Below are 57,671 nucleotides of genomic sequence, written 5' to 3' on the forward strand. Positions count from 1 at the left end.
ACTTCGTCCTATCCTAATATTTTCTAAAATTGATGTATTAAACAATACTACATCTTGGAATACTATAGATACATATTTATACAAAGAATTTGTTGCTATGTCTTTTATATCATGATTATCAATAACTATCTTCCCATCATCATAATCATACAATCTTGATATTAATTTTAATATACTAGTTTTACCACAACCAGATACTCCTACTAGAGCTGTTACTTCATTTTGTTTAGCTATAAAACTAACATCTTTTAAAACTGGATAGTTTCTATCATAACCAAACTTCACATTTTTTAGTTCAATATCAAATTTATTTAATTCTACTTCTTTTCCTTCTTGAATTTTTGTTTCTTTTATTTCTTTAATGCGCTTAATACGAGCATCTAAATAAAATAGCTCAGATGTATTCGCTCCTAAACCATCTACAATATCCTTCATCTTCATAGCAACAAATATATAACCTATTAAGTATAGTAGATTAATACTGCCATTAGCATATAAATTCGCACCAACAATAACTACTACAACTAAAGTTCCTTGCGTAACAACCCATGATAAGAATAAAGGGATAAACAGCGTGATTTCCATCTTAAACATCATCTTTTCACTTTCATCCATATCTTTATTTAATTTTTCTCGTATTTTATTTCCTAAGCCAAAACTCTTAATATCTTGCTGTAGTTCAATTGCTTCTTGAAAACTATCCGAGTTTTGGCGTAATTTGTCATAATGTTTTTTATGATTTTTTAATTGCAATTTTTTTGATACAAGTATCAAAGAATAACTTAATACAACCGGAATAATTATAGATAGACCTAAGTATATATTACCTACTAGCATTAGCACTGACATAATAGGAAAGAATAATACAAAACCTATTATTTTTGCCATTGCATGACTCATCGCATGTTCTATAGCTTCTACATCTTTCATAACTGTCTGACTAATATCTGATAAGTCATGTTTAGAAAAATATGCAAGTGGCAAATTACTCAGTGTTGTTGCTATATCTGTTCTTAGATTTGCACTTTCTCTATAAGTTGAACTATATAAAGCATCATATTCTTTCGCTAAAAGAATATACATAATTACCAATATAAATATTGAAATACCAATATACAAAGTATCACTCTTCACATTCCCTAATAATAGCTCATCAACAAGAATCATCAGCAAAATTGCAGGAAACATATTACAAAAAAATACTAAGAACGAAAGCATACTTGCCTTCAAAAGATCACTTGCACCTTGATTGGTTAATGCAAACCATTCTTTAATTTTATTTTTCATAATTAACCCTCCATTCATTTGCTACACTGTATAAGTTTTGGAATTTTCTATATTTACTATCTACACTCATAAGCTGACTATCTGTTCCACGCTCGATAATCTTTCCATCTTCCATCACTAATATTTCATCAACATTTCTTATACTTGGTAACCTATGTGCAATCATAATAACAGTCTTATCTTTTATTAAATTTGAAAAGGCTTGTTGCAACTCATATTCATTATCTGGATCTACCGCCGCACTAGCTTCGTCCATAATAATTATTTTTGCATCTTTTAATATCGCTCTCGCTATTGCAATTCTTTGTTTTTCTCCTCCTGACAGATAGACCCCTTCTGTACCTATAAGAGTCTGTTCTCTCAAGTCAAACTTTTCAAGAATACTATCACATCCTGCTAACTGTAAAGCATTCATAACTTCTTCATAAGTTGCATCTTCCTTACCAATTTTTACATTCTCATAAATAGTAGCTTTAAATAACTTAACGTTCTGAAAAACAAAAGCAATATTATTTATTAAGGCATCTTCTGTATATGACTCAATATTTTTATCCCCTATTTTTATAACTCCATCATTTATTTTATAAAACCCTGAGATTAATTTTGCTACAGTAGATTTTCCACTTCCTGAAGCCCCAACAAGTGCATAGCATTTATTCTCTTCTAAGCTAAAACTTAAATTTTCGATAACATCCTTATCTGTATATCCAAAGCTTACGTTATCAAATTCTATATTGAAATTATCAAATTTGTTATCATTCCCAAATTTTAAGTTATTATTGTTCATTTCTTCAAATAATTTTTCTAACTTTTCAACTACAGACTGTCCCATAAAAGCATACATTGAAACATACATAATAGCCATTAATGATACAAACAGAGTTCCACTTAAAAATAACAACATAATCAATTCAACAGTTAGCATCTTCGGATCATTTTTCCCAACAAATAAAACTATTACTGGGATAAGTATTGCAATAAAACTGAAAAAGAACCATTGAAATCCTACAAATCCTCTTTTACATGTCATCGCATACTCCAATGAATATTTTGAATAATTATTAATAGCATTATTCAAAGCCTTAAATGATTCTACATTTATACCAAATATCTTAATTACTTGTATACCTCTAACATATTCAACAGTTTCACTACTTAATGCCTCAAGAGATTCTTGATAAATCTTCATAAATTCTTTTTCACCAGTCATCATCGAAAGTGAAATACCACCTACCACACAAAGACATATAAGAACTATCCCTACTTTTAAACTAACAAAAAATCCTAGTATTAATAGTAAAATAGGCATTAATATCGCTCCTGCATTATCAGGAATCAAATGTGCTACTATCATATGTGTTTGTGAGGCATTATCATCTATAATCTTCCTTGTTTTCCCTGAAGGATGAGTATCAAAAAAACTAAAACTCGCTTTTGATAAACCTCTTATACCATATTTTCTAAGATTAGTTTCCAATCTAAATCCTAATACGTGTGTTACTAAGCCTGCAATTCCATATAAAGTAATTCCACCTACTAATAACCCAACGATTATTAAAGCATATGATTTAGCATCACTAATATTATTAAATATTATTAGCTCAACTAAAAATCGACTTAAATAATAGTAGGCAAAAACTTTTAGTACTACTGAAGCCATTGACAAAATAATCCCTATATATGCTAAATATTTTTCCTTTGGTACGTAAGACAATATTTTTTTATAAACACCTAACATAATTTCCTCCTTATTTTTATAGATTCTTATTAATATATAACTATAAATAAACCTAATCTATCTCTTACATTAATTTTATCACTTCAGTTATCAATTGTAAATAATAATAATTATTATCAATTAAATTCTCTATCACAACTTTTTACAAAGAAATAATTTATAGAAATATTAATTATTCTGTAAGTAAAATAGCTGAAAAACTAGATGTACATATTTCTACAATAAAAAAATACCCCGACTTTTTATATCTGATACAAAACAATTCTTTCAAATAAAAGAGATGGGAATAATATTTTGCCTCTCTAATTTCTATTCATCTTGTCAATGATTATAATAAAAATAATAATGGTCTTCCTAGGTATTATTATCCTAAAAAGACCGATTTAAGTAATATTTATTTAGTTAAGTTAGTTGAAAATCTAATTCAATAAACAAATAGAAATAGAAAATGCCTGAATTTTAAAACATCATTTGAAGCATATATACATAAACTTAATTTGTTATGATATGTATTTCTTTTTTATTTGTAATTTATCAATTTCCTATTCTCTTAACTTGATTTATAATTAATTTAATCTTCATTTTTAGACACTAACATCTTCCCTGAAGCAACTTCTTTTCCTTCTTCATCTAGAATCACAGCATCAATTCCTAAAAGTCTACCTAAATTAGACTGTAATTCGCAAATTATCCTTAATTGATCGCCTGGCATTACTAATTTTTTAAACTTAAAATTTTTAACACTAGCCAGATAGCCAACTTTATTAGTAATATCTTCATAATCTACTATTTTATCTATTTCTTCTAATCCAATATAGTCCAAAATACATAACAATCCTGCTGATTGAGCTGCCATTTCAATCATTAAAACACCAGGTACAACCGGCTGTTTTGGGAAATGGCCTTGAAAGTACGGCTCATTTATTGTTATATTTTTACGGCACTCAATTACTCCCTTTTTGTAACTAACTACTTTATCCACTAACAAAAATGGATAACTATGTGGTAACAACTTCATTATAGTTTCTATATTAATCATTATTAATTACCTCTCTATTTATATTAATAAAGCTTCATCTAAAAGTATATCAAAAATTTAATAAATAGTATTACTCAAATATCACTTTGATAACAATTCAGATATAAAAAGTTATGCTTCTGCAAGGATTTTAGCTTATCCTCTCCTCCTTCCCTTTTCTAACAACTATTTTAATACCTATTGAGTAAATCTTAAAACTTTAAATATCTTTACTATATATAATAAAATTTTATTCCTCAATTGTCAAATCAAGAGAAGAAATTGTCTATTAAATTAAGCTGGAGCTTTTTAGACTATTTACCCCATATAAAATATTTTTTATCAAATTAAAAATAATCGATTACAGCTATAAAACTAAAGATTCCCTCAAACAAGTGTATTTTATCTCTAAATATATCATTTCCTTCTTTTAAATATTCTCTTTTCTTGATTCACTATATCAAAACATTTATCCATAAAGCCCTTAAAACACCTTCTTGCAGGTAATACTTCCATTCAGACCTAACTTTCTCTTTTGCTTTATTATCCTTTATATAACTTACTAACACTACTTTATCATAAGATAAAAAATGAAGTTGGTTTTCACCAACTTCATACTTTACTCCTTATCCCTAGAAAAATCTGGAGTGAGATACGTCACTATAGCTATATATATGATAGTAGCTATTATTGAATAAATTGCTTCCATAGTAATAACCTCCCCATTAATACTATTTCTTCACTTTCATTATACATCCATTACTATTTCTATGCAAGCGTTTATATATTTAATATATTATTTATAAAATCAATATTCCTTTCTAAATAACATCCGTATTTTTTTACATCTTTTCTAAACTTATAATTTGTTGAAAAATAAATTAAAAAATGCTAACATTATAAGTAAGAAGGGATTATATAACATAATAAAAGGGGGAATTTACATGAAAACAAAAATATTATTAAGTTCTTTATTGGTTAGTGTTGTTATCTTAAATGGTTGTTCTAGTAAAAAAGAAGAAACTAAAACCAATTCTTCTACTACTGAACAAACTAAACAAGAAACACCTAAAGAAAAAATTTATGTTTTAAATGATGAATGGGTTGTGGAAGGTCAATGGAAACTGAAAATAACTAGTGTTACTCCTACTGCAGAACGAAATCAATTTTCAGAAGATAAACCTGCACAAGTAGTCGTTATTAACTACACATATGAAAACCTAGGGTATACTAGTGACGCACAAGATTTATTCTTAACTCCTTCTAACGTAATAGATGAAGGGAAAAAAGTTTCTAAAACTTATCCAGCAGGGGTTAAAACTTATCCGAAACCAACACCGGTTGGTGCAATTATGGATGGTGCTCAAGCTGCCTATGGATTACAAACTGAAAGCAAGACTATAAAAATCATATTTGAACACTATGACGGAAATAAGAAAAAACAAAAAGCTACATTTGAGATACCTGTAAAATAATACATTTTTACTAACAGTAACTAAATAATAAAACAACCATCTTTGAAAATTAGAGATGGTTATTTTATTCCTTAACTAACAAAAAAGCAAGGTGAATATTCACCTTGCTTTTTTTACTAAATCAATTAAATTATTTAACGATTGTAGTTACAACACCTGAACCTACAGTACGTCCACCTTCACGAATTGAGAAACGAGTTCCTTCTTCGATAGCGATTGGAGAAATAAGTTCTACGTTGATTGATACGTTGTCCCCAGGCATTACCATTTCTGTACCTTCTGGTAAAGTAACTACACCAGTTACGTCAGTAGTACGGAAGTAGAATTGTGGACGATAGTTTGTGAAGAATGGAGTGTGACGTCCACCTTCTTCTTTAGATAATACGTACACGTCAGCTACGAATTGAGTGTGTGGAGTGATTGTTTTAGGAGCTGCTAAAACTTGTCCACGTTCGATATCTTCACGAGCAACACCACGTAATAATGCACCGATGTTATCTCCTGCTTCAGCGTAATCTAATAATTTACGGAACATTTCAACACCTGTTACAGTAGTTGAAGCTGGTTCTTCAGTTAATCCAACGATTTCTACTACGTCACCAACTTTAACTTGTCCACGTTCAACACGTCCAGTAGCAACTGTACCACGACCTGTGATTGAGAACACGTCCTCAACTGGCATCATGAATGGTTTAGCGTTATCACGTTCTGGAGTTGGGATGTACTCGTCAACTGTTTCCATTAATTCGATGATAGCTTTTTCAGCATCTGCATCTCCTTCAAGAGCTTTAAGAGCTGAACCTTTGATTACTGGTAGTTCATCTCCATCAAATCCATATTCAGATAATAGTTCACGAACTTCCATTTCTACTAATTCTAATAACTCTTCGTCATCAACCATATCACATTTGTTTAAGAATACAACAATTTTAGGTACTCCAACGTTACGAGATAATAGGATGTGTTCACGAGTTTGAGCCATAGGACCATCTGTAGCAGCGATTACTAAGATAGCTCCGTCCATTTGAGCAGCACCAGTGATCATGTTTTTAACATAGTCAGCGTGTCCTGGGCAGTCTACGTGTGCGTAGTGACGGTTTGGAGTTTCATACTCGATGTGAGAAGTGTTGATTGTGATACCACGTTCTCTTTCTTCTGGTGCGTTATCGATTGAAGCGTAGTCTTTAGCTTCTCCACCATATGTTTTTGCTAAAACAGTAGCGATAGCTGCTGTTAAAGTAGTTTTACCGTGGTCAACGTGACCAATTGTTCCAATGTTAGCATGTGTTTTACTACGGTCAAATTTTTCTTTTGCCATTTTATAAAATCTCTCCTTAAATTTAATTTAATATACATTAGTCACATAGCAATCTATGATAACTATATTTTATAATGTTACAACGAAAATTGCAACTATAAAGGGTAATTTTTACTACCCTTTATTTTTTTTGATAATTTCTTCAGAAATTGATTTTGGTACTTCTTCATAGTGATCGAATACCATTGAGTAAGTACCACGTCCTTGAGTTGAAGAACGTAGAGAAGTTGCATATCCGAACATTTCAGATAATGGTACTTGTGCACTTACTACTTGTGCATTACCACGAGCTTCCATACCTTCAACACGTCCACGACGTGCAGTGATATCTCCCATGATATCTCCTAAATATTCTTCAGGCATTACAACTTCAACTTTCATAATTGGCTCTAAGATAACTGGATTACATTTTTTAGCAGCTTCTTTAAGTGCTAATGATGCAGCCACTTTGAAGGCCATTTCAGATGAGTCGACATCGTGGTAAGATCCATCGAATAATTTAGCTTTAACGTCGATTAGTTCGTATCCAGCTAATACCCCATTCGCCATAGAATCTTTAAGTCCTGCTTCTACTGCTGGGATGTATTCACGAGGAACAACTCCCCCAACGATAGCATTTTCGAACTCAAATCCTGCACCTGGTTCATTTGGAGTGAACTCAATCCATACGTCCCCGTATTGTCCACGTCCACCAGATTGACGAGTGAATTTACCTTGTACTTGTGCAGCTTGTTTGAATGTTTCACGGTAAGATACCATTGGAGCACCCACTGTACATTCAACTTTGAATTCACGACGCATACGGTCAACAATAATATCTAAGTGAAGCTCACCCATACCTGCGATGATAACTTGTCCAGTTTCTTCGTCAGTTCCTGCACGGAATGTTGGATCTTCTTCTTGTAATTTTTGTAAAGCTGTAGACATTTTATCTTGGTCAGCTTTTGATTTTGGTTCAACTGAAAGTTGGATAACTGGTTCTGGGAATTCCATTGATTCAAGAATAACTTCGTTTTTCTCGTCACAAAGTGTATCACCTGTAGTAGTATCTTTAAGACCAACAGCTGCAGCGATATCACCAGCGTAAACTTCAGCTATTTCGTTACGAGTGTTAGCGTGCATTTGCAGGATACGTCCCACACGTTCACGTTTACCTTTAGTTGAGTTTTTAACGTATGAACCAGATGATAGGATACCTGAGTACACACGGAAGAAAGTAAGTTTCCCTACAAATGGGTCAGTCATAACTTTGAAAGCTAAGGCTGCAAATGGCTCTTCATCAGAAGAGTGTCTTTCTACTTCTTCATCAGTGTTTGGATCAATACCTTTAATAGCTGGTACATCTAATGGAGATGGTAAGTATTCTACTACCGCATCTAGCATTGGTTGTACACCTTTATATTTAAACGCAGATCCGCATACTACTGGGAAGAATTCTACAGATAATGTAGCCTTACGAATAGCAGCTTTAAGCTCATCTATTGTAATTTCTTCTCCACCTAAGTATTTTTCCATGAAGTCTTCATCAAACTCTGCAACAGCTTCGATTAGTTTTTCACGGTATTCTTCGGCTTGCTCTTGATATTCAGCTGGAATTTCTTTTTCTACAAGATTTTCCCCAACGCTTCCTTCGTTATAGATAGCTTTCATTTCAACAAGGTCAATAACACCTTCGAATAAATCTTCAGCTCCGATTGGAAGTTGAATTGGATGTGCATTAGCTTGTAATCTGTCGTGAATTGTTCCTACAGAATATAGGAAATCAGCTCCTGTTTTATCCATTTTGTTTACGAATACAATACGAGGAACTCCATAAGTTGTAGCTTGACGCCAAACTGTTTCTGTTTGTGGTTCAACACCTGATTGCGCGTCTAGTACTGCTACTGATCCATCTAGTACACGAAGAGAACGTTCAACCTCAACTGTAAAGTCTACGTGTCCCGGTGTATCGATGATGTTAATACGGTGATTTTTCCATTGAGCAGTTGTTGCAGCAGATGTGATAGTAATACCACGTTCTTGCTCTTGTTCCATCCAGTCCATTTGAGAGTTACCATCGTGAGTATCTCCAATTTTATGGATTTTCCCAGTGTAGAACAAAATACGCTCTGTTGCAGTTGTTTTACCTGCGTCGATGTGAGCCATGATACCGATATTACGAGTATCTTTTAAAGAAAATGCTCTAGCCATGAGTCAATTTTCTCCTTTCATATTTTTTAAAGTTTTTGAGTAATTTGTCTTTTATAGTGAAAAACTCAAGCTATAAAATAGCTTGATATTCACCTTATAATTACCAACGATAGTGAGCAAATGCTTTGTTAGCTTCAGCCATTTTGTGAGTATCTTCACGTTTCTTAACAGCTGAACCAGTATTATTTGCTGCGTCTAAAATTTCATTAGCTAAACGTTGCTCCATAGTTTTTTCTCCTCTTAAACGAGAATAGTTAACTAACCAACGTAAACCTAATGTTGTTCTTCTTTCAGCACGTACTTCTACTGGTACTTGGTAGTTAGAACCACCAACACGACGAGCACGAACTTCAAGAACAGGCATAATGTTGTTTAATGCTTCTTCGAAAACTTCCATAGCATCACGTCCTGATTTTTCTTTAATTAAATCAAACGCAGAATATAAAATTCTTTGTGCTGTACCGCGTTTCCCATCTAGCATTAATTTGTTAATCAATTTTGTAACTAATTTTGAGTTATAAATTGGATCTGGCAAAACATCACGTTTTGCAACTGGACCTTTACGTGGCATAGAATTTGCCTCCTTTCACAATATTCTTTATCAAATTTTATCTAATTATTTTTTCTCTTTTGGTTTTTTAGCACCGTATAGTGAACGTCCTTGTTTACGGTCGTTAACTCCTGCAGTATCTAAAGCTCCACGGATAATGTGGTAACGTACCCCTGGTAAGTCTTTTACACGTCCTCCACGAATAAGTACAACACTGTGTTCTTGTAGGTTGTGTCCGATACCTGGGATATATGCTGTTACTTCGATTTGGTTTGATAAACGAACACGTGCATATTTACGTAAAGCTGAGTTAGGTTTTTTAGGTGTCATAGTCCCAACACGAGTACACACCCCACGTTTTTGTGGTGAAGAAATGTTAGTTTCTTTCTTTCTTTGAGAGTTATACCCTTTGTTAAGAGCTGGTGAATCTGATTTCGATACTTTTGATTTACGAGGTTTACGAACTAATTGGTTAATAGTTGGCATTTTTCTGGTTTCCTCCTTTCCTCAATATTTACATTTTATGAATCACACTTCCAGGTGGTTCATAATTTCAAATTTTTTATAAGCCATAAAATGACTTTACACAGAGTGCTTTTGCACTCACGTATAAAATAATAACACTTTTATTTTTCATTGTCAAGCATTTTTTTAAACTTTTTTTACTATCTTTTAAAGCTTTTATCTCAACTTTTTAGTTTTACACACTTCCAGGTGTATCAAACTTTAAGTTTAAAACTCACATTTCCAGGCGTATCATAATTGTAATTATCTTTTTATTTCCCCTTCTTCAATAAAGCTATTTAAAGAAATACAGTTTTGTTTTACTTATAAATACTATCTTTTAGTCTCTATAATTGTTATAATTAAAATACTTAATTTTATAGGAGGAAATACATTATGATAGAATTCAAAAATGTCTCAAAACAATACGACTCTAAATTGGCATTAGACAATCTTAATCTGACTATTAACGATGGCGAAATATTTGGCCTAATCGGTCACAACGGAGCTGGAAAATCTACAGCTATAAAGGCTTTAACTAGCATAATTGAAGTTAGTAACGGGGATATTCTCTTTGATAATATGAACTTACGTGAGAATCGACTAGAATGTAAAAAACAAATAGGCTATGTCCCTGACAGTCCTGACATATTTTTAACTTTATCACCTTATGAATATTGGTCTCTAATTGCCAACCTTTATGAACTTGATGAAAAAACAACAGAAGAGCGTATATACGAATACTCTAAATTATTCAATATGGTAGGTGTTGAACATCAAGAGATAAATTCATTTTCCCATGGTATGCGCCAAAAAGTTTTTCTTATAGCTGCCCTTCTATCTAACCCTCGCTTTTGGATAATGGATGAGCCGATGACTGGACTTGATCCACAAGCAGCCTTTGATTTAAAGAATCTTATGAAAGAACATACAAAGCAAGGTCATAGCGTATTATTTTCTACACATGTCTTAGAAGTTGCAGAACATCTATGTGATAGAATTGGTATTCTTAGCCATGGTAAACTTATTTTTGTCGGAACACTTGATGAGTTAAGAGCACAACACGAAGGAAACTCGCTCGAAGAAATTTATCTTAACCTAATCAAAAGTTCTAATCGATATAGTCTAGGTGGTGTTTAATATGCGTTGGAATATCATAAAAAATTTATTTTTTACTAACTTGATGTATGTTAATCCTATGCAGACAGCAAAATATAGAAAAAAATATAAGGGAACTGCTGATATCAGAAAGAAAATATTTAATAATCTATTACTTTTAAATATACTTAATATAGTCGTCTTCTATATATTATTTGGTAATTCAATGTTTAGCAGTGTTCTAGCAGGTCCTTCTTATAAATACATATTATTATTTTTAATTATAATGACTGCTTTAACACTATCAACAACATTTTTAAATATGTTTTATGAAAGCAAAGATACCCATTCTTTACTACCGCTACCCGTTAGTGAAAAAGAATTATTTATTGGAAAATTTTTAGTATTACTTTTCCAACTATCTGGATTATTTATCCCTGTGATTGTAATTAACTTTATTATAGCAATCAATACAGAATTTTCATTAATACAGATTATAATTTCTCTTATTTACTCATTATGCATAATTATTATTATTTCTGGAGGACTAACATTACTTTTATCTACAATTACATACATACCTAATTTTGAAAAAAATAAAAATAAAATTAATGGTATTATTATAATATTCGGATTACTATTAGGAGCAGGGTATGTTATCTTATCTAAAGAACTTGTTTCTAATGATTTAATGTTACTGCAAACAAAATATAGAGGAGACTTTTTCTTTGATATACTAACAAAAGAGGCTTATATGAATTTACTTATCTTGATTATCATTACTATTGTTATAGCTGTTTTAGTGAATACTTTAGTGGCTAAAAAATATTTAAATGATATTCATAGAATAGCTGGTGTTCATAAAACAACTTTAAGCTCAAAACAAAAAGAACACAAAGAAAGAAGTTCTAAAAACACCTCTCTAAATGCAAAACTAATCAAGCGTAATTTTAATCTATTTAGTCATGGTACACTTCTTGCTAATATTTTCTCTAGTTATTTATTATCTATTATAATTTTTGCCGGAGCTGTAATACAAATAAGACGTGGAGGTGGAATTCAACTTGGAATAGAATTCTATCCTTTTGCAATTTGTTTTGGATTTTCAATGGCATTACTTATGATGTCTAGTCCTATCAGTTTTACAGGTGTTGCAATCTCGCTTGAAAAACAAGATTACTATCACTTGAAATCTTTGCCGATGGATTTTAAAAAATATATGAAAACAAAATTTATTGTAAGTACGTTCCTTCAAATTTCTTTAGGTATTATTATATTCATGATAATGCTTATATTGGCTGGAATATCAATTGAATTATTTATTATTACTATTTTTTCATACATCATTACCGGTATAGCTATAGCGTTTTATAGTTTTACTAGAGATTTCAATAAACTTTATTTAAACTGGAATAATATACTCGAACTTAGTACTCGAGGAATGAGTCAGATATTACTTGGGATAATTGGATTCTTATCTTTTATCGGATTAATAATATTAAATACCGCTACTATTTTCTTGTTATTAGAGTATCCAAGCGTATCTCATATTTTGGGAGTAATTTATGCGATATTAATTATAGTTGCTATTACTCTAACTAGTATTAAAGCAAAAAAACAAGTTTTCGATAAAATATTTTAAATTAAAAAGCAACGTTAAGAATCTTTAACGTTGCTCTTTTCTTATAATTCTCTATTCAAATCTGTATCTATATCTCGATATGGTTTTATATCTTGAACATATTCTAATACACCTTCAAATTCACCTTTTTCATTACGAACTGCTGCATAAGTTATATGAACGAATTTTCCTCTTGATTCTGATTTAAACCACATTTCATACTTATCTTTTTTCCCCTCTCGAAGATTTTGCATTATTATTTTTACTTTCTCAAAATACTTCGGAGGATGACAAAGCTCTACATTACGTCCAATTTGACTTGGCACACGAGGAAATATCATTTCTTCTTCACCTATTTGCTTATTATAATATTGAAAAATATCATCTTTATTTACGAAAGTAATCTCTAATGGCAAATGATTCAAAATTAAATTTGCTTGTTCAACAGATAAATAACCTTCTCCAAATTTTTGTTGACTATCTCTATTTATTATTTCCTCTTTTTTATTTGGTTTAAAGGAAATAGTAAACTCTCCTTCTGATGTTTTTATAACTTTTGTAAGTTCATCTTGAACAGTTTCTCCTGCATCTACATTATCTGCATTTTGTTCAAAATCTTCACGATGCGGAATCCATTCTTCTGTTGGTGTTATTATTGCATAACCATAAATTGCACTATCGTGAGCTATAGTTAGCCAATCATCTTGATTAAATGTTTCAAGAAGAATCATAAGTAAAATAGATTCCTCTTTAAAAATCATTTCTTCAAACTCTTTTACAAATATTTCAAATTTCTCTTTAATTTCTAATATATCTGCGTTTGGAAGCTTCTGAACTTCGTTAAGAACTTCCTTAAATAAATCACGAATTTCATCATCAACTCCCCACATAACTTTTGGTGGAGCTGTGTGACCGTAGCGTTCCATTAAAGGAAACATCAATTCTTCTTTTCGTTTATAATGTATATCAAAAGTTCCTAATAAGTTTAATTGGTGATTTAAACCTTTTAATACCGCTCCTTGCGTTTCCTCATCTTCAACATTTTTATAATTATCTAAAATACGGCGAATACGAATAATAGCAGCTCTAAAAGCTAAGTTCTCTTGTTTAAAGACTTGAACTGGATGCCCTGGATGTTCGCTATCGGCTACTTCAACATCTTTTATCGCCCCTTTAAATAAATTAGCATGAACATTACATAGTTTCATAACGTCTTCAAAGGTAACTCCAGAATTTGAATTCATAAGTTCATGCTCCATTAAACTAATCTCTATTGCTGAAACACCTGTAAAGTGCTTGTCAAATTCCTCTTGAACATCTTCTGAACTCGCACCATTATGAAGCCTAAGTAATATATCTTTTAATACTTCTATTCTTTTTTCAGCCATTAGTCTAACCCCACTACCTCATAACCATTCATTTCTAATGCTGAAATAATAGTTTCTAATTTGATTCCTGCTAATTTAGAACCCATCCTTAATGAAGTTTTTCTACCAACTGTATTCCTCATAATTGGATTTGCTAATGGTTTAAAACCTAAATCAACCAAGATATCTAATACCTCTGGGTGTTTATCTACTACCTGTGCAACAGGTATACTTACATCAATTATATTATCCATTTTCATTACCTCACTAGCTCATATTATTATCATAATTATAACATAAAGCATGGATAATCTCTATCATGAATTGTTAATAGAATAAAGGTAAGTCTGTTTGGTTCAACAGACTTACCTATTATATCACGTCTTGCAATAAATTATTACTAAACTAGACTACTGACAACGTAATTTGCTTTCAGTTTCTATCTTTTCAACATTTCTATTACAACATCCTTGGGTCATACCACCAGTCGGATCTACTGCAGATGTACACTTATTTAATGCTGACAATACAATTATTGTTATAATTGTCCTTGCACTTGCTTCTATTTCATTTTTATTGACTGATATTTTCTTTAAATCTAAGCCAAAATCATCATATCTCATTATTTATTAGTGCAAGACTATTAACATAATCAAGATATAATTTTTATGTATCTCTAAATTCTTTCGTTGAAAATATAATTATAAAAATAAATGATAGAATTATTATTAAGTATCCCAATTTAGATGTAATAAACAATGTTTCTTTATTTACTTCAACGCTTCCAATCGCCCCTGAAATTGAATTGTTCATGAGATGAATCAAAGCACATATCCACAAATTTCTTGTTTTCATATATACATACCCTAGAACAATAGTAAGACCTAGTACAGCTAAATACCGTACTATATTACCAATAAAATCAACTTTATAATATGTGTACCACAGTGGAATATGCCATGTTTCCCAAATGAAGCTAAGTAATAAAATACCTTTTCTTTTCCCGAATTTTTGTTGTAGCATTCCCTGTAAATACCCTCTCCAACAATATTCCTCACCTAAGAAAAATATATTTGCACTTGCTATAGAGAAAAATGAAATAACCACTGTTTTTAGTGTACTAGAATAATCAAATCTAAATAAAATTATTAAAATTATGTTCAAGAATAATATCGCAAACAAGTAATGAAAACCTTTAGCCAAATTTCTAAAAACATCTAGTTTATAATTTTAATCATTGCTATGAATAAATGAATCTACTAATACCGCTATACTAGCAATGCTACCCAAATTCAATAAAAATTCATTTAAAAATTTTTGAGCGTCTAATCCATTATATATCATTATAAAATGTGCAATAATACACATGTTAAAAATAGTAAAATAAGTAAATATGATATAATCAAAAGTTATTAATTTTTCGCATTTATTTAAAAATTTTATTATCACTATACTAGAACTTGGTAAAATCATAATATACAATCCTATCAATTCTCCGTTTAAATGACTACAATATGCCAAAAAGCAAGCAATAATTTCTGCTATAATTAAGTACATTAATATATATTTACTATCTCTGTAATTCATACTTAAACCCCTTCTTGCAACATAAATTGACATAATTAAATTAACATCATATCTTTAAATATAACCTTCCCACTAAAAATACTCAATAAAGTTAGTATTACGCCTGCCCTCCTCTCTCCAGAAAAACTGTAATTTATCATAAATTATTTCTCCATTCAAGAAGTTTTTCTACATCTTCTTGTTTAATATAATTACTAGCCACCGCTTCTTCTATTAAGAAATTGTAGTTTGTTAATGTATGATATTCTACATTATCTGTTGCAAAGGCATCTTGTGCTTTTTTAAGTTCATAACTAAAAATTGCAACTACTCCTAGAACCTCGGCTCCCGCTTCTTCTAATGCTTTTGCAACTTTTAATGAAGAAAGCCCTGTTGATATCAAGTCCTCTATAATAACAACTTTTTGTCCTTCCAATAATTTACCTTCTATTTGGTTTGTTTTCCCATGTTTTTTAGCAGAATCTCTTACATAAATCATTGGAAGATCAAGAACTTCACTTACCCATGCTGCATGAGGAATACCCGCTGTTGCAGTCCCTGCTACTACTTCTACTTCTGGAAATTTTTCTTTAATAACTTTGCTCATTCCTGCAGCAATCTCACGGCGAATTTTTGGATATGACATTGTGATTCTATTATCACAGTAAATTGGTGATTTAATTCCTGATGTCCAAGTAAAATAATCATTTGGTCTTAATGCTACCGCTTCTATATCTAACAGGTATTTCGCTATTGTTCTTTCTAAAGTCATGTTCATTCTCCTTTTAATATTTCTTTGTAAATTGTTCTTTTATTAAATTATAAACTTCAAGTGGATTTTTTGCTTTTGTTATTGAACGTCCCACAACAATATGCGTGCTTCCTTCATAAGATGCACGTTCCGGTGTTGCCACTCGTTTTTGGTCACCTACTTCATCAGTTTCAAGTCTTATACCTGGTGTTACTTTTAAAAATTCTTCTCCACAATTTTCCTTAATTAATCTTGCTTCCCATACAGAAGATACTACCCCATCTAGACCAGCTTTTTTAGCAAGTTTTGCATAATTTATTACACTCTCTTCTAAACTTACACCTACTAACTGCTCTTCTTTTACTTGTTTTTCAGAAGTAGATGTTAATTGTGTTATTGCTATAACATTAGTTTCCGCGCTTCCACCTTCAATCATTCCACGTTTTGCAGCAGCAAGCATCTCATATCCTCCTGCTCCGTGAACAGTAAGTATATCTACTTTGAATTGTGCTAAACCTTTTGCAGCTCCATAAACTGTATTTGGAATATCATGTAGTTTTAAATCTAAAAAGACTTTATGTCCTAAAGATTTTATTTTCTCCAATACTACTGGACCATTTTGAAGATACAGTTCCATTCCTACTTTTACAAAAAGTTTTTCATCTCCAAATTTTTCTAAGAAATTCATAGTATCTTCTAGCGTAGGAAAGTCTAATGCTATTATTACATCTTTGTTCATAATAATTCTCCTTTTCTTCTATTTATAAGCACGTCCGCATAAATCTAATATATGCTCAACTCCAAGTTCATCAAGTGCTGATTCGAGTTTATCGATAATTTTTGGACAAGCATATGGATCAGCAAAGTTTGCTGTCCCAACTGCTACGGCACTAGCTCCTGCTGAAATAAAATCAATTACATCCCATTCGTCCATAATACCACCCATTCCTATTATCGGAATGTTGACAGCTTGACTTACTTGATAAACCATTCTTATTGCTACCGGTTTAACCGCTGGTCCTGATAAGCCACCAGTCACATTAGCAATTATAGGTTTACCAGTTTTTCTATCCAATCTAACTCCAACCAAAGTATTAATCATCGTAATTCCATCGGCACCACCTTCTTCTACAGCTTTTGCCATCGCTACGATATCTGTAACATTTGGAGAAAGCTTAACGTAGACTGGTACTCTCGAAACCGCTTTTACTTTTTGTGTAAGATTTTTTGCTGTTTCTGGGTCTGTTCCAAATTGGATACCACCATGTTTAACATTTGGGCATGAAATATTTAATTCTAAAGCATAAACATTTGGCGCCTTACTAATATGTTTAGCAACATAAACGTAGTCATCTATTTCACTACCTGCAACATTAGCTATTATAGGGACATCATACTTTTCTAACTCTTTTAATTTAGTTTCCATTATTTCATGAACGCCTGGATTTTGTAATCCAATCGCATTTAACATTCCACTTGATGTTTCTGCAACGCGTGGCGTTGGATTACCAAAACGCGGTTCTTTTGTCGCTGCTTTTATCATAATTGCTCCCAATTTGGATAAATCATAAAAATTTGCATATTCTAATCCAAAAGCAAAACACCCCGATGCAGGCATTACTGGATTTTTAAGATCTAAGCCTGGTAATTTTACTCTTAATCTTTCGCTCATATTTCCTCCTATAATGCTATTTCTTTCGAGTCATAGACTGGTCCATCATAACAAACTCTTGAGATACTTCCATCTTGTTTTTCACAAACACAGGCATAGCAGGCCCCAACACCACAAGCCATTCTCTCTTCTAATGAAATATAGCCAATTTTTTCTTTATCCATTTCAATTAGTGCTTTTAACATTGCCAGTGGCCCACAGCTATAGTATTTATCATACTTAATTTTCTTATCTTCAATAACATTAGTAACAAAGCCTGCTTCACCATAACTTCCATCAGCAGTTGCTACATAAGTTGTTCCTAATTCTGCGAATTTTTCTTCATAAAAAACATCTTTTTTATTATTAAAACCTAGTATATGAATAGTATTTATCCCTGCATTTCTGAACTGCTTTGCAAGTTCATACAGAGGCGGTACACCAATACCTCCACCTACTAAAAGTGCTGTTTGCCCTTTTTCTAATGAACTTATATCGTATCCTTTCCCTAAAGGTCCCAGTACATCTACTAAGTCTCCAGCTTTTAACTCAGAAATCTTTATTGTTCCTGCACCATCTGCACGATAAATCATCACAAAGGTATTTTTATCTTTATTAATTTCACAAATTGAAATAGGTCTTCTTAGTAAAAACTCGTAACTATTATTTACTTTTATATTAACAAATTGACCTGGAGTATTCATTTCACAAACTATGTCACCACGTAATTCTATTCTAAATATTTTATCGGCAATCTTTTCGTTACTTACTACTGTTGTTAAATAAGTATCCATCTACACACTCCTTCTCATGAAAAAGGAGAAGATAACTTTAAATATTGATTTTGTAAAATCAAATCTATCTAGTTAACTTTCTCCCCTTTTCACTAAATTTTTATAGCTATTAATCCCACTCTATATTGGTGGCTTCTACTTTTATAACTTCATATAGTTTCTCTTCATTTTCTACTAGGTCCCTTATTATTGCTTTGAACTTTTCTGCTTTAACTTCATTTTCTGGCGAATAATCGTAGTACGCTGTAAACATCCCTGCTTCCGGGTCAAAATCTATTCCCTCTAATATTTCTGGATAATTTTCCCCAAGATAATAATTGAAAAACGCCTCCCAGTTATATCCATTCATATAAGCATCTTCACAAAGCTCATTCATTTTTTCACCAATATTAAATGGTTTATCGTGTTCAATATTAAAAGTGACATTAATTATATTGCCATATTTCAAGATTTTTACATAATCCATACTGTTCTCCTATAGTGGTAAGATATTAAATGAGATTGACTCTAATACTTTTAGCAACGCATCAGCTGTATCAAGTGATGTTAGACATACAATTTCTTGTTCACTTGCAACACGTCGAATCTTGAATCCATCTTTTGTTACATCTTTATCTTTTGATGTTGTATTAACTACTACATCAACATCTCCATTGTAAATTGCATCTAAAACACTATACTCACTTTGATTAATTTTTCCAACAGCAGTTACGCGTAAATCATTTTCTTCTAAAAACTTCGCTGTTCCCTCAGTCGCAAGTAGGTTATATCCTATGTCAGAGAAGCGTTTAGCAATCTTCAGTGCTTCTTGTTTATCATCATCACTTATCGTAAATAAGATATTTCCTTGATCACTTATCTTAATACCTGCTGCAAGCAACCCTTTATAAAGAGATTTTTCTAAAGTAGAATCACTTCCCATTACTTCTCCTGTTGATTTCATCTCAGGGCCAAGCGTTGTATCAACATCTTTAAGTTTTTGGAAACTAAATACTGGAACTTTCGTATAAACGTTTTTTCTTTCTGGTAATAGTCCTGTTTCATATCCTTTAGATTTTAGTGTTTCTCCTATAATTGCACCAGCTGCAAGTTTCGCCATCGGCACCCCTGTAATTTTACTTAAGAATGGCACAGTACGTGAACTACGTGGGTTTACTTCAAGAACGAATACTTCTCCTTTGCTAATTACATATTGAATATTTAATAGCCCAACAATATTCAAGCCTTTTGCTAACTTAATAGTATATTCAATAAGTTTATCTTTTTCATTTTGAGTTAGTGTTTGTGGTGGATAAACCGCTATTGAGTCCCCAGAGTGAACACCTGCTCGTTCAATATGTTCCATAATACCTGGAATTATAACTGTTTCTCCATCACTAATTGCATCAACTTCAATTTCACGTCCTACTAAATAACGATCAGTCAATACTGGATGTTCAGGACTTAATTTAACCGCTGTTTTCATATAACGACGTAATTCAGATTCTTCATAAACAATTTCCATAGCACGTCCACCAAGTACATAAGACGGTCTTACCAATACTGGATAACCTATTTCCTCAGCATTTTTCACCGCTGTTTCTACATCAAAGGCCGTTTTCCCTAATGGTTGTGGTATTTCAAGCTTACGTAATAATTCTTCAAATTTATCACGATCTTCCGCATTATCAATTTCTTCTAACGCTGTTCCTAAAATTTTCACACCATGTTTTTCTAATTTTGCAGCAAGATTAATTGCTGTTTGCCCACCGAATTGAACCACAACTCCAATTGGGTTTTCATGGTTAATTATCGCCATCACATCTTCTTCTGTTAGTGGTTCAAAATACAGTTTATCAGAAATTGTAAAGTCTGTTGATACAGTTTCTGGGTTATTATTAACTATAATCGCTTCATATCCTGCATCTTTAATTGCCATTACAGCATGTACTGTTGCATAGTCGAATTCTACCCCTTGACCTATGCGAATTGGTCCAGACCCAAGAACAACAATTTTCTTTTTATCACTAACAATAGATTCTTCTTCTTGCTCATAACTTGAATAGAAGTATGGTGTTTCTGATACAAACTCTGCCGCACAAGTATCTACCATTTTAAACACTGGAGTAATATTTTTTTCTTGACGTAATTTGTATATTTCATCTTCTGTAGTATTCCAACGATGAGCTATTACTTTATCAGAAAAACCATATTTTTTAGCGTACTCTAACAAATCTGTATTTCCTACATTATCTTTCAAATCATGTTCGATATCAATAATATTTTGCATTTTTTCTAAGAAAAACATATCTATTTTAGTTATATCATGAATATCTTTTGTACTTTGGCCACGACGTAGCGCTTCTCCAATGAAGAATAATCTTTCATCACCTGCTTGTTTCACTTTATCTAAGATTTCTTCTAAAGTAAACTCATCACCATTTGGTAATCCTAAATGATGAACCCCATACTCAAGAGAACGGATAGCTTTTAATAAACTTTCTTCATAAGTTCTACCCATCGCCATAACTTCCCCAGTAGCTTTCATCTGAGTTCCAAGTTTTCTATCAGCATTTTCAAACTTATCGAATGGGAAACGTGGAATTTTACTTACAACATAGTCAAGCGTTGGTTCAAAACATGCATAAGAATTTTTTGTAACTGGGTTTATAATTTCATCTAATGTTAAACCAACTGCGATTTTTGCAGCAATTTTGGCAATTGGATATCCTGTAGCTTTTGAAGCTAGCGCCGATGAACGTGATACCCTTGGATTTACCTCGATAATATAATATTTGAACGATTCTGGATCAAGTGCAAGTTGAACGTTACATCCACCCTCAATTTTTAATGCACGAATAATTTTTAATGATACATCACGCAGCATGTGATACTCTCTATCTGTCAATGTTTGAGATGGTGCTACAACAACTGAATCTCCTGTATGAATACCAACAGGATCAATGTTTTCCATATTACATACTACAATCGCAGTATCATTTGAGTCTCGCATTACTTCATATTCTATTTCTTTAAATCCAGCGATAGATTTTTCTAATAGGCATTGTGTAACTGGTGAGTAATGTAATCCGCTACTAACAATTTCTTCTAAATCTTTTTCGTTATAGCAGATTCCTCCTCCAGTTCCCCCCATCGTAAACGCTGGACGTACAATTACTGGATAACCAATCTCAGCGACAAAATCATATGCTTCTTCTACGGTAGTTATAATTGCAGATTCTGGAACTGGTTCATTAAGTTCATTCATAAGATTTCTGAATAATTCACGGTCCTCCGCTTGTTCTATCGAACTAAGTTTAGTTCCTAATAATTCCACTCCATATCTATCTAATACATCACTTTTGTGAAGTTCTACTGCAAGGTTAAGTCCTACTTGTCCTCCCAATGTCGGTAGCAGCGCATCAGGACGCTCTTTTCTAATAATTTTGCTAACAAACTCCAAAGTTAATGGTTCCATATAAACTTTGTCTGCTATTTCTTTATCTGTCATTATCGTCGCTGGATTAGAGTTCACTAAAATAACTTCGTATCCTTCTTCTCTTAAAGAAAGACATGCTTGTGTCCCAGCATAGTCAAACTCTGCTGCTTGACCGATTGTAATCGGTCCAGATCCTATTACTAAAATAGTTTTTATATCATTACGTTTTGGCATTTTTATTCTCCTTAATTTAGCATTGATACTTTTTAAATTCTTACTATAATTCTGTATTATTTTTTACTTTCTTTAAATTCTCTCATATTATCGATAAATTGATCGAATAAGTAGTTAGGATCGTGTGGTCCTGGTGATGCTTCAGGATGGTATTGCACTGAAAACACTGGATATTTTTTATGACGAACCCCTTCACATGTTTTATCGTTTACTGAAAGATGTGTAAGTTCTAACTCTGTATCATCTAATGAGGCGATATCAACACTATATCCATGGTTTTGAGATGTTATATCAACTTTACCTGTAAGTAAATTTTTAACCGGATGATTAGCTCCACGGTGCCCAAATTTTAATTTATAAGTTTTTGCACCCGATGCAAGAGATATAAGTTGATGTCCCATGCAAATTCCAAAAATTGGAATCTTTGGCATAACTTCTTTAAGCATTTCAATAGTTTCTGGAACATCTATTGGATCTCCAGGTCCATTACTTAACATTATTCCATCTGGATTTAATCTGAAAATTTCTGCAGCAGTTACGTTATGAGGTACTACTACAATATCACAGTTGCGTTCATTTAATTCTCTTAAAATACCTGATTTCATTCCAAGGTCAACTAATACAACTCTATACCCATTACCTGATGATAAAAATGCTTTAGGTGTCGAAACTTGTTCAATTTGATTTGTTGGTAAATTAGTATTTCTTAATTTTTCCAATTCTTCTGTTGGATCCATACAAAGATCTGTAATTATCCCTTTAATCGTACCGTGTTCTCTTATCTTTCTAGTTAAACTACGTGTGTCAATTCCTGAAATTCCCGGTATATCTAATTCCTTTAAAACCTCATCTAAACTATATTCTGTTCTAAAGTTTGATGGCTTTTTACAAACTTCACGAACAACTAAACCTTTAATGCTTGGATTAATTGTTTCAAAGTCATCTCTATTTATTCCATAATTTCCGATTAAAGGATACGTAAACGTAACTATTTGACCGTTGTATGATGGGTCTGATAATGTTTCTTGGTATCCTGTCATTCCTGTATTAAATACTACCTCTCCTGCCATAGCTTTATTCGCACCAAAACCATAGCCTTTATAAACCGTTCCATCTTCTAATATTAGCTGTCTATCGTAACTGTACATAGCTTTTCTCACTTTCTTAGTTTTTCATATTATTAAATTTTATATCTTATATATCGAATACTTCTGAATCTTTATAAGCTACTTTTCCTTCGCTTAGTGTTAAAACTGGTATTCCGTAAATTTCTTCACCTACATATGGTGTATTACGCCCTTTTGATAAGAATTTTTCTGGATCAATTTTTAATGATTTTTCTAAATCAATTACAACTAAATCTGCATATCCATTTTCTTCTAGGCGACCATACGGTAATCCAAATGTATCTGCTACTTTTTCAGTCATTAATTTCACTAATAAATCTAGTGAGAATACACCAGTTTTTACAAATTTTGTATAAAGTTGACTAAACGCTGTTTCACTACCAACAATACCAAAAGCTGCTTTACGCATTGTTAAATCTTTTTCATGTGTTGCGTGTGGTGCATGGTCTGTAGCAATAACATCAATTGTACCATCTAATAATCCTGCTATTAAAGCATTTCTATCTTCTCGCGCGCGTAAAGGTGGATTCATTTTCCACATTCCATTATCTTCTGGAATATCCATTTCATCACTTATAAGATGGTGAGGACAAACTTCACATGTGACTTTTACTCCTGCTGCTTTTGCTTCTCTTACAACACGTACTGATTCTTTTGTTGATACGTGGCACACATGATAATGACAACCTGCTGCTTCTGCTAGTAACACATCACGTGCAATTTGAACACTTTCACAAACTGATGGAATGCCTGGAAGATCAAGCTCACGACTACGGCGACCACAATGCATACATCCACCACGAATTAGTGAATTATCTTCACAGTGTGCAACAATTGCTTTGTTTAATTTTGCAGCAACCATCATTGACTCATACATCATATTAGCATCTTGAACGCCACGACCATCATCACTAAATGCAAAAACATAGTCTACTAATTCCTCAAACTCAGCATAATCTTTTCCAAGCTCACCTTTTGTTATTGCGCCATATGGAATGGCACGTATAACACTATCTCGTTCAATAATATCAAGTTGAATTTTTAGGTTTTCATAGTTATCTGGCACTGGATCTAAGTTTGGCATTGGCATAGCTGTAGTAAATCCACCACGAGCTGCTGCACGAGATGCATGGTAAATATTTTCTTTATATTCAAATCCTGGTTCTCTCCAGTGAACATGAACATCTATAAAACCAGGAGAAACAAACTTTCCTTCTAAATCTAAAACTTTCTCAATATTTTCTTGGATATTTTTATCAATTTTCACGATTTTTTTATCATCAATCAAAATATCCTTACTAACTAGAACCCCATTTTCTAAAATTTTACCATTTTTTAAAAGTAGCATATCTTTTCTCCTTCTTATAAATTATTATCTTTTATTATTTTTTCAATCATTGCTTGGCGCATATACATACCATTTTTCATCTGTTCAAAGATTACAGATTTAGGTGCTTCTACTAACTCAGTATCAATTTCCATTCCTCGGTTAACTGGTGCAGGATGCATTACTATAGCTTTTTCTTTTAACTTATCATATCTTTCTTGTGTTAAACCAAAGTTCTTGTGATACTCTTCTTTAGATAAGCCCATTTTTGAATCATGTCTTTCATGTTGGACACGTAGCAACATACAAACATCTACTTCTCCGATAACTTCATCAAAATCAACCACTTCTCCTAAAGTTTCATCTTTGAAGATATCTGGACATACAAATTTGACTTTAGCCCCTAATCTTGTCAACATATTATAATTACTTCTTGCAACTCGAGAATTTTTAATATCACCAGCAATTATAATATTTAGATTTTCAAAAGTTCCAAACTTTTCGTACATTGTCATTAGGTCAAGTAGACACTGGCTTGGATGTTCTCCACTTCCATCACCACCGCTTAAAATTGGTATATTTAGGTTTGATAATTCATTGTAATATGCATCTTGGCTATGACGAATAACCAGCATATTGCAGCCTAACATCTCCAATGTTTTACAAGTATCATAAAGTGTTTCTCCTTTATTAACTGATGATGTTGCTGCATCAAAGTTTATAACATTAAGTCTATGTTTATGCTCTGCAACCTCAAAACTGTGTTTTGTACGTGTTGAATTTTCAAAGAATAAATTCGCTACAAAAAGGTCTTCTCTAGCTTCTACTTTAGCTCCATTCTTAAGTTCTAAAGCACGAGTTATAAGTTCGTACACCTCTTCATTTGTTAAGTCTGACATTTTTACTATGTTCTTCATAGTGTTCCTCCATTTTTTTAATAAAAAATACCTTGCGTCCAAAGACAACAAGGCATGATTTCATAATCAACTTAAATTTAAATTCTAGTAATAGATACACTAAAACTTAGTTATATCTAAATACAGCTATACTATTCTAGTATACACTTTAAATTCAATCCCTTGTTAGCCTCTCTGGACTAGCTTAAAAAGACTTATATTTAAATTAATAATATTTCTTCACTTTTATCAACTTCTTTAAGATAAACTTTAACATTTTCTTTTTTTGAAGTTGGAATATTTTTTCCAATATGATCTGCACGAATCGGAAGTTCACGGTGACCACGATCAACTAATATTGCAAGTCGAATAGCCTTAGGTCGACTAACATCCATAATTGCATCAATAGCAGCACGCACTGTTCTTCCAGTATACAGTACATCATCTACAATAATAATAACTTTTTTATTCAAATCTAGTTTAAACTTTGGTGTTGTAATTTCAGGCTCAAAACTTTGCTTTTCAAGATCATCACGATAAAATTTAATATCTAAACTTTCAACTGGAATATTAATATTTTCTATTTCACCAATTTTTTGTTTTAATCTCTTAGCTATATAAATTCCTCTTGTCTGAATCCCCACTAAAACTATTTCTTCTAATTTATTTTGTTCAATAATTTCATTAGCAATTCTTGTAATCATTCTTGAAATCATTACTTCATCAAAAAGAACTCTTTTCTTCATACTTCACCTCAAAAAAATAACCTACTCATAAGAGCAGGGCAGCATGTTTAAACTAGGTATATTTATTCCAATAAAACTAATCTTTGCTGACCTCTCTGGATCACATTAAAGATATATTATTCAAACTATTATCAGTATATATTATATTAATAGAAATGTCAAATATTTAACTATAGAACTCAGTTTAAAAAATACGAAGACAAAAGACAATAATATACTCAATTTATAAATAACTTAATAAACGAAAAAACATATTAACCTCACTTATTAAGTTTCTAATCAAAATATTTTCTTCTTCCTAATATTTAATAAAGATATTTTAAGAGGCAAGATAATATTTCTATTATACTTGCCTATATATTTATACTTTGCAATATTCTTCTACCATTTTCTTTAACACTGGCACTACTTCTTCAAGAAACCAAGGATTTTTTGCTTGCCATCGGAAATTCAGTGGTGATGGATGTACTATCGGAAAGTACTTTGGTAGATATTTTTTATAGTTTTTTACAGTTTCTGTTAAATTTTTTTCCTTCTCATCTTTTAAGTAACAATCTTGAGCATATTTTCCTACTAAAATAATAAGTCTAATATCAGGCATTAACTCCAACACCCTAGGATGCCATTTGTGAGCGAAATTTTTTCTTGGAGGTAAATCTCCACTTTTCCCTTTTCCAGGGTAATAAAAATCCATAGGAACAACTCCAATCAAGCCAGAATTATAAAATAATTCATTATCAATTCCCATCCACTCTCTCAATTTTACTCCACTTTTATCATTAAAAAATATTCTACTTTCCTGTGCTTTTATTCCTGGTGCTTGACCTATTATCAATATTTTAGCTGTTCTAGGTGCAGAAAATAATGGTTCAATCCCTTTATCCGAATATACTTTATTATCAACATCTAACATTATATCTTTTTTTAATTGTTCAAACTCTCTATCCAAAATTATTCATCCCCTCTATATCATATTATTCCTAAGGAAAATACATAGAAATTCTATTCATACAAGTACACTATATTCTTAACCAAAAAAACTTTTAAGCACTTTTCTTCTGTAAGTTTTAAGAAAATTGTCATGTGGAATCAATATAATATTGAAAGTACAAAGCTTCTATCAATAACATTTCTGCAAAAACAAAGAAAAACGCAGAATATATTAGATTCCCTAAAACAGCATAAACTCCTTTAGTCAAAAGAATATTATCTTTTATTGTTTTTACCATTTTCTGCACAATACAGTCTATATCCATAATATTACTCCTAAGTAAAATAGATAATATACCATCAATCTCAATTCATTAATTACCCTAAATTTAGACTTCCTTTTTCAGATAGATATATTGATAAAACTGTTACAATTAAGCAACTCAATACATAAACTGGACCTATTCCTAACACTGACATCTTTATCTTTTTCATTGGTTCCCCCCTCCCACTAAGCTTAGATATTACTTCCTAATCAACTCAACTGCAACCTTAAAAAACTTTAAAAGGAACGACTAAAGATAATTATAAAATACTAAAATATATATCGTTTTAGTTACTAACTTTTAGCTTATTAGATAATTCCAAAAAATATTTATCTCTTAATATCTTTCTTAAGTTTTTATTTAACTGTATTTTGGTTAGGCAAAATGACTCATAATCTAAATCAAATACTTTTTTAGTTTTATCAGTAAATAAATATTTTAAATCTGATACTTTTAAAGCCTCTTCATAATTCTCTTCACTAACTAATTTATCTATTCTATTATCTAATTCATTGATTTTTTCATCTATGTTTATTTCTTCTAAAAGTTTAGAAAAATAATTTTTTATAGCTTCCTCATTATATATTGAATCTTTTTTATCAGTGCATAACAATTTTAATTGTTTGTTATCAATTGTAAATCTATTTTCATCTATAAGAAATTTTATACTTTTATTAATTATAAGATTTTTTTTGGTTTTTATTTCTTTTATTACCTCCCCTTGAAAGTTTTGTATTCGTTCATAACATTCATCAGCAGAAAAATTAACTTCTAACACACTTTCTAATATTTCTTTTGTAATTAAAAACATCTCTATTTCATTAAAATCTAAATGATATACATTATTTTCTTCATATTTTTTCAAAGTTTCTTCACCGTGGTAGTCTCTATCAATTATTCCGTATACATTCCCATCAAATAAAGTAGATTTGTTAAAAGCTTTTGTATAGTTAATAACATCCTTATGTCCATCTACTGGTATTACTACGATTTCATTTTCAAATAAAGTTGTATAAACTTTGTAATCTAAACTTTCTTTATTACCCTCACAAAAAAGAATATTTTTTCGTGCACCAAGCAATTCAATTACTAGTTCTTTAGGTATACCTTCTAATTCTCCAGATATTTTTTTTAAATCCCAATCTTTATTTCCATCATACTTTTTACACCAATAAATAGAATGTGAATTTCTAGATGAAATAAATTCTAAGTTATGAGATATATATATAAATCTACAATCTTTCCTATATTCTTCCAGTAAATACCAAAGTCTATTATAGATTGATGGATGAAGAAAAGTCTCTGGTTCATCTATAATTATATATGCATCTTTTGGTGCAAATAATGTAACTATAATATAAAACAACGATACTTTTTCTCCTTCACTCATTGAATTTAAATCATATTCTTTAGCATTTTTTTTGGGAATAAGCTTTCTCTTAGTTATATCATATTTCAACTCTATATCCGAATAAAACTTTTTCCAAATTTCTAATAACTTCGTATATTTCGCTTCAGAGTCCTTATTATTTACTATTTTATCCGCCCCTGCTCTTGCTAAATCATTTATTATTGCACTAATATGATACGAAAAGACTTCTGATAACTCAGTAACTTTGTTAGAAACTAAATAGTCTTCTTCATAATTTTTATCATTAAAATTTTTTTTCTGTATGTTCCTAATATTTTCTTCGTCCGAAAAACTAATGTCTTGTTTTTGTAAGAAAAATAATATTTTTTGTGCAGGAATAACAATAATTCCATCTGCATCACTTTTTTTAAAATGTGCTGCTAGAGCTGATTTCCCTGAACCGTTTGCTCCTACTATGATAGTATTAGATTCATTAAATATTCTTAGATACTTTAATCTTTCTATTTCTTCTGAAACATTTTCTAATATTTCTTCAAACTTTATTTTATCTTCATCTGTAAATAGTGGACCCTTGTAATATAGATTGTCAATATTTATATAATTATTACTAATAAATTGTTCTAGGATATTTCTCTCTCTGAAAGAATCTTCTTCATTAATAATTTTTATTAAATCATTAATTACTTCATTATATTTAGAATTAAAATTATTCGGGTTAGTTCCTTCTTCTGAATATTCTATATTACTTATATTTTTATTTATTTTCTTTATTTTTTCAATAAAATCTTTTAATTCCATAATTTTCTCCTTAATACTTTACTTCCTAATTAACTCCACTACCGCTTCCACAGCCGCTGTCCCTGGGAACATATCTATTGGTTGAATACGTCTAATTTTGTATTTTCTAGTAAGTACTTTTAAATCTCTAGCCAATGTTGATGGGTTACAGCTAACATAAACTATTTTCTTCGAATCTACATCTAATAAATTTTTTGCTAAATGACCTAAACCTGTTCTTGGTGGATCAACTATTGCAACATCAAAATTAATTCCTTTTTTCTTCCAACGAGGTACAATTTTGTTAGCATCACCTGCTACATATGTACAATTCGTTAAGTTATTTAACTTAATGTTATTATTTGCATCTTTTATGGCATCTTCTACTATATCCACTCCATATACTTCATGACATTTACGACTCACATATTGGCCAATTGTCCCCACACCGCAAAAAGCATCAAGAACTATATTCGTTTCTCTCAAATCAGCAAATTCTACAACTTTATCATAAAGTTTTTTTGTCGCTCCTGGATTAAGTTGGAAAAATGATTTAGCTGATAATTCATATTTAGTATCGCCAATTTTTTCAACAATATAATCCGAACCATATAAAGTTATGTTTTCTCTACCCATTACTAGATGATCGTTATCATTAGTTACATTCAGCACTATACTCTTAACTATAGCTTCACGTTTAATCTCATTAACAACTTTATCTAAATTTTTAATTTTATCCGTATTAGCTACAAACGTTAGCTGAACATCTCCATTATAAAATGAAGTGCGAGTTGAAATATATTTTACGCCATAAGTCTTTTTATTTGTAGAAATTTCTACTTTATATTTTCCTAAACATTTTTTAGCAAGATTAGTAATCTTATTACCATTTTCATGTAGTGCAGCATCCTCATTTATTTCTACAAGATCATTACTTCCTTCTTTATACAAGCCCGCAATTACACGGCCATTACGAACAGCAAGAGGAAACTGATTTTTATTACGATAATGTTCTATCATAGGCGATACTAAAGTTTTTAGAACCAATTTATCTGGTTTTGGTAATTTATAATATTTATCAAAAGCATCTAATAAAATATTACGTTTATACTCTAGTTGTTTTTCGTAACTAACATGAGCTAACCCATATGCTCCACTTTCTGCATATTCTTTTTTTACCTCTACTCTATATGGACTCGACTCTTTTACTTTAACTAATTTTCCTATAATGTATTTTGGCGTTTCTTCGATAATTTCACAGACAATTACCTCATCTGGAAGAGCACCTTTTACAAATGTAATTTTCTTTTTGTAATAACCTATTCCTTCACCATTAATACCTATTTTTTTAATTGTTAGGAGGACATTTAATTTCTTACTGCTATTTTTCTTTTTCATTTAAACCTCTTCATAAAGATAAGCTGAATAGAAGTAAACTACTCCCACTTCAGCTTATAATTTTCTATTTTATAGTTTTAATTTCGTTATCTAATTCTTCTACTAAAGCAATTAATCTATCAATTTGTGTTAAATCAACCTTTTCTGGTTCAATATTTTCTAACTCACTCGCAAAATCTTCAAATTTAATTTTTAATTCTTCTAAAATATTATTAGACATGATATTCTCCTTTTTTATTCTCTATTCCATTATAATATAAATTGACAAAAATTCAACTCATAATACTAAATTACCGAAAGTTTTTTAAATATTACTTTATTATTAACTTAGTTGTAATTCTTAGTATATCAATATATATTTCAACAATCATATAATCTTTTATATTATCTATATAATTATTATCTGGACTTTTTATGTGTTTTAAGGTAGTATTTAACTAGGAGTGTTATATTATGAATTATACAAATTTAAATATTTTCAATATAAATTTTACATATATTTTGGATTATATAACAACATTATTTAGCGATATTCGTTTAGATGTTGACATTTTATTAACAATATTTTTAATTATAAATACATTGTTAGCATTCTCTATAGTTTTTTTAGAATATCAAACTACCAACTCTTCTTGGGCTTGGATCTTAGTTTTATTCTTAATTCCCTATTTAGGCTTTGTCCTATATTTAATGCTTGGTAGGCCTATTTATAGAGAGAAAATCTTCCCTTTTACTGATGAAGAGAAAATCTCGTATCAAGAGAGTTTATTAAAACGAACTACTCCGTATGAAATTTCAAAAGAAGAGCAACTCATTTACAAGTATAGAAATTTAATAGAGTTAAATTATGAAACAGATAAAGCTTTCTTATCTAAAAAAAATAGTATTAAAATTATTACAGATGGAAAAGAAAAATTCGAATTATTGTTCGAAGATATAAAAAATGCCAAAAGTTATATTCATATTCAGTACTATATTCTTAATAAAGATGGTATTGGAAGACAACTATTTAATTTACTTGAACAAAAACTTAAAGAAGGTGTAAAAGTGTACATCTTGTATGATGATATAGGCTCAAGGAAATTAAGTATCTCCTCACTAGGAAAATTAACAAAAAACAATGCAAAAATAAAAAGTTTTTTCAAATCCAAACTACCACTTATAAACTTCCGTATGAATTATAGAAATCACAGGAAGATAGTAGTTATCGATGGAGAAATTGCTTATACTGGAGGCTTTAATGTTGGTGATGAATACTTAGGATTAGATAAAAAATTTGGCTATTGGCGTGATACTCATCTTCGTATTGAAGGTGAAGCGGTTGGTTCGTTAGAATTTCGTTTTATTGATGATTGGAATTCTCAATCATCCAAAAAAACAGAATATATCAAACTGGAAGCTGATCATATCGCCACACCTGTCGATAATTACTTACCTATACAGATGGTTTCTAGTGGCCCAGATAGTAAACTTCAAAAAATAAAGTATGGTTATTTGCACATGATTTCTCGCGCAAAAAAATATATCTATATTCAATCGCCATACTTTATCCCTGATGAAAGTGTCATGGACGCACTAAAAATGGCTATTCTTTCAGGGATTGATGTTAGAATAATGGTACCTAATAAACCTGATCATATGTTTGTATATTGGGCAACTTATTCTTTTATTGGAGAGCTTGCTTCTCTAGGGGCGAAAACATATATATACGAGAATGGTTTTATCCATACAAAAATGATTATTATTGATGATGAAGTTACAAGTTTAGGTAGTGCAAATTTTGACTATAGAAGCTTTAAATTGAATTTCGAACTTAATGCATTTATGTATGATTACAAAACTACAAAAGAATTTAGAAAAATATTTTTAGAAGATGTAAAAAAGTCAACTTTGGTATCTTATTCTAAATATCAACAACGAAGTTTAATAATTAGAATTAAAGAAGCTTTCGCGCGACTTATTTCACCTATTCTTTAGTTGTTTTATAATAAAAAATATGGTATATTTATACATAGTTACAATTAGGAGGATAATAATTAATGAACAAGTTTAAAAAGGCTATTTTACCTGTAGCACTTAGTATATCGGTTATAGGATTAGCAGGATGTTCTGGAGGTACAAAATATATCTCTAGTAAAGCAGGAGATGTAACAGAAAAGGACATTGTAGAAAGCATAGGAGCTAGCCAACTTTCTAAAACAGCTACTAGTATGATGATTCAAAAAGTTCTTTTAGATAAATATAAAGGAAAAATTAATGAAAAAGCTATTGAAGAGCAACTTCAAAAGGCCCAAACGCAATATGGTGGAAAAGAAAAATTTGAACAACTTTTAAAACAACAAGGATTTACTTTAGATAAATATAAAGATGGTCTTAAAGTTAAAGCTGCCCAAACTCTTTTAATAAACGACTATAATGGAGTTAATGAGGACAAATTAAAAGAAAGTTACGAGAAAAATAAACACCAATATCATTTAGCACACATTCTTATAAGTGTTAAAAGCGATTCTAATCCTAATGGATTAAGTGATGAAGAGGCTAAGTCAAAAGCTGAAGAACTACATAAAAAAATCAAAGATGGGGAAGATTTTGCTACTCTAGCAAAAGAAAACTCTAATGATACTGCTAATGCGTCTAATGGTGGAGATTTAGGATGGTCTTCTAAAGAAGATAATTCATTCGTTAAAGAATTTAAAGAAGCTGCATACGAACTTACTAAAGGTAATGTATCTGACGTTGTAAAAACTTCATTCGGATACCACATTATCAAAGTATTAGATGAAAAAGACGCTACTTTTGATGAAATGAAAGCAACACTTGCTGAAAAAGCTGCAGAAGAAGCAGTTAAAAAGGATTCTACTGTAGTAAGCAAAGCACTTAAAAAATTATTTGAAGAATACAATGTTAAATCAAGTAATAAAGATGTGGAAGCATATCTGAAATCTATGTTAGAAGGAACTAATTCTGGACAATAGTTTATTTATATTCCCCTAAATTTAGAGTACTATCTAAGTTTAGGGGGGCTTTTATTTATATTTTAATATATTAAAACCAGATAATAGAGTTTTTCTATTATCTGGTTTTATACTTTTAATTCACATCATCTCGTGCACCTAATATTCTTATAGCATTTTGAATTCTATCTTTAGTAGGTGGATTAATATCATTTAATTCATATTCAAGTCCTAATTCTTTATATTTAAACTTTGCCATATCGTGATAAGGAAGTACTTCTACTCTTTCTACCCCATCAAGTGTATCTATGTACTCACGAAGTTTTTGAAGATAATAATCATCATCTGTCCACTTAGGAACAAGAACATGTCTTATCCACATTTTCGCACCATGGTCACTTAAAAATCTGGCAAATTGAAGGATATTTTTATTTGTTCTCTTAGTCAAGCGAATGTGCTGCTCATCATCAATATGTTTAATATCCATTAAAAATAAATCCGTCAATGATATCAATTCTAGAATTTTTTTATTCATTGTTGGAGTATTAACATAAAAACCACCACATGTGTCAACACAAGTATTTATTCCCAATTTTTTCAACTTTCTAAATAGCTCTAAGATGAAGTCTAACTGTAAAAGCGATTCTCCTCCACTTACCGTTACTCCTCCACCTTCACTAGCCTCAAAAAAGTTTCTATATTTTACTATTTCTTTTGTAAGCTGATCTACAGTCATCACCTTAGCATCAGGATTGTGCATCTTCCAAGTGTCTGGATTATGACAGTATTTACATCTCAACATACAACCTTGGAAAAACACTACATATCTTATCCCAGGACCGTCAACATTTCCAAATGATTCAACAGAGTGAATATTTGCTGTAAGTTCTGTATTTTCTACTGTAGTTTCTAAATTTTCTTTTGTAGTTTCCATACACGACTCCCTCCTTATATCTCTATTAGTATTATACTATATTTTCAAAAATAATAAAATACTCTTTTAACTAAAAATCGGGGGCTAAAAAGCCCCCTCCTTTTATTTCTTTATTACATGAATTGGTGCATTGTACGGCTAAGTACGTCACGTTGTTGTTCTGGAGTTAAACTGATTAGACGTACAGCGTATCCTGATACACGAATTGTAAAGTTTGGATAATCTTCTGGTGATTCAATAACTTTAAGTAAAGTTTCTTTGTTGAATACGTTAGTATTTAAGTGGTAACCACCTTGTTTGAAGTATCCATCCATCATAGCTGTTAAGTTTTTAATTTGGTCTTGTTTAGTTTTACCTAATGAATTTGGTGTGAATGCTGCTGTTAAGCTGATTCCATCACGGCTGTATTCGTATGGTAATTTAGCTACTGAACTTAAGCAAGCTAATGCTCCGCTTTGGTCACGTCCGTTCATTGGGTTAGCACCTGGAGAGAATGGTTCTCCTGCACGACGTCCATCTGGAGTGTTACCAGTTTTCTTACCGTATACTACGTTTGAAGTAATAGTTAAGATAGAAGTTGTAGTTTCATCTGCACGGTAAGTTTCGTGTTTTCTAAGTTTAGTCATAAACACTTTTAGTAATTCAACAGCGATTTCGTCTGCACGGTCATCATTGTTACCGAATGTTGGGAATTCCCCTTCAATTTTGTAATCTACAGCTAATCCAGTTTCGTCTTCGATTGGAGTAACTTTAGCGTATTTAATAGCTGATAAGCTATCTACTGCTACTGAGAATCCAGCAATACCTGTTGCCATGAATCTTCTAACTTTAGTATCGTGTAATGCCATTTCTAAACTTTCATAAGAGTATTTATCATGCATGTAGTGGATTACATTTAGTGTGTTAATGTATAGTTTACATAACCATTCCATAAATACATCAAATTTAGCCCAAACTTCGTCATAATTTAATACGCCACGGATTGGTTCAGTTTTTGGCCCTACTTGAACACCAGATAACTCATCGCGTCCACCATTGATTGTATATAATAATGCTTTAGCTAAGTTAGCGCGTGCTCCGAAGAATTGCATATCTTTACCAGTAGTCATACCACTTACACAACATGCGATAGATTTATCACAAGTTCCTAAGAAGTCTGCTAATAATTCATCACTTTCGTATTGAATTGCACTGTGGTTGATTGATGATTCAGAACAGTATTCTTTGAATCCTGTAGGTAATTTAGAAGACCAAAGAATTGTTAAGTTTGGTTCTGGAGAGTTACCCATGTTATCTAAAGTATGGATAAAGCGGAAGTCTGTTTTTGTTACTAATGATTTTTCAGCATCTAACATTTCCCCTACAATTAATGTAGCCCAGATTGGGTCTCCAGAGAATAATTGGTTGTAATCTGGAGTACGAGCGAATTTAACACAACGTAATTTTAGAACTAAGTGGTCGATTAATTCTTGTGCTTCAGATTCAGTGATTGTTCCATCTTGTAAATCTCTTTCGATATAGATATCTAAGAATGTAGCGATATTACCGATAGACATTGCAGCACCATTTTGTTGTTTAATAGCTGCTAAGTATCCGAAGTATAACCATTGAACAGCTTCTTTAGCATTAGTAGCTGGTCCTGAAATATCGAAACCATAGATTTTTGCCATTTCTTTTAATTCACCTAAAGCGCGAATTTGTTCACTAACTTCTTCACGGTCACGGATAACATGTTCAGTCATAACTCCATCTGCACCGATTTTACTTAAATCATCTTTTTTCCAAGCGATAAGTTGATCTACCCCGTATAAAGCTACACGACGGTAGTCACCGATGATACGTCCACGTCCGTATGCATCAGGAAGTCCAGTGATAACACCAGATTTTCTTACTAAACGCATTTCTGGAGTATAAGCGTCGAATACACCTTGGTTGTGAGTTTTACGGTAGTCAGTGAAGATTTTGATAACTTCTTCATCTACTTCATATCCGTATGCTTTACAGCTGTTTACAGCCATGTTAATACCACCAAAAGTCATTAAAGCACGTTTTAATGGTTTGTCAGTTTGTAACCCAACGATTTTTTCACGATCTTTATCGATGTATCCTACTCCGTGTGAAAGAATAGTTGAAGGAATACTAGTATCCATATCTAATGTTCCACCAGCTAAACGTTCTTGACGCATTAACTCATTGAATTTTTCTACTAAAACTTTAGTGTTTTCAGTAGGTCCAGCTAAGAACGAAGAATCCCCTCTGTACTCTGTGTAGTTAGATTTGATAAAATCTACTAAATCCACTTCTGTTTGCCATTTTCCACCAACGAATGCTTTTTTTTCTGCAACTGTTGTCATATTTATGTCACTCCTTAAATTTTTATAATATAGTGTGAAAAATAAATTTATTAATTAAACTATTTGTTACATCTATAGTGTACCCTAACCATATTTATCTTACAAGACTATTATCCTTTAAAATATGTACAATTTGTGAACTTTAGTACTAATACACTTTGATTTTACTGTTAGTAAATACCCTTATATATAGTAAAATATTAATTGTAAGTATTAGAAAATCAACTGTAAAAACTATGAAAACTCTTACAGTGGCTATTTCTATTTTTAAGTATGTTTTAAACAAATAATAAAAACTGTTATTATACTGTTATTATTTTATATAATTTAATATAACACTTTTCTTTTATTTTCCCATTTTATTTTTAATAAAAATAGAATATAATCGACAGTAAATATCAACTATATTCCATATTTATGTTATAAATCACTATTTAAATAAATCTAATAAATAGCCATATCCTTCTTTTTGCATATCTTCTTTTTTTATAAATTTCAATGCAGCACTGTTTATACAATATCTTAGACCACCCAATTCTTGTGGCCCATCCGGGAATACATGTCCCAAGTGAGTATCACCAACCCTACTTCTAACCTCTATCCTTTCCATAAGATGAGAAGTATCCTTATAATATTGTGTTACATCTTTTTCTATTGGTTTCGAAAAACTTGGCCAACCACAATTGGATCTAAACTTATCTTTGGATGAAAATAAGGGTTCACCTGATGTTATATCGACATATATTCCTTCTTCAAAAGTATCCCAGTATTCTCCTGTATAAGGACTTTCTGTTCCATCTTCCATAGTTACATGATATTCTATTGGTGATAATATACTTCTTAATTCTTCAATATCTTTCTTTTTATAATTATCTGAGTTTATTTTATTTGACTCTGTGTTCATAGTTATTATCCTTACTATTTCTCTAAATATTGTTTTAGCTCTTCTATAATGTTGTTCCCATCTTTTAGACCTAAATCATAAACCTTTTGTAACTTCTCTACATCTTTTTCTAAACGTTTAATTGTAATATCTTCACTTGGTCGAATTACAAAAAGTTTACCTGCTTTTTCCAATTCAACTATTTTATCAACTGTATCATTATATTCTTTATATCTATTCTCTAGTTTTTCTACTAATTTTGGATATTTCTTATAAAACAGCTTATATTGAATACCCGTTGTTTTTTCCTTTCTATATATTATAGGGCGTGTCAAAATAACTATTATTTTATCAAAATTTTGCTTTTCAAAAAAATCAATAGGAATACTATTAGAAATACCTCCATCTAAATATTTCTTACCTCCTACCTCTATTATTTCTGAAATAAACGGTAATGCTGAAGTAGCTCGTAAAGTTTCCATTTGCCTATAAGCATCTTCTATTTTTATAAACTCTGCATCCCCTGTTTCTATATTAGTTACTGTCGCAAAAAAGTTTATAGATGACTCTTTAAACGTTTTATTATCAAAAACATCTAGTTGAAATGGTAGTTTATAATATGCAAAATCTTTATTTATCAAATTTCCTGTTTTCAACCAGCTCTTAACATTCATATAACGTTTATCATTAATATATTTCAAATTATATCGCAAAGCACGTCCTCTTTGCTTTGAAATATAATTAACACCAAATAATGTTCCTGCTGAAACACCAACTACATCTGTTACCTCTATATTATTATCTAAAAAGACATCAAGTACTCCCGCGGTAAATAACCCGCGCATTGCGCCCCCTTCTAAAACCAAACCTATTTTCATAAAGTTCTCTCCTTCCTTTATAAATTGTCTTTATTATATCACTTTTCATACTTTGTTTAAATAAATTTACTTTAAAAGTTATTTATGATATTATTTTACACAAATAAACTCAATTATAGTTAATATGTGAGGTGAAAGATGAATATTTTGCTTATTGGGGGAAATGGCTTTTTAGGTAAATCTTTACTTAAAGAAGCCCTAAAGAATAACATAAACATTAGTTATTTATCTAGACATAAAATAAAAAACAAAGAATTAAATCATATTAACTGGATTCAAGCAGATATCTTTAATATAGAAGAAATTAATATAGAAGAAAAGTTCGATGTCGTTATTCATTTAGTAGGTACTATAAAGAACAAAAATATGTACAAAAAACTAAACACTCAAAGTGTAGCAAAGTCTATTAACCTTTGTTCCAAGTTCAACATTAACAAACTGGTTTACATCTCTGCAAATGGTGGATTTAAAGATTACTTCAATAGTAAAAAGCAAGCTGAAGAATTCGTTAAGTCTTCATCATTAAATTATCTTATAGTCCGTCCTGGGCTAATGTATGGATCTAGTAGACCGACATCTTACTTGAATGTTTTACCAATAAAAATTTTTTCAGCACTAAATATTTCATTTTTCAAAAATGTCTATCCCTTACCTGTCTCAAAGGTTTCAGAAAAAATTATTTTTTCTCTAATAAATAAACCCCGTACTAATTATTTAAATATAGAAGACTTAAAATAAGTCGCAAACTGGCGACTATCCAAAGTCATCGGTTTTTATTTATGACATTTGTCATATTCCTATATGACAGAGCTTACTAAATAAATTATTTATTTCTCGATATAATATAAGTAACAACAAAAGAGGTGGTTAATATGATAAATAAAAAAATTATTACTGCAAAAAATATAAGTAAAGTCATAAAGGATAAATATATTTTAAAAGATATTTCATTTGATATATCAGAAGGCGAGTGTGTAGCTCTTATCGGGCCTAATGGAGCTGGTAAAACTACTCTTATGAATTGCCTTCTTGGTGCTAAGTTTATAACTTCAGGAGATATAAAAGTTAATGATTTGAAACCAACTGATCGAACATTAAAAAACTATGTTAATGTTTTATCGCAAGAAAATGCTGTTCCAGAAAGATTAAAAGTCAATGAACTACTAAGTTTTGTTCAAAAGCTTTATACAGATCACTTAACTAATCAAGAAATTGACAACATACTTAGATTTGATGATAAACAAAAAGATATACTAGCTTCAAAATTATCTGGTGGTCAAAGAAGATTACTTTCTTTTGCACTTACTTTAATAGGAAAACCAAAAATTATTTTTCTGGATGAACCAACGGCTGGTATGGATACTTCTACTCGTATTCGTTTTTGGGAAATAGTTAACAAATTAAAAAACAATGGATTAACTATTATTTATTCTTCTCACTACATAGAAGAAGTAGAGCATACCGCAGATAGAATATTGGTTTTACATAAAGGCGAGTTAATTCGTGATACAACTCCTCATGCTATGCGCGCTGAAGAAGTAGAGAAATTCTTTACTTTACCTCTCCAATATCTTGAAGTATTAAAAGATAATGAAAATGTCTATAATCTGGAAGTAAAACATGATAGCTTCAACTTCCTTACAAAAAAACCAGAAGAAATTTGGACATTATTACAAGCAGCCGGTTGTACATTAAAAGATTTAGAGATTCAAAACAGAACTCTACTAGATAGCGTTTTTGCTACAACGAAAGAAAACTAAGGGGTAAAAAAACATGAAAAATCTTACTACATTATTAAAAATGGAATTTATATTTACAAAAAGAGCACTTTCGAATTTTGCTATGGGATTAGGTTTTCCTGTTATCTTCTTTGTTCTATTCTCTGGAATGCAACAATTTGATAATGCTGAAATACAAACACGTGTTATAAAAGATATGTTAATTTCTATGACTGCATTTAGTAGCATTAGCTTTGCATTATTTTCACTACCATTGTCAATTCGTGAAGATGAAACAAATAACTATCTACATCTAATAAATAATTCACCGATAAAATTATCTGAGTACTATATTGCACGTTTTATTCGTATTATTTTTACTTTTATTATAGCTGTAGTTGTAGTATTCGTTGTTGGTCATTTCTTACGAGATGTTAATATGAGTGCTCGTGAATGGATTATGGCTGGTGTTTTAATGGTTGTTGGTTGTATAACATTTTTAGGAATTGGGGTATTACTAAGTCTGATTAAATCAGTTGAAAAATTAAGCCTTTTTGCTAATATCTTATATCTAGGTCTGGCTATGCTTGGAGGATTATGGTGGCCTACTTCACTTTTCCCTGAATGGCTACAAAATATTTCTAAAGTAACTCCAACATATCACTTATTAGAATTTGTTAATAAATATTTAAAAGAACAAGTATTTTCTTTCACTTCACTTGGCATTTTACTAGCATATGGAATTGGCTTTACAATCCTTACCCTAATTATCAAACGTAAAATAGAAATTAAATAAATTAAAGGTGTGTGATTATCTTATTCACACACTTTTATGTTTATGATATTATTATAGTAGAATTTATTAAATTAAAAGGAGTTAAGCATGAAAAAAATATTAGCCATAATATTAAAAGAAAACTCACAGTTTTATATATCCTTAGTTTTTTTCGTTTTTCCCTTCATATATACTATAACCGGAACCTATCCGTTATATATTTTATATTTAACAATTATTGCAATAATAGACTACATTGCAATTTTATACACAAAGAATAAATATATAATTTTTACTCAGTGGAGTTATCTAGTATATTATGTAATTTACATGACAATTATCATCCATCCTATGAATATGCTATATACTTTTTACTTAAGTAGTTTATTAGTCTGGCGTTTCCATGATAACTATACTACATACAGAACCATTAGTTTTTTAGTAACTACAAATTATCTAATGATTTATATGTCACTGACCTCTTACAATATAGCAGATAAGGTAATTATATTTTTCTTCTATTTCCTTTGTCTAGCCTCATATTTTTTTCAAAAACATAATTATGAAAAAAGTATATTAACAGAAGAACGTAACAAACGTAATGAACATATTAATATCTTGCTTGCTGAAAATGAACGCAATAGAATTGGTCAAGATCTCCACGATAGTATCGGCCATACCTTTGTTATGCTGAAATTAAAGGCGGAACTAGCGGAAAAATATTTAGAAAAAAATAATATTGAAGCTGCAAAACAAGAACTTAGTGAAATCAGTAAAATCAGTAAAGAATCTATGAATAATACTCGTGCAATAATTAATAAATTAAAACAGCGTAGCGTTGATGAAGAACTACATATAATACAAGATATTATGGATATGAGTAATATACAAATAGATGTTAAAAATAATATCTTTAATAAACCTACTGAAGTGCAAGAATGGACTCTTACTATGGTGCTAAAAGAATTGGCTAATAATGTTATTAAACATAGTAGTGCAACAAATTGTGATATAATTATTAGTGAAGATAAAGAAAATTATTCTTTGCTTTTCTCTGATAATGGTTGTGGTTTTGAAAAAATAAATGGTGAAGAATTAAAATCAATAAAAGAGCGTTTAAAAGCTGTAGATGGTAAAGTAGAGATTGTCTCAACTAAAAAACCTACTACTATTAAAACTATAATAACAAAAAATACATAAGGAGAAGTATTTATGAAATTACTTATTGCTGAAGACCAAAGTATGCTTAGAGATGCAATGGCTAAGCTTTTGTTAATGGAAGATAGAGTTGATGAAGTCTTTCAAGCTGAAAATGGTAAAGTTGCAATGGATTTAATATTAAAACATAATATCAATGTAGCCATCTTGGATATCGAAATGCCAGAAGCTACGGGTTTAGATACATTAGAATTTATAAGAGAAAAAAATATTGATACAAAAGTTGTTATAGTTACTACGTTTAAAAGAATTGGTTATTTTGAACGTGCGATTAAAAGTAATGTTGATGCATACGTATTAAAAGACCGTTCGATAGAAGAACTTATGGCCACAATAGAAAATGTTTTAGCTGGACATAAAGAATATTCACCGGAACTTATGGAAAACATCTTTATGAATCATAATCCCTTATCTAAACAAGAAACTTTGTTACTAAAAAAAGTTAAACATGGGTTGTCTAATAAAGAGATAGCAGCAGAATTATTTTTATCAGAAGGTACAACAAGAAATTATATCTCTAATATCCTAACTAAACTAAATTGTAAAAATAGAACGGAAGCTGTAAAAAAAGCAACCGAGAAAGGATGGATTTAATATGAATAAAAAGGGAACATCACTAATTCTTTCTAGAACTTCTTTAATTATATCACTTGCTCATATGGCACTTTTATCCTATTTTTTTATATTTTCACTAAATAATACAGATACTCATTCTGGTTTAGGTATGCTACTTGCTTTTATGCTACCACATCTTTTTGCTTTTTTATTAGCAGTTATTTTAAATATTATTTGTTCATTTAAAAGTGCTAATTCTAGAATATTAATGATTATAACAATTATATTTTATATTATCGCTGGAATTCTAGGGGGTATTTTTATCCCTTATGTATATGCTACTGTAGTTATACAAGTAATATTACTTATACTTGCCGTTATACAATATAAAAAATCTAACCTAAAATAACTTAGGTTAGATTTTTTATTTATTGTTTACCAAATTATAACTTAGCTCAATTAATTCTTTTACATATTCTATATCTATATTATTATCTAGGACGACGCTTATCCAATGGTTTTTATTCATATGATATGCTGGGAAAACATTTCTATTATTTATTACAGTAGAAATTTCACTAGATAAATGTTTTAAATTAATTATTTTAACCTTCGAATCTACAAGACTATCTTTTTGCAGTTTACTATATTCTACATCTAAAAACAGAGCATACCACTTATTTTTGATGGTAACTAATGCTTTTATATCTGGATTCGTTTTAAATGGTTTTACTGTAGTACTATTATATCGTTCTTTTACATAACGCAAAACATTTTCGTATATGACACTTTCTAAACAAAGAATTTTTTCCAATACATCTTTTACTTCTTCTCTAATTGCTGTTACTATTTCTCCACTAGCACTATCAACACTAAATAATGAATATACTTCATTAAAATCTAAGTCATAAATCTCTATTTCAAAATCTGTACTGACTAATCTTATTTCCATTCTAAAAGCATCATTTAAAATATTTTTTTGGAAGACTAATATATTTTCTTCAAATTGAAACCCAAAATCTATAAGTTTATCTTCAGATAATTTGTATTTTTCTACATTTATTTTTTTCATAGTATTTTTCTTGCTTCATCTAGAATTTTCATAACTATAAGAGTATGATTTTTTTGTTTCATATAAAAATCAAAATCTTTATTATCAATAACATCAATAAATTTTTTAAATTCTGAAAACATTCTGTGTATCTTAATATTCTTGTTTCCTTCAATTAAACTATCTTCCGTCAAAATTCTATAATTTGATACTTCACTAGAAGGTCCATCAACTTTAATTATTCCTTCATCACCTTGAATATTAACATAGCTATTATTAAATGTATCTTTAGCCGCAATACATACAGCCTTAAAATTCTCATACTCTAATATTAATACTCCAGAAGTATCCACATCTCGAACTATATTAGGATAATATGCTAAACTTTGAGGCCCACCAAAAATACCAACTACGAAATGTATATTATAAATGTTTAAGTCTCCTAAAACACCGCCGCCCTGTCTCTTATCGAAAACAGGTGCTATTATACCTTCCTTGAAAGCAGCATAGCGTGAAGATAATTGTGAATAATTACACTCAATTAGATGAATATTTCCTATTTTAGAAATATTATTTTTTATTTCTTTATAATTTTCTTGATACTGATTCGTTATCGCTTCTATTAAAATTAAATTTTTACTATCAGCTAAACTAAACAATTCCTCAGCTTCCTCATAATTTAAAGTAAATGGTTTTTCACAAATAACATTTTTTCCTGCTTCTAAACTTTTCTTGGCTACACTGTAATGGAGATTATTTGGGACTGCAACATAAATTGTATCTATAGAAGTATTTGCTAGGCATTCTTCAATATTAGTATAAATATTCTTTATTTCGTATTCATCACTTAATCTCTTCAAATTTTCTAAATTTCTAGCTACTATTGCTTCTAAATTTATTTCTGGCAATTTATGAGCAAAAGATAAAAAATCTTTTACTATCACTCCTGCTCCAATAATTCCTAAATTCATTATATTCTCCTATAATATATAAATATCGATAAACTAATTATAACTTTTCCCCATATCATAAGCAACTAAAAACGACCTACCACAATGTGTAGATCGTCTATATTTTAAGCTTTCTTCTTAGATTTAATAATCCCAACTAATAATGGAATCAAACTAATTAAAATTATTGCAATTACTACTAATGAGAAATTTTTCTTAACAAACTCGATATTACCAAATAGATACCCTACTGTAATAAATAAAGTACACCAGCATAAACCTCCGAAGAAATCGATAATTCTAAATTTATTATAATTCATTTTCCCTGCCCCTACAATAAATGGAACAATCGTACGAATAATCGGGAAAAATCTCGCTAAAAATATTGATTTTCCTCCGTGTCTAGCGACAAAATTCTCAGCATCCTGAATATTTTCATCAGACACAAACTTTTTAAACCAAGATTTACCTTTCAAATACTCCGAAAAGTTTCTTCCAATAAAATAGTTACAATTATCTCCAATTACTGCGGCGCTTATACATAATAGTAATAACAAGAAAATATTATTTCCTGTTGCAGCCCATAGCGCCCCACTAGCAAATAGAAGCGAGTCTCCTGGTAAAAATGGCATAAATACTAAACCAGTTTCTATAAATATTATTAAAAATATTATCCCATACATCCACCATGGACCATGTTGAATCATAAGTTCACCCAGATGTTTATCTATATGCAATACAAAATCAATTAAAAACTTAATCGTATCCAAAATTTTCCTCCTGAATTAAATATACACTAGATTATAGCACAGCAAATTATTCCTGTCTAATAATTATCCATATTTAAACTATAATAATTTTATATATTAAATACATTTATTATTCTCGTATAAATTTTTTCATTTCTGATATATATTCTTCATTACTATTATATTTTCGTAAATGATTTAAGACGCCTATTGTAGGTTCACTGACATCTTCTAACTTACGGCGGCTTTGCCAAAGAATTTTTACTTCATCTTCTGTTAACAATAACTCTTCTTTACGTGTTGAGCTCTTAAGGAAATCAATAGCCGGATAAATTCTTCTAGAAGCTAATTCTGGGGATAGTACTATTTCCATATTTCCAGTACCTTTAAACTCCTCAAAGATTAAATCGTCCATACGAGATCCAGTATTTATTAGTGCTGTGGCTATTATTGTTAGGCTTCCTCCACCTTCTACATTACGTGCTGCTCCAAAAAATGCTTTTGGTTTATGAAGACTTGATGGATCTACACCTCCACTCAAAACTTTACCACTACTTGGCTCTACTATATTATAAGCACGAGCAAGACGAGTAATACTATCCATAAGAATAATAACGTCTTGCCCTAACTCTACACGACGTTTGGCGTGCTCAATAACCAGCTCTGCCATTTTTATATGGTTTTCACTAGTTTCGTCAAAGGTTGAACTTACAACATCAGCCCCTTTTACAGAACGCTCCATATCAGTAACTTCTTCTGGTCTTTCATCAATAAGTAAAATTATTAGTTTTTTATCTGGATAATTTTTTCTAATTGCATTTGCTATATCTTTCAATAGTGTTGTTTTCCCAACCTTAGGAGGAGCTACTATTAATCCACGTTGTCCAAACCCTATAGGAGCTACTAAATCAACAAAACGCGTTGATAACTTTTCCTTTGTAGTTTCCAAAACTATTTTTTGATTTGGATATATAGGTGTCAAAGCCTGAAAATGAGAACGACCTTTTGCTACTTCTGCATCCACACCATTAACTAAATCAACTTGAAGAAGTCCAGCATAACGCTCTCCATCACGAGGTTTTCTCACTTTACCCGTAATTTCATCACCTTTTTTTAGTTCAAAACGACGGATTTGTGATGCTGAAATATAAATGTCTGTTTCACCCTTTTTATAATCGACTGTTCTCAAAAAGCCAAAGCCATTTTCGGTATGAATATCATCTAATATCCCAGATGCATAGTAATGTTCTTCACTTTCTGATTGTTTTTCTAAAATTGCTAAAACTAACTCTTTTTTATTAAGGGTATAATAACGTGGTACTCCCAACTCTTTTGCCAGTGCTGTTAATTCCTTTGTATTATTCCCCTTATACATTTCATCGAATTTTTGATTACTCATTATTTATCCTTTCTTTTATACTTATACATTATATGAGGGGTAACACTGTTAATGTTTACCCCTAAATACATTTTATTATCTTCTAGTTAGTACAACTACTGCCGACAAAATAGCCATTGCACCTAATAAATCTAGCACTCCAAATGTTGTTCCTAATAGTAAAAATGAAAACACAATTGCTGCTATCGGTTCGAAGCATCCGATAATACTCCCCATTACTGCTCCTATTAGTCTTACCCCTTCAAGATACAAACTAAACGAAGCTATAGTTCCTATTAAAATAACTCCACTCATACATAAAAAATCTAAAAAGTTAAAGTTCTCTGGAATATAGAAACTTCCTGTCCCCACATATACGACTACTCCTGCTATTAAGAGTCCCCATGCCATAATAGGCATCACTCCATATTTAGTAGTTAAGTGTATTGAAGAAATATTATAACTTGCTAAACCTACAGCAGAAAATATTCCCCAAAATAATCCAAGTGTTGAAATATTTAATTTACTAAAATCTAGATGTGTTGCCATTAAAACAACCCCAAAAAGTGAAGCAAGTATTGCGACAACCTCGCGTGGCATAGGTAATCTTTTATTAACAAAACAATAGTAGACCATTATCATCACTGGACCAGTAAATTGAATTACTGTTGCCATTCCTGCATTAGTATATTTTATTGCTAAAAAATATGTTCCTTGACATATTAATAAACCTAGAAAGGAAAAATTCATAAGGCTTAAAATATCTTTTTTATCACTAAAAACCCTCAACAGTGAAGCCTTGTTTTTAAAAAGTAAAATTAGCACTAATATTAGTCCAGAATAAAATAATCTTGTCGAAATAACCCACTTAGAGTCCAACTTAGAGATATTTAATAAATACTCCCCTAATACACCAGAAAGTCCCCAACAAGTGGCCCCTAATATTGTTAATAGTGCACCTTTTTGCATTGTACTCAGCTTCATACTTCCTCCTAATGATCAAACAACTCTAAATTAGATTTTACCGTCTGATTGGATTTTTCTACAACTTTATCATATGTATCATCTTTCGATAATAAAATACTTGTAAATAATGTAATCATATTTTTCTGAGCAACCATCATACTTCCACAAGTATAAAATTTTGCATCCATATTGTTAGTAATATAACCAAATGGAGAATACCAAAATCCATAGCCTATTCTATTATTTTTTTCAAAGAACTCTCTTGCAACATCCTCTGGATATCCTTTGATAAGTGGAATAGGATACAATAAACTTAATGCTTTAATTGCTTTTTGATTATCTTCAATCTTAGCTTTTAAAACAGAATAGACATCTAATCTTTTGCCCATAAGAACTTTGTCAGCAACAACATCAAAATGAGTCTCAAAATTTTCTGTAAAACTATCTCTATAATCTCTTATTATCTCTTCTTCATCAAACAAAATTGAAAAATTATTATTAAATAAATTCTCTTGTTTAAAATATAATTGTGCTTTTAGTTCCATATTTGTATAATCTAATGAAACAAGCGGGTTTGTAGTTATAAATAAACTTTTTTTCGATTCAAATGCGATAAAGTATCTATTTTTCCCTAATAAATATTTTGTGATTGCCCCTAGTGATGTATTATTTTCTAATAAAATTAAGTTTTTTCGTGACAATACTATTCTCTTCAACTCCTCTTTTTCTATCTGAAGAAGAGCGGCTCTTATATTTTCTTGCCAAGTTTCAGGATATATGTCTCTTACAACAGATATATGGGGTTCATTTGGTTGTTCTTTATACTCATTTAGTTTTTCTAAAAATTCTACTCGTTCATACCATAGTTTTGTAAAATCTTTTTCTTCTCTCATATTAAAGAACAATGTAATATAAACATATTCCTCTTTAAACACTGCCAATATTCCCGGTACTACAAACGTAGTATCACTAAAATCTACCCATTCCTGACTATTTTTATTATTTCCATCAGAAATTCCACCATAGATTCCAAAATATTCCTCATCATGTTCATCAATTTCCAAAATACTTGTCTGGGCCTTCAATTCCTCAAACCCAGACAGAATACTATTATTATCAAAACTTGTTAAGAAATCATTAGAATCCAAAAACCACGTTGTTTCGTACCCTATACCAATTATAGCCGTCTTAGTATCTGGTGTCCTTATTATGAATCGTTCTCCTCTTTTACAAGAAAACAGACCAATAAACTGCGATTCACTAAATGTCTTTTCTATTTTGAATTTTACTACTAACTTGCCATCAAGAACTACATCACTAAAATTATAATTTATAATCCTCTGATAATCATTCATAACTACTACCTATCCTCTGCTTTTTCCTCGTTTTTTGCAGCCTCTTCTTGTTCTTTTTCCGCACGAAGTTTTGCTTCCTGCTGTCTTTGCCTATGTTTTATTAGACGATTAACTTCCTCTTCTGATTTATAACTTGCTTCTTTATCTGTAAAAATAATTAGATTTTTGTGCTCATTTAATATAGATAAAATTGTTTTATTTTCTGTATCTTCATTTTCAAAAAGTTCAGCTATATATTTTCTTTTATCTGCACCTAAAACTACAACAAATAAATTTCTAGTCGCCATAAGATTTTCATAACCTATACTAACTAACTTATTACCTGTAATTTCCATACCAGAAGCACGTAATTGATCTCTTTCTTTATCAGAAAATTCTACCAAGTGAATATTTTTATTATCTTCGGTTGCATAGCGGTAATCCAATATTCCTCCATCTGCACCTAGGAAAACAATTGCAACATCTATAGGATTTTCTTTTAATACCTCTTTATATTTCTCCAAATCCTCTATACTATTCTCACTATCTAGACACTCTGGATAATATACATTTTTCATGTCTACATCTAATTTCTTCAATAATTCAAGACGAGTAAAACGATATAAACCAAAGCTTTCTTCTATGTCTATGTCTGCAAACTCCCTTTGTCCTAACATAATAACATGTTTATAACTATATTTACCCATTTTATTATCATCAATCATTCTATTAGTAAACTGGGTATTGATTATATGCTCTGGTAAACTTATTACCGCTCCATCCTCTAAATTCTTTTCAAATTCATCATACATTCTATTTAAAACCGCTGTCTCACTATTACATACTATATATTTCACCATTTCACCTCCGATTAAATCCTCTTCATTTTAACAACTATTATATCATATTTAGTAAAGAGTAACAATGTTAGTATATTCACTTACCAACAAAATTAATATTCTTCTGTTAAATTTCCTTGTACTTAATACAAATAAGTACTTATTGTTTAATCTATAACTCTTTATTCTACCTCTATTAGTTTTGACAATGTATAAGAATAAATATAAGTTTTAACATTTTTTAAATTATAATAATCCTCAACTGCATCTTTATATATTTTCAACTGTTCTTTATGTCGTTCTATTAGGATTTTTTCAGCATCTTTTCCTACAACATTATCAGTTTTATAGTCTACAATAAAGGCATTATTTTCATCTTCTCTAACTAATAAATCCACTATCCCTTGTAGGATAACTTCAGATTCACTCATACTATCGTTATACAACTCACTTGCTTTTTGCATAGTCGTAAATGTTACTTCTGCTTGACAATTTTGAGCAACTTTTATTTTATCCATAAAGTCATTAGTTATAAAGTTAGAAATTCTCTCATTATCAATATCGTTATCTATAAGATTATAATCATCTTCTGTCAAGATTCTTTTTTCCTTAATGTTGGTTAATAGATTTCCTGTTTTTATTAGACTGTCTAAATAACTATTAACATCTTCAATTTTGATATTATTACGAATATCATTAATAATTCTTTCAAAAAGCTTATGAATTACATTTCCCTTTAAAATAGCTTTATTTGCTGATGTCTTATTTAAAGTAGATAATTTTAGATAATTTGTTTCTTTTATTTTAGAATCATGGCTTTCATAATTATTATTTATTTTTTTCAATGAACTATAAGATGTCTTAGCTGGAAAAATTTTATTTTGAACTTCAATAGATTTTTCACTATTATCTAACTCTTGATGTTTTTCTTTAAACTTCTTATAAAAATCTCCCAAATCAAATTCTGTATCAACATACTGTTGTTCATCTTTTTCTTCTGCGAGAGAATATTCTGTAATGTTAGCTTCTCTCTCATTTTCAAAAAGAAATTCTCCATAACTACTTAAAACATTATTTAGTATTTTTTCAAAATTATCTTCTTCCAATAATGCTTGATATATATTTTTATCCGCAGCTTTTTCATTTTGAAGCTCTATACCATTCGGACTAACTAAATAAAGTATCTTTTCTGCACGTGTTAAGGCTACATATAAATTACGAACTTCTTCTTCTCTTTCTCGTAATTTTATTAAAATACTATTAAGTTTATATAAACTCTCAAAATAATCCTTATCCTGAAGTAAAATATTGTACTTTTGAATAAAGTTATCAATATTAATACTAAAGCCAAAATTCTCAGTAAATAATACTTCCCCACTATAACCTTTTTTATTAAAAGAAGTATCAAGATCAGCAACAAAAACTTCTTTATATTCTAACCCTTTAGAAATATGAATCGTAGATAATGTTACACTATTATTTGGTGTTCTTTTCTTTGTTTCAAAAACTTCATCATCTTTTATATTTTTCAAATATTGTACAAACCCACTTAACTTATTGTCTGTATTCTGGTATTCTTGCACAAGATCTATAAAATTCTCATAATAATCTACTTCGTCATCATTAATATCAATTGTTACTAAATAGTTTACAAAATCAATATCTGATACAATTCTTTCTAAAATATCCGATAACGAATTGTTTAAACTAAAATCCAGCCACTTATTCAACAAATTTACCGTATTTTTGCTTTTAACAGAATTGCTTAGTGCTAGTTTTTCAAATAATGTTTTACCATTATTTAACGATAGATTTAATAATTCGTCGTTGCTGTAATCAAAAATCTCACTATGCAACAAAGCAATTAGACTTGCATCACGCGTTGTATTATCTAAAAATCTAAACAAATTATACAATATATTAAAACAATTTGATGTCGTAAACCCTACTTTTTCTTTAAAAAATAATGGTATATTATATTTAGAAAAAATTTGTTTATATGTCGTCATTTTTGTACTATTACGAACTAAGATGGCATAGTCACTATAGTTTTTCCCGTTTTTTACTCCATTTAATATCTCATAAGCTATATTTTCTATTGATTGCACTCTATACTCTTTTTTATCAACTAACTTTTCTTTTGTAAAATAATTTATTTTACCATTTATCAGTTGTGTTGGTATTACATTTACTTGCTTTTCTTTAACACTTGGATAATAAAGTGCACTTTGTTCATCATAACTTACTCCAGCATTTTTGCCTCCCATTAGACGATTAAATACATAGTTGCTACTTTTTAAAATATTTTTATCGCTTCGGAAATTTTCTTTTAACACTACACAAACACCTTCCGCTTCATCAGAAATAGCGTAGTCTATATTAGCATCATAATTTTTTATATCCAGTTGTTTATAACTATTATATTTTTCTTCAAAAAGGTCTGGATTAGATCCCCTAAAACCATAGATAGCTTGCTTCACATCCCCTACTCTAAAGAATTTGATGTTTTCTCCTTTTATTAAGTTAAGGATATATTCTTGAAGATTATTATTATCTTGATATTCGTCAACATAAATTTCTAAAAAATGATTTCGATAATACTCTGCCGCTTCGCTAAGCACTATTTTCCCATTTTCTATTTTAGTTAATGCCTTTATTGCAAGATGGTTCAAATCTGAAAAATCTAAAAAGTTAAGTTCTCTTTTTCTTTTTAAAAACTCATTGTGTAATTCTAATAGAGTTGTTTGATAGGCTGTTGAAAAAGTATCTAATTTTTTAGCTGTTTGGAACATACTGTAGTAATTATTTAAATCATTAAATATATTATTTAATAATGTTGCGTCATACACATTATCATTTTTGTTTAATTCATTATCCAAAGAATTAATAATATTGTCTAAACATTGCTCTTGCTCAAGTATACTTGTAGAAATATTTACATCATTTTCTATAAAGTATTTTCTAATTTTTTCTTTTTTATTATCGTCAAGTAGACTTTTGCTAAGATATCTTTCTACAATGTTTCCATTATCTTTTTTAACAAGAAAATTTTTTACATGAATTGCAAACTTTCTTGCAGTATTTAAAGATTCTTTTGTAGTTAGTTCTACTAATTCACTAAAGTCATCAATTACAATCTCGTTATTAAGTAGAAAATCATGCAACAAAATATTGTTATTTTTCAAGAAATTATCTTGCAAATATTGTTCAAAATTTGGTATAGTTAGCAATTTATAATATGTATCGATTAGTGAATCTATAATATTTTTCTTGTCACCAAAAATAGTAAATAACTCATCAGTGATAATCTTATTTTCTCGTGCAAAGCGTTCTAAAACTTCATTAGCTGAATTAATAAGCATATTTTTGCTATTAGGCAAAATGTTAAAATTAGGAGATAAATATTTCTTCGATCCTGCAATTTCTTCTTCTACTAAATAATAAAACTTTCTTAAAATATTTAAACAAAAACTATCAATAGTACTAACGTACGCATCATTCATGAGCATACTTTGTTTTCGAAGAAATAACCTATCTTCTTCCAAACCAGAAGCTAATAAACGCTCAGTAATTTTGTTTTCAACGCGCACAAGCATATTTTTAGCTGCCGCCGTTGTAAATGTAAGCACTAATAGTTTGTCAATATCCCATCTATCTAAAGCTACTTTGCGAGCTATTCTTTCTGATAAAACCTCTGTCTTACCACTTCCTGCCGCTGCCGCAACTAACACATCTGCTCCTGTTAACGCTATAGCTTGCCACTGTGCAGGTGTTGGAGGATATTTTTTCTTTTTTGTGAAATCATCCATTTTCTCAATCTTAATCATAAGTTATAGTCCTCTTAATTAAATTACTCACCTTTTATTTTAACATAATTTAAGCTATATGTTATAATATTTTTATCAGTTTATTAGACTATATAGTAAAGGTGAGAAAATGAATTATAAACTTCTTGCACTTGTTCCTATAGTGGCTGCAGGTGCTTTAATAAAAAATAATAAACAATTAAAAGTAACAAACTATAATCTAGAATTTAAAAATTTACCAGAAGAATTTCATAATTTCAAAATAGCACAAGTTAGTGATATTCACTGTGATAAAGTTGGTATAAGTGACTTATTCTTTTTGGAAAAACTATGTAAATTTTCTCCAGATATTATCGTTATTACTGGTGATATTTTAGACAGCTATAGAAATGATATGGATATTGTTTATAATATCCTAAGCCAATTATCGGCTGTTGCTCCATGTTATTTTGTTACAGGTAATCATGAACTACGCCTACCAAAAGAATTTGAAGAACTAAAAAATATGTTTGAAAGACTAAATATCTCTTATCTTCATAACGAAGTTAGAAGTATCTATAAAACTAATGATAAAATAAATCTTATTGGAATTGAAGATTATAATTATTTTAAAGCAAAAGATGAACTTAATCATCGTGAAAATTTCCAAAATATTCTTAGTAAATTATCTGATAAAAATGAATTCAACATTTTACTATCACATAGACCGGAAAAATTTGACTTCTATGTTAAAGAAAAATATAACTTAGTCTTTTCTGGACATGCACATGGTGGTCAATGGCAGATTCCTTTTGTTGGTGGAATTTTTTCTCCAAGTCAAGGCTTCTTCCCTAAATACATACATGGTGTGTATGAAAAAGAAAACACAAAACTTGTCGTTTCTCAAGGCCTTGGAAATAGTTCTTTTCCAATTAGAATAAACAATCAAATAGAGTTAGTTTTAGTTACATTAAAAAAAGAAGCAATTTAATATAATCGCTTCTTTTTTTAATTATGTTCTAATTACTTAGAAAAATATAACTTTTCAAATTTTTCGATTTTCACTTCAAAATCATTTAGTGCAAGCTCAATTGCCTCTGGTTTGGACATATCTACTCCTGCATTTCTTAAAACATTAATCGGATAGTCTGAGTTTCCTTTTGATAAAAACTCATCAATATAGATTTTTGCGTTTTTGCTATCCGCTAAAATCAAACGTGATAATGCTTGTGCTGCCGAATATCCTGTTGCATATTGGTATACATAGTAATTATAGTAGAAATGAGGAACTCTTGCCCATTCATACTTAATTTCTTCATCATATTCAAAAGCGTCACCATAATATTTTTTTACTAAATTAAAATATTCTGTATTTAAAAATTCTGCGGTAATTGCTCCACCGTTTTGGACATGCTGATTCATTAAGTGCTCAAACTCAGCAAATTGTGTTTGACGATATACTGTTCCCACAAAACCATGTAGTGCTTCATTAAGAACTCTTAACATTCCCTCTTTATTACCTTCTTTTTCAAATTTGTTATAAAGATACTCTGTTAATAATGCTTCATTACATGTAGATGCAACTTCTGCAACAAAGATAGAATAACTTCCATAAACTGCAGGTTGATTTTTGCGTGTATAATAAGAATGCATTGAGTGTCCAAGTTCGTGAATTAACGTATAAACATCATTTAATGTACCATCAAAATTCAATAAAATAAATGGCTTAGTTGTATATGCACCTGTTGAGTATGCACCAGAACGTTTTCCTTTATTTGGATAAATATCAATCCAACGTTCTGTAAATGCTTTTCTCATACTATTGACATAATCTTCACCCATAGGTTTAACAGCTTCTAAAACTATGTCTCGAGCTTCTTCAAATGTAAACTTAATCGGTTCCCCTTCAACAACAGATACAGCTCTATCATAAAGTCTTAACTCATCAAGACCTTTTATTTTTTTATGAAGTTTATAATATTTATGAAGAACTGGTATTTTTTTATTAACTGTTTCTACTAGATTATCATATACTTCCTCAGGGATTAAATTTGATGATAAAGCATGATTTCTTGTTGAGGGATACTTATGAGTGTCAGCATAGAATTTTTTAGCTTTTAGATTTCCTGCTAATGTAGACGCTAATGTATTGATATGTCTTTCAAAATAGCTATATAAAGAGAAAAATGTATTTTTTCTAAGCACCCTATCTGGATTTTCCATATATGTTCCATATGTTCCGTGTGTTAATGTATGTTTATTTCCATCTTTATCTTCTACATCTTCAAACACTACATCTGTATTATTTAACGCTCCAAAAGTTTCATCACTAGCATGTAGTGCTTCACCTGCCATCGCAATTATTCTTTCTTGTTCTGGATGTAATGTATGCGGACGTTTTTTATTGATTTTTTCTAGGAAAAACCTATATTCTCTAAGTTCTTCTAATTCTTTTAAATAACCGTTAATTAGGCTTTCATCAACAGCTAATAATTCTGGTGTGAAAAATGACCATTCTGCAACATAATTAGAATATAATCCATAAGTTTTAGAATATAATTCTTTAAACTCAGCGTCCGTACTATCTTGATCATTTTTACAATGAGCATAGATAAATAACTGTTCTAATTTTTGTTCCCATTTTTCTGATGTTTTTAACACATCTAGTAATGCTCTAGCACCTTCTTTAACTTTTCCTTGATAACTTTTAATTTCTGGAAGGAACTCTTCTACTTCTTTAAATTCTCTCCAAAAATCTTCTTTAGTTGCATATATAGATTCTAAATCCCAAGTATTTTCTACTTTTTGATCTTTTCTTAGTAATTCTGCCATATTAATCTCCTTTTTCCTATAACTTTAAAATTTTAAAAA

52 protein-coding genes (1 of these 52 only partly in view) are annotated in these 57,671 nt (G+C 30.2%); 12 read left to right on the forward strand and 40 right to left on the reverse strand.

Going from position 1 to position 57,671, the window contains the following annotated elements; translation table 11 throughout:
- From O3802_RS02715 to fabZ, 3 genes are all read right to left on the reverse strand, one after another.
- On the reverse strand, positions 1-1,287 hold the 5' portion of the coding sequence (locus tag O3802_RS02715; protein WP_371458191.1) for an ABC transporter ATP-binding protein. Its footprint begins 432 nt before the window's first position; the window shows 1,287 of its 1,719 coding nt (coding positions 1-1,287); the start codon lies at positions 1,285-1,287; its stop codon lies off the left edge, out of view.
- Positions 1,277-3,025 (reverse strand): ABC transporter ATP-binding protein, encoded by a 1,749-nt coding sequence (locus O3802_RS02720; RefSeq protein WP_371458192.1) that lies wholly within the window; start codon positions 3,023-3,025, stop codon positions 1,277-1,279. The genes O3802_RS02715 and O3802_RS02720 overlap by 11 nt, the downstream gene beginning before the upstream one ends.
- Positions 3,026-3,596: 571 nt before the next feature.
- Positions 3,597-4,064 (reverse strand): 3-hydroxyacyl-ACP dehydratase FabZ, encoded by a 468-nt coding sequence (gene fabZ / locus O3802_RS02725; protein ID WP_371458193.1) that lies wholly within the window; start codon positions 4,062-4,064, stop codon positions 3,597-3,599.
- A gap of 923 nt (positions 4,065-4,987) precedes the next feature.
- Between fabZ and O3802_RS02730 the strand changes: the two genes are divergently transcribed.
- On the forward strand, positions 4,988-5,518 hold the full coding sequence (locus O3802_RS02730; protein WP_371458194.1) for a cell wall-binding protein: 531 nt from the start codon (positions 4,988-4,990) through the stop codon (positions 5,516-5,518).
- A gap of 130 nt (positions 5,519-5,648) precedes the next feature.
- Here the strand turns inward: O3802_RS02730 and tuf are convergent, their stop codons facing one another.
- The 4 genes from tuf to rpsL form a co-directional block, all read right to left on the reverse strand.
- Positions 5,649-6,836, reverse strand: coding sequence for an elongation factor Tu (gene tuf / locus O3802_RS02735; protein WP_276686204.1), 1,188 nt, complete (start codon positions 6,834-6,836; stop codon positions 5,649-5,651).
- 114 nt (positions 6,837-6,950) lie between these two features.
- On the reverse strand, positions 6,951-9,026 hold the full coding sequence (gene fusA / locus O3802_RS02740) for an elongation factor G (RefSeq protein WP_004634174.1): 2,076 nt from the start codon (positions 9,024-9,026) through the stop codon (positions 6,951-6,953).
- 100 nt (positions 9,027-9,126) lie between these two features.
- Entirely contained in the window at positions 9,127-9,597 is a 471-nt protein-coding gene (rpsG, locus tag O3802_RS02745; protein WP_003144697.1) for a 30S ribosomal protein S7, read from the reverse strand.
- 45 nt (positions 9,598-9,642) lie between these two features.
- Positions 9,643-10,062 (reverse strand): 30S ribosomal protein S12, encoded by a 420-nt coding sequence (gene rpsL, locus O3802_RS02750; RefSeq protein WP_003146927.1) that lies wholly within the window; start codon positions 10,060-10,062, stop codon positions 9,643-9,645.
- A 414-nt stretch (positions 10,063-10,476) separates the two neighbouring features.
- On the opposite strand from rpsL, the gene O3802_RS02755 reads away from it, so the two are divergent.
- A complete protein-coding gene (locus O3802_RS02755; RefSeq protein ID WP_371458195.1) occupies positions 10,477-11,220 on the forward strand; it encodes an ABC transporter ATP-binding protein in 744 nt (247 codons plus the stop codon).
- A gap of 1 nt (position 11,221) precedes the next feature.
- On the forward strand, positions 11,222-12,820 hold the full coding sequence (locus tag O3802_RS02760; protein WP_371458196.1) for a hypothetical protein: 1,599 nt from the start codon (positions 11,222-11,224) through the stop codon (positions 12,818-12,820).
- Between the two features lie 41 nt (positions 12,821-12,861).
- On the opposite strand, the gene O3802_RS02765 is transcribed toward O3802_RS02760, so the two are convergent.
- From O3802_RS02765 to O3802_RS02860, 20 genes are all read right to left on the reverse strand, one after another.
- The gene (locus O3802_RS02765; protein WP_371458197.1) at positions 12,862-14,187 is read right to left on the reverse strand and encodes a DUF438 domain-containing protein; all 1,326 of its coding nucleotides are present in this window, start codon (positions 14,185-14,187) and stop codon (positions 12,862-12,864) included.
- Positions 14,187-14,420, reverse strand: coding sequence for a DUF1858 domain-containing protein (locus O3802_RS02770; RefSeq protein WP_371458198.1), 234 nt, complete (start codon positions 14,418-14,420; stop codon positions 14,187-14,189). The genes O3802_RS02765 and O3802_RS02770 overlap by 1 nt, the downstream gene beginning before the upstream one ends.
- A 156-nt stretch (positions 14,421-14,576) precedes the next feature.
- Positions 14,577-14,789: a hypothetical protein gene (locus tag O3802_RS02775; RefSeq protein WP_371458199.1), complete on the reverse strand. Its 213-nt coding sequence runs from the start codon at positions 14,787-14,789 to the stop codon at positions 14,577-14,579.
- Positions 14,790-14,832: 43 nt separating this feature from the next.
- Complete coding sequence (locus O3802_RS02780; protein WP_371458200.1) at positions 14,833-15,369, reverse strand: CPBP family intramembrane glutamic endopeptidase; 537 nt, start codon at positions 15,367-15,369, stop codon at positions 14,833-14,835.
- Positions 15,370-15,396: 27 nt separating this feature from the next.
- Positions 15,397-15,753, reverse strand: coding sequence for a hypothetical protein (locus O3802_RS02785; RefSeq protein WP_371458201.1), 357 nt, complete (start codon positions 15,751-15,753; stop codon positions 15,397-15,399).
- Between the two features lie 136 nt (positions 15,754-15,889).
- The gene (gene pyrE, locus O3802_RS02790; RefSeq protein WP_371458202.1) at positions 15,890-16,504 is read right to left on the reverse strand and encodes an orotate phosphoribosyltransferase; all 615 of its coding nucleotides are present in this window, start codon (positions 16,502-16,504) and stop codon (positions 15,890-15,892) included.
- 13 nt (positions 16,505-16,517) lie between these two features.
- Positions 16,518-17,222 carry an orotidine-5'-phosphate decarboxylase gene (gene pyrF / locus O3802_RS02795; RefSeq protein ID WP_371458203.1) on the reverse strand — a complete coding sequence of 235 codons (705 nt, stop codon included), beginning with the start codon at positions 17,220-17,222 and terminating at the stop codon, positions 16,518-16,520.
- 18 nt (positions 17,223-17,240) lie between these two features.
- A complete protein-coding gene (locus tag O3802_RS02800; RefSeq protein ID WP_371458204.1) occupies positions 17,241-18,155 on the reverse strand; it encodes a dihydroorotate dehydrogenase in 915 nt (304 codons plus the stop codon).
- An 8-nt stretch (positions 18,156-18,163) separates the two neighbouring features.
- Positions 18,164-18,928: a dihydroorotate dehydrogenase electron transfer subunit gene (locus tag O3802_RS02805; protein WP_371458205.1), complete on the reverse strand. Its 765-nt coding sequence runs from the start codon at positions 18,926-18,928 to the stop codon at positions 18,164-18,166.
- A 109-nt stretch (positions 18,929-19,037) separates the two neighbouring features.
- A complete protein-coding gene (locus O3802_RS02810; protein ID WP_371458206.1) occupies positions 19,038-19,394 on the reverse strand; it encodes an Imm51 family immunity protein in 357 nt (118 codons plus the stop codon).
- Positions 19,395-19,403: 9 nt separating this feature from the next.
- Positions 19,404-22,580: a carbamoyl-phosphate synthase large subunit gene (gene carB / locus O3802_RS02815; RefSeq protein ID WP_371458207.1), complete on the reverse strand. Its 3,177-nt coding sequence runs from the start codon at positions 22,578-22,580 to the stop codon at positions 19,404-19,406.
- A 56-nt stretch (positions 22,581-22,636) separates the two neighbouring features.
- Positions 22,637-23,728 carry a glutamine-hydrolyzing carbamoyl-phosphate synthase small subunit gene (gene carA, locus O3802_RS02820; RefSeq protein WP_371458208.1) on the reverse strand — a complete coding sequence of 364 codons (1,092 nt, stop codon included), beginning with the start codon at positions 23,726-23,728 and terminating at the stop codon, positions 22,637-22,639.
- A 46-nt stretch (positions 23,729-23,774) separates the two neighbouring features.
- Positions 23,775-25,055 carry a dihydroorotase gene (locus O3802_RS02825; protein ID WP_371458209.1) on the reverse strand — a complete coding sequence of 427 codons (1,281 nt, stop codon included), beginning with the start codon at positions 25,053-25,055 and terminating at the stop codon, positions 23,775-23,777.
- 14 nt (positions 25,056-25,069) lie between these two features.
- On the reverse strand, positions 25,070-25,951 hold the full coding sequence (locus O3802_RS02830) for an aspartate carbamoyltransferase catalytic subunit (protein WP_371458210.1): 882 nt from the start codon (positions 25,949-25,951) through the stop codon (positions 25,070-25,072).
- Positions 25,952-26,151: 200 nt separating this feature from the next.
- Complete coding sequence (gene pyrR, locus O3802_RS02835; protein ID WP_371458211.1) at positions 26,152-26,676, reverse strand: bifunctional pyr operon transcriptional regulator/uracil phosphoribosyltransferase PyrR; 525 nt, start codon at positions 26,674-26,676, stop codon at positions 26,152-26,154.
- Between the two features lie 361 nt (positions 26,677-27,037).
- Positions 27,038-27,625: a uracil-DNA glycosylase family protein gene (locus O3802_RS02840; protein WP_371458212.1), complete on the reverse strand. Its 588-nt coding sequence runs from the start codon at positions 27,623-27,625 to the stop codon at positions 27,038-27,040.
- Positions 27,626-27,755: 130 nt separating this feature from the next.
- Positions 27,756-27,932: a hypothetical protein gene (locus tag O3802_RS02845; RefSeq protein WP_371458213.1), complete on the reverse strand. Its 177-nt coding sequence runs from the start codon at positions 27,930-27,932 to the stop codon at positions 27,756-27,758.
- 286 nt (positions 27,933-28,218) lie between these two features.
- The gene (locus O3802_RS02850; RefSeq protein WP_371458214.1) at positions 28,219-30,102 is read right to left on the reverse strand and encodes a DUF4435 domain-containing protein; all 1,884 of its coding nucleotides are present in this window, start codon (positions 30,100-30,102) and stop codon (positions 28,219-28,221) included.
- A gap of 18 nt (positions 30,103-30,120) precedes the next feature.
- Positions 30,121-31,479 (reverse strand): 23S rRNA (uracil(1939)-C(5))-methyltransferase RlmD, encoded by a 1,359-nt coding sequence (gene rlmD, locus O3802_RS02855; protein WP_371458215.1) that lies wholly within the window; start codon positions 31,477-31,479, stop codon positions 30,121-30,123.
- A gap of 64 nt (positions 31,480-31,543) precedes the next feature.
- On the reverse strand, positions 31,544-31,699 hold the full coding sequence (locus O3802_RS02860) for an SE1561 family protein (protein ID WP_371458216.1): 156 nt from the start codon (positions 31,697-31,699) through the stop codon (positions 31,544-31,546).
- A 233-nt stretch (positions 31,700-31,932) separates the two neighbouring features.
- On the opposite strand from O3802_RS02860, the gene cls reads away from it, so the two are divergent.
- A complete protein-coding gene (gene cls, locus O3802_RS02865; RefSeq protein ID WP_371458217.1) occupies positions 31,933-33,456 on the forward strand; it encodes a cardiolipin synthase in 1,524 nt (507 codons plus the stop codon).
- Positions 33,457-33,518: 62 nt separating this feature from the next.
- Positions 33,519-34,454: a peptidylprolyl isomerase gene (locus O3802_RS02870; RefSeq protein ID WP_371458218.1), complete on the forward strand. Its 936-nt coding sequence runs from the start codon at positions 33,519-33,521 to the stop codon at positions 34,452-34,454.
- Positions 34,455-34,569: 115 nt separating this feature from the next.
- Here the strand turns inward: O3802_RS02870 and pflA are convergent, their stop codons facing one another.
- The 4 genes from pflA to O3802_RS02890 form a co-directional block, all read right to left on the reverse strand.
- A complete protein-coding gene (gene pflA, locus O3802_RS02875; protein ID WP_371458219.1) occupies positions 34,570-35,367 on the reverse strand; it encodes a pyruvate formate-lyase-activating protein in 798 nt (265 codons plus the stop codon).
- 113 nt (positions 35,368-35,480) lie between these two features.
- Positions 35,481-37,721: a formate C-acetyltransferase gene (pflB, locus tag O3802_RS02880; protein WP_371458220.1), complete on the reverse strand. Its 2,241-nt coding sequence runs from the start codon at positions 37,719-37,721 to the stop codon at positions 35,481-35,483.
- A gap of 430 nt (positions 37,722-38,151) precedes the next feature.
- On the reverse strand, positions 38,152-38,625 hold the full coding sequence (gene msrB / locus O3802_RS02885) for a peptide-methionine (R)-S-oxide reductase MsrB (protein ID WP_371458221.1): 474 nt from the start codon (positions 38,623-38,625) through the stop codon (positions 38,152-38,154).
- Positions 38,626-38,639: 14 nt separating this feature from the next.
- The gene (locus tag O3802_RS02890) at positions 38,640-39,482 is read right to left on the reverse strand and encodes a patatin-like phospholipase family protein (protein ID WP_371458222.1); all 843 of its coding nucleotides are present in this window, start codon (positions 39,480-39,482) and stop codon (positions 38,640-38,642) included.
- A 138-nt stretch (positions 39,483-39,620) separates the two neighbouring features.
- Between O3802_RS02890 and O3802_RS02895 the strand changes: the two genes are divergently transcribed.
- From O3802_RS02895 to O3802_RS02920, 6 genes are all read left to right on the forward strand, one after another.
- Complete coding sequence (locus tag O3802_RS02895) at positions 39,621-40,220, forward strand: NAD(P)H-binding protein (protein WP_371458223.1); 600 nt, start codon at positions 39,621-39,623, stop codon at positions 40,218-40,220.
- 134 nt (positions 40,221-40,354) lie between these two features.
- Positions 40,355-41,242, forward strand: coding sequence for an ABC transporter ATP-binding protein (locus O3802_RS02900; protein ID WP_371458224.1), 888 nt, complete (start codon positions 40,355-40,357; stop codon positions 41,240-41,242).
- Between the two features lie 13 nt (positions 41,243-41,255).
- Positions 41,256-41,996, forward strand: a complete 741-nt coding sequence (locus tag O3802_RS02905) for an ABC transporter permease (protein WP_371458225.1) — start codon at positions 41,256-41,258, stop codon at positions 41,994-41,996.
- 309 nt (positions 41,997-42,305) lie between these two features.
- Positions 42,306-43,175 (forward strand): sensor histidine kinase, encoded by an 870-nt coding sequence (locus O3802_RS02910; RefSeq protein ID WP_371458226.1) that lies wholly within the window; start codon positions 42,306-42,308, stop codon positions 43,173-43,175.
- 12 nt (positions 43,176-43,187) lie between these two features.
- Positions 43,188-43,787, forward strand: coding sequence for a response regulator (locus O3802_RS02915; RefSeq protein ID WP_371458227.1), 600 nt, complete (start codon positions 43,188-43,190; stop codon positions 43,785-43,787).
- A gap of 1 nt (position 43,788) precedes the next feature.
- The gene (locus O3802_RS02920; protein WP_371458228.1) at positions 43,789-44,157 is read left to right on the forward strand and encodes a hypothetical protein; all 369 of its coding nucleotides are present in this window, start codon (positions 43,789-43,791) and stop codon (positions 44,155-44,157) included.
- A 15-nt stretch (positions 44,158-44,172) separates the two neighbouring features.
- Here O3802_RS02920 and O3802_RS02925 read toward each other — a convergent pair whose 3' ends face one another.
- The 8 genes from O3802_RS02925 to O3802_RS02960 form a co-directional block, all read right to left on the reverse strand.
- Positions 44,173-44,820 carry an MmcQ/YjbR family DNA-binding protein gene (locus tag O3802_RS02925; protein ID WP_371458229.1) on the reverse strand — a complete coding sequence of 216 codons (648 nt, stop codon included), beginning with the start codon at positions 44,818-44,820 and terminating at the stop codon, positions 44,173-44,175.
- Positions 44,817-45,770, reverse strand: coding sequence for a Gfo/Idh/MocA family protein (locus O3802_RS02930; protein ID WP_371458230.1), 954 nt, complete (start codon positions 45,768-45,770; stop codon positions 44,817-44,819). Before O3802_RS02930 ends, O3802_RS02925 begins: the two co-directional genes overlap by 4 nt.
- Positions 45,771-45,874: 104 nt before the next feature.
- Positions 45,875-46,519 (reverse strand): VTT domain-containing protein, encoded by a 645-nt coding sequence (locus O3802_RS02935; RefSeq protein ID WP_004632615.1) that lies wholly within the window; start codon positions 46,517-46,519, stop codon positions 45,875-45,877.
- A 109-nt stretch (positions 46,520-46,628) separates the two neighbouring features.
- A complete protein-coding gene (gene rho / locus O3802_RS02940; protein WP_111743330.1) occupies positions 46,629-47,897 on the reverse strand; it encodes a transcription termination factor Rho in 1,269 nt (422 codons plus the stop codon).
- Between the two features lie 75 nt (positions 47,898-47,972).
- The gene (locus O3802_RS02945) at positions 47,973-48,860 is read right to left on the reverse strand and encodes a DMT family transporter (protein WP_371458231.1); all 888 of its coding nucleotides are present in this window, start codon (positions 48,858-48,860) and stop codon (positions 47,973-47,975) included.
- Between the two features lie 8 nt (positions 48,861-48,868).
- Positions 48,869-50,197, reverse strand: coding sequence for a hypothetical protein (locus O3802_RS02950; RefSeq protein WP_371458232.1), 1,329 nt, complete (start codon positions 50,195-50,197; stop codon positions 48,869-48,871).
- Positions 50,198-50,202: 5 nt separating this feature from the next.
- Entirely contained in the window at positions 50,203-51,036 is an 834-nt protein-coding gene (locus O3802_RS02955; protein ID WP_371458233.1) for a 6-phosphogluconolactonase, read from the reverse strand.
- 161 nt (positions 51,037-51,197) lie between these two features.
- The gene (locus O3802_RS02960; protein ID WP_371458234.1) at positions 51,198-54,842 is read right to left on the reverse strand and encodes a UvrD-helicase domain-containing protein; all 3,645 of its coding nucleotides are present in this window, start codon (positions 54,840-54,842) and stop codon (positions 51,198-51,200) included.
- Between the two features lie 109 nt (positions 54,843-54,951).
- On the opposite strand from O3802_RS02960, the gene O3802_RS02965 reads away from it, so the two are divergent.
- A complete protein-coding gene (locus O3802_RS02965; RefSeq protein ID WP_371458235.1) occupies positions 54,952-55,791 on the forward strand; it encodes a metallophosphoesterase in 840 nt (279 codons plus the stop codon).
- Between the two features lie 32 nt (positions 55,792-55,823).
- Here the strand turns inward: O3802_RS02965 and pepF are convergent, their stop codons facing one another.
- Complete coding sequence (gene pepF, locus O3802_RS02970; RefSeq protein ID WP_371458236.1) at positions 55,824-57,632, reverse strand: oligoendopeptidase F; 1,809 nt, start codon at positions 57,630-57,632, stop codon at positions 55,824-55,826.
- Positions 57,633-57,671 lie beyond the last annotated feature (39 nt).

Origin of the sequence: Gemella sp. 27098_8_92 (assembly GCF_041433685.1) — a bacterium.
Classification (GTDB): Bacteria; Bacillota; Bacilli; order Staphylococcales; family Gemellaceae; genus Gemella.

Coding starts and splice junctions, on each gene's coding strand:
- O3802_RS02720 (WP_371458192.1), bottom strand. CDS start 3,025: ATGTTAGGTGTTTATAAAAAAATATTGTCTTACGTACCAAAGGAAAAA.
- fabZ (WP_371458193.1), bottom strand. CDS start 4,064: ATGATTAATATAGAAACTATAATGAAGTTGTTACCACATAGTTATCCA.
- O3802_RS02730 (WP_371458194.1), top strand. CDS start 4,988: ATGAAAACAAAAATATTATTAAGTTCTTTATTGGTTAGTGTTGTTATC.
- tuf (WP_276686204.1), bottom strand. CDS start 6,836: ATGGCAAAAGAAAAATTTGACCGTAGTAAAACACATGCTAACATTGGA.
- fusA (WP_004634174.1), bottom strand. CDS start 9,026: ATGGCTAGAGCATTTTCTTTAAAAGATACTCGTAATATCGGTATCATG.
- rpsG (WP_003144697.1), bottom strand. CDS start 9,597: ATGCCACGTAAAGGTCCAGTTGCAAAACGTGATGTTTTGCCAGATCCA.
- rpsL (WP_003146927.1), bottom strand. CDS start 10,062: ATGCCAACTATTAACCAATTAGTTCGTAAACCTCGTAAATCAAAAGTA.
- O3802_RS02755 (WP_371458195.1), top strand. CDS start 10,477: ATGATAGAATTCAAAAATGTCTCAAAACAATACGACTCTAAATTGGCA.
- O3802_RS02760 (WP_371458196.1), top strand. CDS start 11,222: ATGCGTTGGAATATCATAAAAAATTTATTTTTTACTAACTTGATGTAT.
- O3802_RS02765 (WP_371458197.1), bottom strand. CDS start 14,187: ATGGCTGAAAAAAGAATAGAAGTATTAAAAGATATATTACTTAGGCTT.
- O3802_RS02770 (WP_371458198.1), bottom strand. CDS start 14,420: ATGGATAATATAATTGATGTAAGTATACCTGTTGCACAGGTAGTAGAT.
- O3802_RS02775 (WP_371458199.1), bottom strand. CDS start 14,789: ATGAGATATGATGATTTTGGCTTAGATTTAAAGAAAATATCAGTCAAT.
- O3802_RS02785 (WP_371458201.1), bottom strand. CDS start 15,753: ATGAATTACAGAGATAGTAAATATATATTAATGTACTTAATTATAGCA.
- pyrE (WP_371458202.1), bottom strand. CDS start 16,504: ATGACTTTAGAAAGAACAATAGCGAAATACCTGTTAGATATAGAAGCG.
- pyrF (WP_371458203.1), bottom strand. CDS start 17,222: ATGAACAAAGATGTAATAATAGCATTAGACTTTCCTACGCTAGAAGAT.
- O3802_RS02800 (WP_371458204.1), bottom strand. CDS start 18,155: ATGAGCGAAAGATTAAGAGTAAAATTACCAGGCTTAGATCTTAAAAAT.
- O3802_RS02805 (WP_371458205.1), bottom strand. CDS start 18,928: ATGGATACTTATTTAACAACAGTAGTAAGTAACGAAAAGATTGCCGAT.
- O3802_RS02810 (WP_371458206.1), bottom strand. CDS start 19,394: ATGGATTATGTAAAAATCTTGAAATATGGCAATATAATTAATGTCACT.
- carB (WP_371458207.1), bottom strand. CDS start 22,580: ATGCCAAAACGTAATGATATAAAAACTATTTTAGTAATAGGATCTGGA.
- carA (WP_371458208.1), bottom strand. CDS start 23,728: ATGTACAGTTACGATAGACAGCTAATATTAGAAGATGGAACGGTTTAT.
- O3802_RS02825 (WP_371458209.1), bottom strand. CDS start 25,055: ATGCTACTTTTAAAAAATGGTAAAATTTTAGAAAATGGGGTTCTAGTT.
- O3802_RS02830 (WP_371458210.1), bottom strand. CDS start 25,951: ATGAAGAACATAGTAAAAATGTCAGACTTAACAAATGAAGAGGTGTAC.
- pyrR (WP_371458211.1), bottom strand. CDS start 26,676: ATGAAGAAAAGAGTTCTTTTTGATGAAGTAATGATTTCAAGAATGATT.
- O3802_RS02845 (WP_371458213.1), bottom strand. CDS start 27,932: ATGGATATAGACTGTATTGTGCAGAAAATGGTAAAAACAATAAAAGAT.
- O3802_RS02850 (WP_371458214.1), bottom strand. CDS start 30,102: ATGGAATTAAAAGATTTTATTGAAAAAATAAAGAAAATAAATAAAAAT.
- rlmD (WP_371458215.1), bottom strand. CDS start 31,479: ATGAAAAAGAAAAATAGCAGTAAGAAATTAAATGTCCTCCTAACAATT.
- O3802_RS02860 (WP_371458216.1), bottom strand. CDS start 31,699: ATGTCTAATAATATTTTAGAAGAATTAAAAATTAAATTTGAAGATTTT.
- cls (WP_371458217.1), top strand. CDS start 31,933: ATGAATTATACAAATTTAAATATTTTCAATATAAATTTTACATATATT.
- O3802_RS02870 (WP_371458218.1), top strand. CDS start 33,519: ATGAACAAGTTTAAAAAGGCTATTTTACCTGTAGCACTTAGTATATCG.
- pflA (WP_371458219.1), bottom strand. CDS start 35,367: ATGGAAACTACAAAAGAAAATTTAGAAACTACAGTAGAAAATACAGAA.
- pflB (WP_371458220.1), bottom strand. CDS start 37,721: ATGACAACAGTTGCAGAAAAAAAAGCATTCGTTGGTGGAAAATGGCAA.
- msrB (WP_371458221.1), bottom strand. CDS start 38,625: ATGAACACAGAGTCAAATAAAATAAACTCAGATAATTATAAAAAGAAA.
- O3802_RS02890 (WP_371458222.1), bottom strand. CDS start 39,482: ATGAAAATAGGTTTGGTTTTAGAAGGGGGCGCAATGCGCGGGTTATTT.
- O3802_RS02895 (WP_371458223.1), top strand. CDS start 39,621: ATGAATATTTTGCTTATTGGGGGAAATGGCTTTTTAGGTAAATCTTTA.
- O3802_RS02900 (WP_371458224.1), top strand. CDS start 40,355: ATGATAAATAAAAAAATTATTACTGCAAAAAATATAAGTAAAGTCATA.
- O3802_RS02905 (WP_371458225.1), top strand. CDS start 41,256: ATGAAAAATCTTACTACATTATTAAAAATGGAATTTATATTTACAAAA.
- O3802_RS02910 (WP_371458226.1), top strand. CDS start 42,306: ATGACAATTATCATCCATCCTATGAATATGCTATATACTTTTTACTTA.
- O3802_RS02915 (WP_371458227.1), top strand. CDS start 43,188: ATGAAATTACTTATTGCTGAAGACCAAAGTATGCTTAGAGATGCAATG.
- O3802_RS02920 (WP_371458228.1), top strand. CDS start 43,789: ATGAATAAAAAGGGAACATCACTAATTCTTTCTAGAACTTCTTTAATT.
- O3802_RS02925 (WP_371458229.1), bottom strand. CDS start 44,820: ATGAAAAAAATAAATGTAGAAAAATACAAATTATCTGAAGATAAACTT.
- O3802_RS02930 (WP_371458230.1), bottom strand. CDS start 45,770: ATGAATTTAGGAATTATTGGAGCAGGAGTGATAGTAAAAGATTTTTTA.
- rho (WP_111743330.1), bottom strand. CDS start 47,897: ATGAGTAATCAAAAATTCGATGAAATGTATAAGGGGAATAATACAAAG.
- O3802_RS02945 (WP_371458231.1), bottom strand. CDS start 48,860: ATGAAGCTGAGTACAATGCAAAAAGGTGCACTATTAACAATATTAGGG.
- O3802_RS02950 (WP_371458232.1), bottom strand. CDS start 50,197: ATGAATGATTATCAGAGGATTATAAATTATAATTTTAGTGATGTAGTT.
- O3802_RS02955 (WP_371458233.1), bottom strand. CDS start 51,036: ATGGTGAAATATATAGTATGTAATAGTGAGACAGCGGTTTTAAATAGA.
- O3802_RS02960 (WP_371458234.1), bottom strand. CDS start 54,842: ATGATTAAGATTGAGAAAATGGATGATTTCACAAAAAAGAAAAAATAT.
- O3802_RS02965 (WP_371458235.1), top strand. CDS start 54,952: ATGAATTATAAACTTCTTGCACTTGTTCCTATAGTGGCTGCAGGTGCT.
- pepF (WP_371458236.1), bottom strand. CDS start 57,632: ATGGCAGAATTACTAAGAAAAGATCAAAAAGTAGAAAATACTTGGGAT.